This is a genomic window from Bradyrhizobium sp. OK095, assembly GCF_900109945.1.
GTDB lineage: Bacteria > Pseudomonadota > Alphaproteobacteria > Rhizobiales > Xanthobacteraceae > Bradyrhizobium.
In genome coordinates this window covers 170,378-211,598 of the sequence record NZ_FOBX01000014.1, presented here as the reverse complement: position 1 = coordinate 211,598, position 41,221 = coordinate 170,378, and the positions used below count along the sequence as shown (strand labels likewise).

General features: G+C 64.2%; 38 protein-coding genes (1 of these 38 only partly in view). 8 read left to right on the top strand and 30 right to left on the bottom strand.

Features of this window, described 5'->3' with window-relative positions:
- Nucleotides 1-226: 226 nt before the first annotated feature.
- From BMW89_RS30795 to BMW89_RS30750, 10 genes are all read right to left on the bottom strand, one after another.
- Nucleotides 227-1,009, bottom strand: coding sequence for a transporter substrate-binding domain-containing protein (locus BMW89_RS30795; RefSeq protein WP_092033074.1), 783 nt, complete (start codon nucleotides 1,007-1,009; stop codon nucleotides 227-229).
- 35 nt (nucleotides 1,010-1,044) lie between these two features.
- The gene (locus tag BMW89_RS30790; RefSeq protein WP_177196438.1) at nucleotides 1,045-1,836 is read right to left on the bottom strand and encodes a fumarylacetoacetate hydrolase family protein; all 792 of its coding nucleotides are present in this window, start codon (nucleotides 1,834-1,836) and stop codon (nucleotides 1,045-1,047) included.
- Nucleotides 1,837-1,896: 60 nt separating this feature from the next.
- Complete coding sequence (locus BMW89_RS30785) at nucleotides 1,897-4,056, bottom strand: carboxypeptidase-like regulatory domain-containing protein (RefSeq protein WP_092033064.1); 2,160 nt, start codon at nucleotides 4,054-4,056, stop codon at nucleotides 1,897-1,899.
- A 67-nt stretch (nucleotides 4,057-4,123) separates the two neighbouring features.
- Nucleotides 4,124-4,942: an alpha/beta fold hydrolase gene (locus BMW89_RS30780; protein ID WP_092033060.1), complete on the bottom strand. Its 819-nt coding sequence runs from the start codon at nucleotides 4,940-4,942 to the stop codon at nucleotides 4,124-4,126.
- Nucleotides 4,942-5,730 carry an SDR family NAD(P)-dependent oxidoreductase gene (locus BMW89_RS30775; protein ID WP_092033055.1) on the bottom strand — a complete coding sequence of 263 codons (789 nt, stop codon included), beginning with the start codon at nucleotides 5,728-5,730 and terminating at the stop codon, nucleotides 4,942-4,944. The genes BMW89_RS30780 and BMW89_RS30775 overlap by 1 nt, the downstream gene beginning before the upstream one ends.
- A gap of 9 nt (nucleotides 5,731-5,739) precedes the next feature.
- Nucleotides 5,740-6,711, bottom strand: a complete 972-nt coding sequence (locus BMW89_RS30770; RefSeq protein ID WP_092033052.1) for a Bug family tripartite tricarboxylate transporter substrate binding protein — start codon at nucleotides 6,709-6,711, stop codon at nucleotides 5,740-5,742.
- 40 nt (nucleotides 6,712-6,751) lie between these two features.
- Nucleotides 6,752-8,188, bottom strand: coding sequence for an MmgE/PrpD family protein (locus BMW89_RS30765; RefSeq protein WP_092033049.1), 1,437 nt, complete (start codon nucleotides 8,186-8,188; stop codon nucleotides 6,752-6,754).
- Nucleotides 8,189-8,205: 17 nt separating this feature from the next.
- Entirely contained in the window at nucleotides 8,206-9,660 is a 1,455-nt protein-coding gene (locus BMW89_RS30760) for an MmgE/PrpD family protein (protein WP_092033039.1), read from the bottom strand.
- Entirely contained in the window at nucleotides 9,650-10,684 is a 1,035-nt protein-coding gene (locus BMW89_RS30755; RefSeq protein ID WP_092033035.1) for a PdxA family dehydrogenase, read from the bottom strand. The genes BMW89_RS30760 and BMW89_RS30755 overlap by 11 nt, the downstream gene beginning before the upstream one ends.
- 18 nt (nucleotides 10,685-10,702) lie before the next feature.
- Entirely contained in the window at nucleotides 10,703-12,016 is a 1,314-nt protein-coding gene (locus BMW89_RS30750) for a cation:dicarboxylate symporter family transporter (protein WP_244547734.1), read from the bottom strand.
- 131 nt (nucleotides 12,017-12,147) lie between these two features.
- Here BMW89_RS30750 and BMW89_RS30745 point away from each other — a divergent pair, with 131 nt between their 5' ends.
- Together BMW89_RS30745 and BMW89_RS30740 are read left to right on the top strand one after the other, a co-directional pair.
- Nucleotides 12,148-13,113, top strand: coding sequence for a LysR family transcriptional regulator (locus tag BMW89_RS30745; protein ID WP_092033026.1), 966 nt, complete (start codon nucleotides 12,148-12,150; stop codon nucleotides 13,111-13,113).
- Between the two features lie 61 nt (nucleotides 13,114-13,174).
- Complete coding sequence (locus tag BMW89_RS30740) at nucleotides 13,175-14,074, top strand: LysR substrate-binding domain-containing protein (RefSeq protein WP_092033023.1); 900 nt, start codon at nucleotides 13,175-13,177, stop codon at nucleotides 14,072-14,074.
- Here BMW89_RS30740 and BMW89_RS30735 read toward each other — a convergent pair.
- From BMW89_RS30735 to BMW89_RS30695, 9 genes are all read right to left on the bottom strand, one after another.
- On the bottom strand, nucleotides 14,071-15,534 hold the full coding sequence (locus BMW89_RS30735; RefSeq protein WP_092033134.1) for an amidase: 1,464 nt from the start codon (nucleotides 15,532-15,534) through the stop codon (nucleotides 14,071-14,073). The two genes, BMW89_RS30740 and BMW89_RS30735, sit on opposite strands and share 4 nt — an antisense overlap.
- Nucleotides 15,535-15,550: 16 nt before the next feature.
- Nucleotides 15,551-16,348 carry an FAD binding domain-containing protein gene (locus BMW89_RS30730; RefSeq protein ID WP_092033019.1) on the bottom strand — a complete coding sequence of 266 codons (798 nt, stop codon included), beginning with the start codon at nucleotides 16,346-16,348 and terminating at the stop codon, nucleotides 15,551-15,553.
- A gap of 10 nt (nucleotides 16,349-16,358) precedes the next feature.
- Nucleotides 16,359-18,746: a xanthine dehydrogenase family protein molybdopterin-binding subunit gene (locus BMW89_RS30725; protein ID WP_092033014.1), complete on the bottom strand. Its 2,388-nt coding sequence runs from the start codon at nucleotides 18,744-18,746 to the stop codon at nucleotides 16,359-16,361.
- Between the two features lie 2 nt (nucleotides 18,747-18,748).
- Nucleotides 18,749-19,237, bottom strand: coding sequence for a (2Fe-2S)-binding protein (locus BMW89_RS30720; RefSeq protein ID WP_502686409.1), 489 nt, complete (start codon nucleotides 19,235-19,237; stop codon nucleotides 18,749-18,751).
- Between the two features lie 24 nt (nucleotides 19,238-19,261).
- On the bottom strand, nucleotides 19,262-20,365 hold the full coding sequence (locus BMW89_RS30715) for an ABC transporter ATP-binding protein (RefSeq protein ID WP_092033009.1): 1,104 nt from the start codon (nucleotides 20,363-20,365) through the stop codon (nucleotides 19,262-19,264).
- 18 nt (nucleotides 20,366-20,383) lie between these two features.
- On the bottom strand, nucleotides 20,384-21,289 hold the full coding sequence (locus BMW89_RS30710; RefSeq protein WP_092033004.1) for an ABC transporter permease: 906 nt from the start codon (nucleotides 21,287-21,289) through the stop codon (nucleotides 20,384-20,386).
- Nucleotides 21,286-22,176, bottom strand: coding sequence for an ABC transporter permease (locus BMW89_RS30705; protein WP_092033000.1), 891 nt, complete (start codon nucleotides 22,174-22,176; stop codon nucleotides 21,286-21,288). The genes BMW89_RS30710 and BMW89_RS30705 overlap by 4 nt, the downstream gene beginning before the upstream one ends.
- A gap of 82 nt (nucleotides 22,177-22,258) precedes the next feature.
- On the bottom strand, nucleotides 22,259-23,608 hold the full coding sequence (locus tag BMW89_RS30700) for an ABC transporter substrate-binding protein (RefSeq protein WP_092032995.1): 1,350 nt from the start codon (nucleotides 23,606-23,608) through the stop codon (nucleotides 22,259-22,261).
- Between the two features lie 262 nt (nucleotides 23,609-23,870).
- On the bottom strand, nucleotides 23,871-25,172 hold the full coding sequence (locus BMW89_RS30695) for an MFS transporter (RefSeq protein WP_092033125.1): 1,302 nt from the start codon (nucleotides 25,170-25,172) through the stop codon (nucleotides 23,871-23,873).
- A 372-nt stretch (nucleotides 25,173-25,544) separates the two neighbouring features.
- Between BMW89_RS30695 and BMW89_RS30690 the strand changes: the two genes are divergently transcribed.
- From BMW89_RS30690 to BMW89_RS30680, 3 genes are read left to right on the top strand one after another with little or no spacing between them, the layout of a single operon-like run.
- Nucleotides 25,545-26,759 (top strand): ABC transporter substrate-binding protein, encoded by a 1,215-nt coding sequence (locus tag BMW89_RS30690; RefSeq protein ID WP_092032991.1) that lies wholly within the window; start codon nucleotides 25,545-25,547, stop codon nucleotides 26,757-26,759.
- 8 nt (nucleotides 26,760-26,767) lie between these two features.
- The gene (locus BMW89_RS30685) at nucleotides 26,768-28,501 is read left to right on the top strand and encodes an FAD-dependent oxidoreductase (protein ID WP_092032986.1); all 1,734 of its coding nucleotides are present in this window, start codon (nucleotides 26,768-26,770) and stop codon (nucleotides 28,499-28,501) included.
- A 23-nt stretch (nucleotides 28,502-28,524) separates the two neighbouring features.
- Nucleotides 28,525-29,319, top strand: coding sequence for an IclR family transcriptional regulator (locus tag BMW89_RS30680; protein ID WP_092033121.1), 795 nt, complete (start codon nucleotides 28,525-28,527; stop codon nucleotides 29,317-29,319).
- Nucleotides 29,320-29,322: 3 nt separating this feature from the next.
- Here BMW89_RS30680 and BMW89_RS30675 read toward each other — a convergent pair whose 3' ends face one another.
- From BMW89_RS30675 to BMW89_RS30630, 10 genes are all read right to left on the bottom strand, one after another.
- On the bottom strand, nucleotides 29,323-30,105 hold the full coding sequence (locus BMW89_RS30675; protein ID WP_092032982.1) for an SDR family NAD(P)-dependent oxidoreductase: 783 nt from the start codon (nucleotides 30,103-30,105) through the stop codon (nucleotides 29,323-29,325).
- Between the two features lie 57 nt (nucleotides 30,106-30,162).
- The gene (locus BMW89_RS30670; RefSeq protein WP_092032979.1) at nucleotides 30,163-30,753 is read right to left on the bottom strand and encodes a thiamine pyrophosphate-dependent enzyme; all 591 of its coding nucleotides are present in this window, start codon (nucleotides 30,751-30,753) and stop codon (nucleotides 30,163-30,165) included.
- Nucleotides 30,753-31,295 carry a thiamine pyrophosphate-binding protein gene (locus BMW89_RS30665; protein ID WP_092032975.1) on the bottom strand — a complete coding sequence of 181 codons (543 nt, stop codon included), beginning with the start codon at nucleotides 31,293-31,295 and terminating at the stop codon, nucleotides 30,753-30,755. Before BMW89_RS30665 ends, BMW89_RS30670 begins: the two co-directional genes overlap by 1 nt.
- A 306-nt stretch (nucleotides 31,296-31,601) precedes the next feature.
- On the bottom strand, nucleotides 31,602-32,306 hold the full coding sequence (locus BMW89_RS30660; RefSeq protein WP_244547733.1) for a GntR family transcriptional regulator: 705 nt from the start codon (nucleotides 32,304-32,306) through the stop codon (nucleotides 31,602-31,604).
- A gap of 110 nt (nucleotides 32,307-32,416) precedes the next feature.
- On the bottom strand, nucleotides 32,417-33,160 hold the full coding sequence (locus BMW89_RS30655) for an aspartate/glutamate racemase family protein (RefSeq protein WP_092032968.1): 744 nt from the start codon (nucleotides 33,158-33,160) through the stop codon (nucleotides 32,417-32,419).
- A gap of 9 nt (nucleotides 33,161-33,169) precedes the next feature.
- The gene (locus BMW89_RS30650; RefSeq protein WP_092032963.1) at nucleotides 33,170-34,435 is read right to left on the bottom strand and encodes an NAD(P)/FAD-dependent oxidoreductase; all 1,266 of its coding nucleotides are present in this window, start codon (nucleotides 34,433-34,435) and stop codon (nucleotides 33,170-33,172) included.
- Between the two features lie 3 nt (nucleotides 34,436-34,438).
- Complete coding sequence (locus BMW89_RS30645; protein WP_092032958.1) at nucleotides 34,439-36,100, bottom strand: thiamine pyrophosphate-binding protein; 1,662 nt, start codon at nucleotides 36,098-36,100, stop codon at nucleotides 34,439-34,441.
- On the bottom strand, nucleotides 36,097-37,323 hold the full coding sequence (locus BMW89_RS30640) for a pyridoxal phosphate-dependent aminotransferase (RefSeq protein WP_092032954.1): 1,227 nt from the start codon (nucleotides 37,321-37,323) through the stop codon (nucleotides 36,097-36,099). The genes BMW89_RS30645 and BMW89_RS30640 overlap by 4 nt, the downstream gene beginning before the upstream one ends.
- Before the next feature lie 9 nt (nucleotides 37,324-37,332).
- Nucleotides 37,333-37,686, bottom strand: coding sequence for a RidA family protein (locus tag BMW89_RS30635; protein WP_092032950.1), 354 nt, complete (start codon nucleotides 37,684-37,686; stop codon nucleotides 37,333-37,335).
- An 11-nt stretch (nucleotides 37,687-37,697) separates the two neighbouring features.
- Complete coding sequence (locus BMW89_RS30630; protein ID WP_092032946.1) at nucleotides 37,698-38,615, bottom strand: NAD(P)-dependent oxidoreductase; 918 nt, start codon at nucleotides 38,613-38,615, stop codon at nucleotides 37,698-37,700.
- A 237-nt stretch (nucleotides 38,616-38,852) separates the two neighbouring features.
- On the opposite strand from BMW89_RS30630, the gene BMW89_RS30625 reads away from it, so the two are divergent.
- From BMW89_RS30625 to BMW89_RS30615, 3 genes are read left to right on the top strand one after another with little or no spacing between them, the layout of a single operon-like run.
- On the top strand, nucleotides 38,853-39,689 hold the full coding sequence (locus BMW89_RS30625; RefSeq protein ID WP_092032941.1) for a transporter substrate-binding domain-containing protein: 837 nt from the start codon (nucleotides 38,853-38,855) through the stop codon (nucleotides 39,687-39,689).
- Between the two features lie 13 nt (nucleotides 39,690-39,702).
- Nucleotides 39,703-40,365, top strand: a complete 663-nt coding sequence (locus BMW89_RS30620) for an amino acid ABC transporter permease (protein WP_092032937.1) — start codon at nucleotides 39,703-39,705, stop codon at nucleotides 40,363-40,365.
- Nucleotides 40,362-41,120, top strand: a complete 759-nt coding sequence (locus BMW89_RS30615; protein WP_092032932.1) for an amino acid ABC transporter ATP-binding protein — start codon at nucleotides 40,362-40,364, stop codon at nucleotides 41,118-41,120. Before BMW89_RS30620 ends, BMW89_RS30615 begins: the two co-directional genes overlap by 4 nt.
- Nucleotides 41,121-41,134: 14 nt before the next feature.
- Here the strand turns inward: BMW89_RS30615 and BMW89_RS30610 are convergent, their stop codons facing one another.
- Nucleotides 41,135-41,221, bottom strand: the 3' portion of a protein-coding gene (locus BMW89_RS30610; protein WP_092032927.1) for a carboxylesterase/lipase family protein. 1,578 nt of this gene lie beyond the right edge of the window; 87 of the gene's 1,665 nt are visible here — the last part of the coding sequence; its start codon lies off the right edge, out of view — the gene reads right to left on this strand; its stop codon occupies nucleotides 41,135-41,137.

The following is a 41,221-nucleotide window of genomic DNA, read 5'->3' as shown; positions in this document are numbered from 1 at the left end:
TTTCTGAGTCTCGACAACCAGAAAGTACCGGCTTCATGCCGGTTAAACCGGGCATGCTCCGCGGCATAGTGAATCATTCCCCGGACAGCCCTGCGTTCTTACGGGGAGAGGGTTGGGGTGAGGGGCTCTCTCCACACATGAGGTCGTCGAGAGACCGGTGCCCCCTCACCCGGAATTTGCTCCCGCAAATTCCGACCTCTCCCCGCAAGCGGGGCGAGGTTAAAAACTACGGCGCGACCTTCTCGCTGGTAAATCCGCCGCTGTCGAGCGCGCGGCGCACGGTGCCGTCCGCCTTGGCCTCATCGAGGAAATGAACGGCCCAGGCCTTCGCCACGGCCTTGCCCTTCGGAACGACCACGACCACGCCGGTCGATTGAACCACGTCGTCCAGCACCCTGGTTCCGGGCAGCTTGCGCGACAGATCTTCCAAAGCCCCCATGCCCATCGCGAGCGCATCGAGCTCACCTTTGCCGATCAATTCGGCCGCCTCTTCCGGCTTCACGAACTTGGTCAGCTTGGCCTGCTTCAAAGACTTCTCGACCGTACGTGATGTCGACGTTCCCTCGATGCAGCCGACCCGCATTCCAGTTCGATCGACATCCGCAGCGGAGCGGATGTCCGAGCCTGCGCGCACGAGATAGCCGCTCAAATACGCGACATAAGCGGGTCCCTGGTCGACGAAAGGCTCGCGCTTGACGTCCGCCGGCATGAAGGAGAGATCCCAGACGTCCTTACTCGCGGCCGCGGCGATTTCGTCGGAGCTCTGGTATTCGACAAGTCGCAGCGGAACGTGCAGCTTGTCAGCCGCAGCCTTGGCGAGATCGACGGTGACGCCGCGCGGCTTCCTCGTGGACGGATCGCGTGTCGTCCAGAACGCCGACGCGGCGGGGCCGACGGCCACCGCCACGCGCAGCGTTCCCGTCGGCGCGATGTCGTTCGTACCTTCGGCCTTTGCCCCAGCGACAGCAAAGACGAGGCTCAACGTGGCGATCACGGCATGCCGCAACATGTTGCACCTCCCGGCGCGAGTATCCGCTGGACGATTCAGACGATCTTGATCGACATATCCGGCAAGCCCTCGAGCTTGCACAGCAGCACGTCGCCCTTCACCACCGGGCCGACATTCTCCGGCGTGCCCGAATAGATGATGTCGCCGGCCTTCAGCTCGAACGCTTCCGACAGCTTTGCGATCTGCTCGGCGACGCTCCAGATCATCTTGCTGAGATCTGAGCTCTGCTTCACCGTGCCGTTGATCGCCAGCGAGATCGCGCCCTTCTCGAAATGGCCGGTCTTGCTCGCGGGGTGGATCGGTCCGATCACCGCGGCATGGTCAAAGCTCTTGCCGATCTCCCACGGCTTCTTTTCCGCGGCCATGCCGTTCTGGAGGTCGCGCCGGGTCATGTCGAGGCCGAGCGCGTAACCATAGACGTGGTCGAGCGCCTTCTCGGCCGGGATGTTGCTACCACCGGATTTCAACGCGGCCACAAGCTCGACCTCGTGATGATAGTTCTTGGTCAGCGACGGATAGAGATGGTCCGCGACCTCGCCCACCGCGACGTTCTGGATCGCGTCGGTCGGCTTCTGGAAGAAGAACGGCGGCTCGCGGTTCGGATCCGAGCCGCGCTCGATCGCGTGCGCGGCATAATTGCGGCCGATGCAATAGATGCGACGAACCTGGAACACTTGGGTCTCGCCGACGATCGGGATCGTGACCATCGGCACCGCGAAGATCGGCTTCGGCCCGGCTTGCGCCGCGGCCGGCGTTGCTCCGGCGACACCTGCCGCCGCCATCGCGGCTGCGGCAGTGAGCATGTCACGTCGAGAGGTTTTTGTCATGATCCTGTTCCGTTGGTTTGGCCGCTCGTCTGTAACGGCGCTATTCATAGGGCAAAACACCTAGTGGGCCAATGGATCTGGCCGCATCTGCACTTTGTAAACCTTGGGAGAGGCCTCCTTGCCGCCCTCGCCGTGGAAGCTCGCTCGCGTTCCCGTCGTGCTCCACAGGCCGCGACCTTTCCAGCCGGTATTGGGATCGTCGATGCGGCCGTCGACATTCTTGGTGAAGAAGCCCAGCGGATACGGATTGCGCAGGTTCACCAATTGACCATCGACTAGCGCAAGCAGCGACTCGCTGCCGTTCGCGCTTGCGATCGGCACGTTAGCTCCAAGTCCGAACGTGTTGTAGCGGTCCACCCAGACATAATAGGCGTGGTTGGTGCTGCCGCTGGCATCGAGCCCTCGGAACTGCGGTCCGGGCATGCGCCAGATCTTCCACCCTTCCGGGCATTGCTTGCCGTCCGCCGTCGCCGGCCCGTTGAGCGGGCCCTTGCAGAGCTTGCGGTCGAAGCTTGCGAGATGACCACTGGACAAGACCGTCCACACCACGCCATCAAGCCCGATGTCGAGACCGCGAGGTCCGAACGTACCCTCCGGCGGCTGGTACACTTCGGCCAGCGCTGTATTGGCGGGATCCGGCCCGGGCATCACGCGAACGATGTAGCCAGGCTGGTCGATGCGCGAGAAGCCGCGGTCCATCGCCTGGCCCCAGATCGTATCGTCGACCGGGCTCGGCATGATGCCGTAGAACGATGCCGCAATGCGCTTGTCCTTGGTCGGATCCACCGGGTCCTTGTGCTCGACATAGGCGTCGCGCTTGCCGTTGCCGTTGGTGTCGATGATCAGCGGCGTCCAGCCCTGCGATTTCACCGCGTCGAGCGTCTCGCGATACTGCTTCGTGTTGAGCCAGCCAACCAGGCCACCACCGAGACCGGGGCCACCGGAGCTGGTCCACAGCGTCTGGTTGGCATCGTCGTCGAAATAGAGGTGATGCGTCGTGAAGCAGGTGTTGATGAGGTCCCACTTGCCCGTCGCGGGATCGAAGCGCGACAGTTGCCGCAACGAGGTCGCCTGCGGCGCGACCTTTGCCGACGGCAGGTCCGATCCCTGCTTGCAGTAATCGGGATTGGCCGGCGGACGCAGGCGCGCCGTGAACCAGACCTTGCCCTGCTCGTCCATCATGACGTTGTGGATGCTGGTGTGACCATCCCAGATCGGCTCGTCGCCCCAATAGGCCGACGGGCCCCGCGGCGCGTCGGTCGACGACGGCGTGTTCGGATCGAGATAAGGATGCTTGATGGTGCCGGCGATGTTCTTCACGGGGTCGAGGGTTGGCACGAGATCGGAGCTCTCCTCCGACGATCCGTAGATCAGGCCGTTGGCATTGACGCGCGGGTTACGCTTGTCGGTCGAGATTGCGTCGTGCTGATAGCGCGTCGGCGCCGCCCAATCCCATATCGTGAAGACGACGTTGCGCTCAATGCCCTTGGGCCGCTCGGGCTTGTCGAAGGGCAGCTCGCCGCCTGCGATACGATCGGTCCATTTCGAAAAGAGGTCGTAGACCTTCTCTGGACCCATGCTCGCCAACACTGTCGCCATGTATTCCTGGGCCTGGCCGGCCTGGGTACGGATCGCCCACGCGGTGTGGGAATCGTAGCCGTCGGTAAACAACTTGGGGATTTCGCGGATGCCGCGCGTACCGAGCGCGTGGCACGATTGGCACATGTTCTTGACCGTATCGACCCACTGCGCCTGCGACTTCATCGTCTCAGGCATCTTGTTGCCCTTATCGCCGGTGCCCGGAAATTCCTCGGGCTTCGGGATGTCGAGCATCGAATACCAGTACATGCCCGGATAATTCTGCGCGTCCTGCTTGGTCGAGGCGGCGGCGGCCTTGAAGTCCACCGCCTTGCCGGGACGCGAATCCTGCTGCGCGGTGTCTTGCAAGCCATAGCCGCGCACCCAGACCTTGTAGTTGGCGGCGGGAAGATCCGGGATGACGAAGCGGCCCTGATCGTCGGTAACCACCACCTTCGCGTATTTGGTCGGCAGGTCCCTGGTCTCGGCAATGACCCAGACGCCGGCCTCCGCACCCTTGTCGCTGGTCACCTGTCCGCCGATGTCGTTGGCGGAGATCTCGACATTCGCCGCCATCACGGCGCCGGCATGCAACAGTGCCGTCGCGCCGAGATAACCGGCCAGCATTCGCCTTAGCTTCATCGCGTTGCTCCCCATTCGTTGTATGCTTCGTCCGGACCTCTTGGTGGGCCCTATTCGGACACGTCTCTTATATCTTCAGCCGATCGAAGAACTCTCGAACTTTTCGCGCGCAGACGTCGGGATCCGTGGCCGCGACGTGATAGGAATCGCCGGGCAGCACTTCGAGCTTCGAGCCGGGGATCGTCTCCTGCCAAGCCTTGACGGAATCGACGCTACCGAGCCCCGAGCCGGTCGTCGTGATGACGAGCGCCGGTCGCTTGATCGAAGGAAGCTCGCCGGTCACGTCCACCGTCGGCACCATCTTGAGGAAGGCTTCGAGCGTCGAGGCCTTGGTCTTCGACATCAGCGCGATCCACCAGTCGAGCGCCGCGGGCGGCAACGACGAGCCGAGCCGGCCGGCGGTGGTCTCGCGCACCCAGGGCTCGACGCCCTGCTCGCGGATCTGCTTGCGCCAGGTCGGCGCCCGCTCATTGAACGCGGTCAGCGAGGCCGGCGCACCGACTGCGGCAACTGCGATTACGCGGTCGGGATGCTTGGCCGTGAGATGCATCGCCAGCGTGCCGCCGATCTTGCCGCCGACCAGAAACACGCGGTCGAGCTTCAGCGCGTCCAGCATCCGGATGATGTCGTCGCCGAGGCCCGCGAAACGATAGACATAGTCGCCCTGCATCGGCGTCGAATCGCCATAGCCGCGCAGATCGGGCCGAACCACGAGATGATGCGTGGCGAAATACGGCACCCAGCGCCGGAACGCCTCGCCGCTTTCGGCAAGCCCGTGCAGCATCACGACCGGCGGCTTGGTGTCCCATGGCAGCAGATAATCGTCGATACGAACCGCAAGCTCGCAATCGTCGCTGACACCGATCTTCCGCAGTTCGCTACCCATCAGATACACCTCGTTCCACCGCCATCGACATTGATGCAGGTACCAGTAATGAAGGATGCGCGGTCTGAACAGAGGAACGCGACGATGCCGGATACCTCGTGCGGCTGCCCGACGCGGCCGAGCGGAACCGAGGCGATGGCCGCGGCATTGGTCGCGCCCTGGTCCTGCCCCGCAATCGCCGCGCCTTGAGAGATCAAGCTGTCCCAGCGCTCCGTCTGCACCGGACCGGGATTAACGCCGGTCACCAGCACGTTATCCGGCGCGCATTCCTCGGCAAGCGCCAGCGTGAAGTTCAGCAGCGCGGCGTTGACCGCGCCGCCAGCCATATAGGCAGCGCGCGGCTGGTGCCCGCTGCGGCCGATGATGTTGATGACACGCCCCCAGCGGCGGTCGCGCATTTCCGGCAGGACGTTGCGCGCACAGCGCATGTAGCCGAGCAGTTTCAGCTCGATCGACTTGGCCCAAATCGCATCCGGCGTGTCCGCGATGCGGCCCATCGGTGACGCACCGGCATTATTCACGAGGATGTCGACGCGGCCGAAGGCCTCGCGCGCGGTAGCCATCGCGCGGGCGATGTCGTCGGGCCTGGTCATGTCGCCGGCACAGGCGATCACACGCCGGCCCGTGTCGCGCGAGATATCCTGCGCTGCCGTCGTGAGCCGCTCGGCGTCGCGCGCGACGATGACGACATGCGCCTGCTCATGCGCGAGCTCGGCGGCAATGGCGCGGCCAATGCCGATGCTGCCGCCGGTGACGACGGCAACCTTGCCGCCCAGATTCAAATCCATGACGCTATCCTAGTCCACGGTGGCGCCTGAGGCCTTGACGAGCTTGCCCCACTTTGTGGTTTCGTCGGTCATGAATTGCCCGAATGCGTCGCCGAACACCGTGCCGGGCTCAGCGCCGAGCTCGGCAAGCCGCTTCTTGACCTCAGGCATCTTCAAAATGGTCTCGAGCTCGCCGCTCAGCTTGGCGAGCGCGGGCGCAGGTGTCTTGCTAGGGGCCACCAGTCCGAACCATGACGACGCCTCGAAGCCGGGAATGGTGTCGGCGACAACAGGCACATCGGGCAGCGCATCGGCGCGCTTGGCGCCCGCAATCGCGATCGCATTGATGGCCTTGCCTTGAATCTGCGGCAGCACCGCCGGCATATTGTCGAACATGAACGGGATTTGTCCGGCGAGCAAATCGTTCATCGCCGGCGCGGCGCCGCGATAGGGCACGTGCACGATGTCGATGCCAGCCATGCTCTTGAGCAATTCGCCAGCGAGATGATTGGTCGAGCCGATACCGGACGAGCCGAAATTCAACGTGCCCGGCTTGGCCTTGGCGAGTGCGATCAGCTCACCGACGTTCTTCGCCGGCACCGACGGATTGACGACCAGCACGATCGGCACCGACGCGATCAGAGCCACCGGCGCAAACGCCTTTGCCGGATCGAACGGCAGCTTCTTGTAGAGAGAGCCGTTGATCGTCAGCGGAGGTGGTGCGGTCAAAAGCAAGGTGTAGCCGTCGGGCTCGGCGCTCGCGACCGTCTCGGCGCCGATATTTCCGCCGGCGCCGCCACGGTTCTCCACGAGGAAAGTCTGGCCGTTCCGCTCGGTCAGCTTCTGCGCGACGATGCGGGCGATGATGTCATTGGACCCGCCGGCCGGGAACGGCACGATGATCTTGACGGGGCGGGAGGGATAGTCCTGCGCTAGAGCCGCGCCGGAGAACAGCACGGCCGCACAGGCGACCAGAAAGGTGCGTCGTATAACCCCGCGCATGGGCACTTCCTTGATGTTTGTCTTGTTGTTGATTGCTTCATCACACCGTCAGCAATGGCCTTAACTTGCCGACGTCGTCAAGCCGCTCGAGATTGCCGATCTGCTCGATCAGCTTCTCGGCCCTGTCGCTGCCCAGCACAGGCGCGATCAGATCCCGCGTCTTCGCCGCGACGGCTTCGGTGCTCAGCGGATTTTCCTTGGTGCCCGGCGGATATTTGGTGAAGTGTTCGAGCTTCCTGCCATCGGTCAATGTCAGTTCGACGACAGCGCCCCGCGGCGCAGCTGGATCCATCAGCGCCTTGTCGCCGGCCAGCGTCACCTTGGCGCGCTGCTCCAAAATCTTCGGATCGTGCATCAGCGCGACATCGTGACTATCGTTGAACGAGACGGCGCCCTTGACCAGCGCGACCGCGACGAGATGCTGGCAATTGACGTCAGGCATCGCGCTCTCGCCCACAATTCCCATCGCGTCGGTCGGCAGCTTCACCAGGATGCTACGGACGCTATCTGGCGTGAGGCTGTGCTGCTTGCGCAGCGTCAGCATCGCATCCAGCGGCGACTGGATGGGATAGCCGACCGAGAATGTCTTGATCGCGGTCTCCGTGACGTAGAAGCGCTGGCCGAGATCCTTCACCATCTCCTCCGGCTTCGGATCGGTCGAGAGCGCGATGAAGAGATTATGGGTGCCGTCGAGCACATCGTCGACGCCGGTGAGGCCTGCCTTCACCATGTCGACGGCCATGACGCCGTTACGGGCACCCATGCCGGCGAAATCGAACGCCTTCTCAATGTGGTCGTGATCCTTCACCCAGCTCCACAGGCCGGCGACCTGCTGCGACGAATAGGAAATCGCGTAGCGCATCTCCTTCTCGTCGAGCCGCGCCAGCGAAGCGGCCGCGCCGAGCGCGCCGAAGGTCGAGGATGTTCCTTCGGCGCTCCGGTGCGAGCCGCGCACGAGATCCGGGCCCAGCGCCATCAAGAGACGGCAGGTGAGGTCATAGCCGAGCGCAACGGCTCGAATCACATCCTGTCCGCTGCGATGCTCACGCTCACCGAAAGCCAGCGCCGCTGGAACCACCGAGCATCCGGGATGCGCCTTGGTCACAGGCTCGAAATCGTCGGTCTCGTCGGCATGCGCGCACATCGCGTTGGCCAGCGCCGCGTTGACCGCCGTGGTGCGGAAGTCGGAGCCGACCACCGACGCCTGCATGTCGCCGCCAAGCGTGCGAACATATTTCAGCGCCATCTCGCCCGGCTTCATCCGCGAGCCCGACACCATCGCGCCCAGCGTGTCGAGAATGCGGTGCTTGCATTCGAGCAGCACTTTCTCGGGTAGCTCCTGGTCGCGCGCGGCGACCATATAGCGGGCGAGCCGCTCGGTGACGCCGGGGCCCGCCGCGCGGACCGTGCGGCCGCCGGCTGCGGCGAGTACGGCAACCGAGCCGGCGGATTGGAGGAAACGGCGACGTGAGGGCATTCCAATTGACTCCAGAATCAGGATGAGATCGACATCTTGGCGATTTCCGCCGCGCTGGCCAGACCTTCGACGTTCCAGCAGGCGTCCATGACACGGCGGACCATCGCGGTCGGAATGATGCCGTCCGCGAGATCGGAGAACTTGGTCTCGAGCTGCTTGTCGGTCATCGGCTTCTCCACGCTGCCGATCGCATGCGCGATGTAGCGATTGAGCTTGCGGCCGTCCTTGAGCACGATGGTGAGATCGACCTGCTCCGGCTTGATGCCCGGCGTGATCACCGGATTGACCTTGCCGCGCAGCGCGACGATGGTCGGGTCGGTGACGGCGCGGTCGCTGAACTGTTTCTCGCCGCCGGCGCCCTCGACGATCGCCACCGCGACCGCGTGGTAGATGCTGAACTTGCCTTCGAGGCCCTGGCTCGGCGTCTTCTTGCCGGTAAGCTCCAGCACCAGCGGATGGACCTTGAGGTCCACGCGCTCGATCTGGTCAGCGGTCACCTTGCTCTCGTTGCGGAGCTGGATCGCCGCATCGATCGCCGGATGCATGACGATGCCGCAGGCGAACGGCTTGTAGGTGTTGAGCGCGGCCTCATAGCGCTTGCCGAGATCGCCCAAAATCTCGTTATAATCCTGCTTGGTGCTGATCGTGTTGGCCCAGCCACGCTTGGCCTCGATCATCGCATCGGACGAGGTAAAATTCTTCGAGGCCAGGATCGCCGCGAAGATGCCGCTCGATGCCGCACGCCCCGGATTAAAGCTCTTGTTCATCGAGCCGAAGGATTCGCGCAGGCCCACCGGCTGGGATGCGGCGAGCCCGAGCGCCCATGTCATCTGCTGCTCGTTCAGCTTCAACAGCTTGCCGACGGCCGCGGCCGAGCCGAACACGCCGGCTGTGCCGGTGATGTGCCAGCCGACGTCATAGTGGTTCGGGTAGACCGAGTTGCCAATCCGGCACTCGGTCTCGACGCCGAGCACCAACGCGTTCAAGAATTCCTTGCCGGAGACCGGCTGCATTTCCGACAGTGCGAGGATCGCCGAGGCAACTGGACCGGCTGGATGGATGATCGTCTTCAGATGCGTGTCGTCGTAATCGAAGATATGGCTCGACACGCCGTTGATGAAGGCCGCGTTCATGATGTCGAACCGCTCGCGCCGTCCGAACAGGGACGCCTGCTGCGGGCCGGAGAACGGCCCAAGCGCCGAGACCGCGATATCGACCGTCTCGTGATGGGAGCCGCCGATGGCGACGCCGACCCAGTTGAGCAGCGTGCGGACGCCCTCTTTCCGGACATTGGCCGGCAGATCGTCATAGCTCGCAGTGACGAGATAATGCGCCAACGCACGCGTGACGTCCTTGGGCGGTGCTGCGGCGGGCGTTGCGGCCGGTGCCTGTGCAAAGGCGGAGCTGGCGCCAACAGTGGCGAGCGGCAGCGCGGCCGCCGCCTGAAGCAGGGTCCTGCGATCAGTGCGCATAAGCGGCCTCCTTGACCTTGATCGAGACCAATTGCGCCGCGAGGCGGACCGCGCTCTCGAGCGCGCCGGTCTTGGCGACGCCAGTGCCGACGATGTCGAACGCGGTACCGTGCGACGGCGTGGTGAACACGGTTTCAAGCCCGGCAGTGACGGTGACGCCGCGGTTGAAGCCACGCAGCTTGGTCGCGATCTGGCCTTGGTCGTGATACATCGCGACCACGCTGTCGAACTCGCCCGCGAAGGCGCGGATATAGACGGTGTCGGCGGGATAAGGCCCGGTGCAGGCGATGCCGGTCTTCGCGGCGGCTTCGACAGTGGGGCGGATCATCTCGATCTCGTCGCGGCCGAACAGGCCGTTCTCGCCGGCATGCGGATTGAGGGCCGCGACCGCGATTCGCGGCTTGGCGACGCCGGCCCTTCGCATCATGCGGTCGACCAGCTCGATCGCGTCGGTAATGCTCGCCGGGTTGATGCCGTCGAGCGCCTCACGCAAGGACTGATGCCCGGTAACGCGCGACATCCACTGCCCGTCCAGAACATTCATCTCGGAGAAATAGGTCTTGTGGCCGAGCAGGCTCGCGAACATCTTGTGTTCATCAGGAAACTTCCAGCCACCATCGAACATCGCGCGCTTGTTGAGCGGCGCGAAGGTGACCGCGTCGACCTCGCCTGCCTTGGAGAAATCGATCGCGCGCGACAGCGTCTCGCCGGTCAGTCGGCCGGATTCGGCGCTGGCCTTGCCGAGAGGGATTTTCGACGGATCGGTGTTGCCGAGATCGACGAGCTGCACCGCACTGCTGCCCCAGTTGGCCGCCTTCGGCGAGGAGATTCGCTCGACCTTCAGCTTCACGCCGGCATGTTCCATGCCCATGTCGAGAACGCGGGCATCGCCGATAACGACGAGGCGGGCGACATCCGCGAGCCTGTTATCGGAGAGAATGCGCGCAACCTGTTCGGGGCCGATGCCGGTGCAGTCGCCGGGGGTCAGCGCGATGACGGGCAGTTCGTTGCTGTTGGTAGCCATATTGAAAACCCTGGATCCTTACTTCGCTTGCTGGATTTGAGCGGCGGACTGATCCCAGTCCTCCCGATTGAATTCCCCATCCCATTTCGCGACCACGATGGCGGCGACCGCGTTGCCGATGGTGTTGGTGATGGCACGCGCCAGCGACATGAAGCGGTCGATGCCGAGCAGCAGCGCGAGGCCCTCTGCCGGCAATCCTGCCGCGATCACGGTCGCCGCGAGTGCAGCGAACGCACCGCCCGTGACGCCGGCGGCGCCCTTGCTGGTGAACAGCATCACCACGAACAGGCTGAGCTGCTGCGCGGCGCTAAGCTCGATGCCGTAGACCTGGGCAACGAACATGGTCGAGAGCGGCAGCGTCAGCGCGACGCCGTCGAGATTGAAAGAATACCCGGAGGGAATCACGAGGCCCGCGACTGCGCGTCCCACGCCCGCCTTCGGCAGCTTCTCCATCATGCCGGGAATGGCGGTCTCCGACGACGATGTGCCGAGCACGACCAGCAGCTCGGTGCGCAGCAGGCGCAGGAGGTCCATCAAACGAATGCCGACCAGACGGCAGATCGTGCCGAGGATGACGAAGATGAAGAATGCCATCATCGCCCAGGCGGTGCCGACCAGCAGCGCCAGCGCATAGAGCGTGGCAGCGCCGAATTTTGCGACCGTGAAGGCCATGGCGCCGAAGGCGCCGATCGGCGCCAGCGCCACGACGATATGGACAACGCTGAACACGAGCTCGGTGATCCGCTCCAAACCGGTCCGCAGCGGCGCGGCCTTGTCGCCGAGCAGCAGCAGGCCGATGCCGCACAGAAGCGCGAGCACGAGAACCTGAAGCACATCGCCGGCCGCGAACGCGCCGACAAAGCTTTCCGGGATCATGTGCTGGATGTAGGCTGACAGCGATCCGACATGAGCCTGCTGATAACGCGCAACGGTCTCGGCCTGCTGCGCGGTCGCGTGGGCGACACCCGCGCCCGGCTGCACCCAGCGCACCACGACAAAACTGATCAGTAGGCAGATCGTCGTCACGGCCTCGAAATAGGCGAAGGCCTTGAGCCCGATGCGGCCCACCGCCTTCATGTCGCCGACCTGTGCGATGCCGGTGACCACGACCAGGAAGATCAGCGGAGCGATCGTCATCTTGATCAGCGAGATGAAGGCATCGCCGAGCGGCTTGAATTCAACCGCGACGGTCGGAGCCAGGAAGCCGAACAACGCGCCGAGCGCAGCGCCGGCAACCACCAGGACATATTGCTCGCGCCAGAGCGGCTTGCGACGCCGTTCTGAAACGGGAGCCGATATTGGCTCAGACAGCGGAGTTGCGGCGATCTGCAATTGATTTCCTCCAACGCATCGTCGCGCCATGCGCAGTGGCGCCTTGTTATGGTTTTGCGACGTTTACATTGGACCAGCGGCGCCCGAGGCGCTAATGCCGTATCGGTATGATTTGAGGACAAAACCGCATCATGGACCTGGTCTGGCTCGAGGATTTCCTTGCCATCGCCGAGGAGGGGGGGTTCTCACGTGCCGCCAAGCGCCGGCATGTGACGCAGCCCGCGCTGAGCCGTCGCATCAGGTCGCTCGAGGAGTGGCTGGGAACGCCGCTGTTCGAACGCTCGACCCACACGATCACGCTGACGCCGGCCGGTGAAAGTTTTCGCCCCGTTGCGGAAGACGTGCTGCGCAGGGTTTCGGTCGGACGCGAGGAAGCGCTCGAGGTGGCGCGGCTGAAGGCCGAGACCATCACCTTTGCGGCCACGCACGCGCTGTCGCAAACTTTCTTTCCGGAATGGATCCGCAATTCCGACAGTGCGCGCGCCGACTCCGCCGTCCAGCTCGTTGCATCCAACTTCGCCGGTTGCGAAAAGCTCCTGCTGGATGCGCAGGCCCACTTCCTGCTGGCCCATCATCATCCATCGCTGGTGACCCGGCTCGACATGGAGCGCTTCCAGCGTTTTGAGCTGTCGAACGATCTCTTGATCCCGATCACCGCGCCGATGACGAAGCCGTCGCGCGGCGCGCGCCGAGGCAAGGCCAAGCCGCGCTACACCCTGCCCGGGACGGCCGACGCGCCGCTGCCTTATCTCGCCTATCACCCGGGCTCGGGCGTCGGACGCATCGTGACGTCGTTTCTGGCTGTGAAGGAGCCGGCGGCCTTTCTCGTTCCGAGCTTCGCCGCACCGGTCATGCTGCTGGTCGACATGGCGCGCGAGGGCCGCGGCATCACCTGGGCCGCGCAGAGCCTGGTCCAAGCCGATCTCGACAGCGGCCGCCTGATGCACGCCGGCGGGGCGGACTGGACCATTGCCATCACCGTCTCTCTGTTCCGCCCGCGCGCGCGCATGACCCGCGCCGCCGAAAACTTCTGGAATATTGTTCGAAAAGGCCGCGCGGGCGGGAAATCCGCCTCGCCTGCGCCGCGGGCAAGGTGACGCCCGCGCCCGAGAGCCCTAGCATGGAACTTGCATAAATTCTGGGCGACATGGACGCCGCATGAACCTCATCAGTCTCGACATCCGCATGCTCCGGTCGCTGATCTCGGTGGTCGAGACCGGCAGCATCACCGAGACCGCGCGCCGGCTGGGCCGCACCCAACCGGCGATCACGTTGCAATTGCAGCGGCTGGAGGAGCTCACCGGCAAGCAGCTGTTCGAGCATGCCGGCCGCAGGCTGATGCTGACCGACGACGGCACCACCGTCCTCACTTACGCCAAATCCATCCTCCGGTTGCATGACGAATTGATTTCGCAGCTTGCGTCGCAGGAGATCGAGGGTCAGGTCGTGCTCGGCACGCCCGATCTCTACGCAGCATTCATGCTGCCGCAGATCCTCAGCGTGTTCCGAAAATCATTTCCGCGCGTGCAAGTCGAACTCAACTGCGCGTTGTCGACGCCGTTGGTTGGCCTCGTTAAACGCGGCGATGTCGACATTGCGCTCGTCACCCGCATGAACGATTTCACGGGCGGCCAGGTGGTGCGGCGCGAGCAGCTGGTGTGGATGACCGGCGAGCAATCCGCCGCGCACCAGGAGCGCCCGATCCCGCTCGCGCTCTTGCCGCCCGGCAACATCTACCGCGACTACGCGATCGACACGCTGGAGCGCGCCAATTTGCGCTGGCGCATCGCCTGCGTCAGTGAAAGCGTCGGCGGCCTTCAGGCGGCAGCGTTCGCCGGTATGGCCGTCACCGTGCTCGGCCGCAGCGCACTGGTGCCGGCGATGCGCGAGATCGGGCTAAACGAAGGCCTGCCGCCGCTGCCGAAGATCGAGTTGCTGCTCTACAAATCCAGCGGCGCCACCTCGAAAGCGGCGACCGCACTACACGATTATCTCGCGCATTATCTGCGCCTCGACGAAGAGCTCAGCGGCCGCGGCGCGCCGATCGAGTTGTCCTAGCCCAACGCAACCTGCGGCCAGAACTTCGCCCAGGGCTGCGCCGCTTCGAACGCGGCGGCGATGCGGAAGATGGCAGGCTCATCCAGCCAGGGCGCGACGATCTGAAGGCCGATCGGCATGCCGTCGCGATCGAAGCCGCAGGGCAACGTCGCCGCCGGCAGGCCGGCGAGGTTGATCGGCCAGGTGAAGGGCGACCAGCCGAGATGCGGATCGACCTCGCTGCCGTCAATCTTGTCGACGCCGATCTGGCCGGCTTCGAATGCGGTCACCGCGACCGTCGGCGTCACCAGCGCATCGACGCGCTCGAACAGCTTCAGGAACGCATTGCGCGCCTGGCCGCGCCGGTAGCCAGCTTCGATATAATCGGTGCCGCTGTAGTGGCGGCCCGCGCTGACGATATCGCGGTAGTCGGCTTCAGAGCTGGCGAGATCTGCGGTGGTCTTGGTCGCCACCGCCGCAGCCTGCTCGGTGAAGGCGATCGGCTTCAGCGTGTGCTCGAGAATCTCCGGATCGAGGCCCGGGCCATCCATGGTGACCTGTGCGCCGCAGGAATCGAGAATGGCCAACGCCTTGTTGAAAGCGGCACGGACGTCCGGGCTGACGGCGGCATAGCCGAGATCGACGCTGGCGCCGATGCGAATGCCGTTCAACGGTGCGACGCTGGCATCGAAGCGGCGCGGCGATACCGGCAGGCTGGCGGGATCGCGCAGATCGTAACCGGCGATGATCTCCAGCGTCAGCGCGGCATCCGCGACCGTGCGCGTGATCGGCCCGGTATGTGCTAGCGACCCCCAGGACGGCGGCGAGAAGCCGGGCGAGCGCGGCACCAGGCCGAAGGTCGGCTTCAGCCCGAACACGCCGCAGAAGGACGACGGCACGCGGATCGAACCGACGCCGTCGGTGCCGATCGCGATCGGCCCGCAACCTGCGGCCACACCCGCCGCGGCGCCGCCGCTCGATCCACCGCTGGTGCGGCCGGGATTCCAGGGGTTTCGCGTCGTGCCGGTGACGGGGCTATCGGCCGTCAGCTTATAGCCGGACTCGCAGGTCGTGGTCTTGCAGGTGATGATCGCACCCGCAGCCTTCAGCGCCGACACCACGGCCGCGTCGGCCTCGGGCACGAATGCCTTGTTCATCGGGGAGCCGCCATAGGCCGGCACACCCGCGACGAAGACGAGGTCCTTGATCGTGACGGGCACGCCGGCGAGCGGCCCCTTGGTCTCGCCCGCGCGGATCTCCCGGGTGAGACGATCAGCGTCCGCCCTCGCCTGCTCGTACATCGGCGTCACCACCGCGTTGCAGGTTTCATTCGCCGTTTGAAGTGCGGCAATCGTGTCGTCGACGACATCGCGCGGCGTGAACGCCTTGCGCCGGTAGCCGGCCACGATCTCGGTTGCAGAAAGCGCGCCAAGGCCAGTCGGCGCCGGCGGGAAGGCCGCTCGGCCGTTACCATCAGTCATCATCAATCCTAAAGTGCTAGCTGAGCGCCGCGTCGACGGCGCGCTTGGCCATCACCGTGACGAGATGCGCACGGTAGTCGGCCTCGGCGTGGATATCGGAGGTGAGACCGTCGGTGTCGATTTTGATTGCCGCGACCGCGGTTGGATCGAAATTCCCCGATAGCGCCGCCTCCATGGGCGGCACGCGGAACACGCCGGAGCCTGCGCCCGTCACAGCCACGCGAACGCCATCAGCGAATTTCGCAACGAACACGCCGACCAGCGCATAACGCGACGCCGGCGCCTTGAACTTGGCGTAGCCCGCCTTCAACGGAACCGGAAAACGGATCGCGGTGATGATCTCACTTACTTCAAGCGCCGTCTCGAACAGGCCGAGAAAGAACTTGTCCGCCGCGATCTCGCGTGTGCTGGTGACGATGGTGGCACCGAGACCGAGCACCCCGGCCGGATAATCCGCCGCCGGATCGTTGTTCGCGACCGAGCCGCCGATGGTGCCGCGGCTGCGCACGGCGGGGTCGCCGATCATCGAGGCCAGCACCGCGAGCCCGGGGATTTTTGACTGCACCAGTTTTGAGGCCGCTACCACCGCATGCGGCGTCATCGCGCCGATGGTGATCGTCGCCCCATCGTCGGTGATGCCCTTGAGATTTCCGAGCTTCGAAAGGTCGACCAGCGCAGGCGGATTGGCCAGCCGCTGCTTCAGCGTCGGGATCAGCGTCATGCCACCGGCGACGAGCTTGCTGTCCTCGATCGAGGTCAAGAGCTTGGCCGCATCCGGAATTTGGCTCGGCTGGTGATAGGCAAACGGTTTCATTGTATCCTCCCTATTCCGCCGCGACCGGTAGCGATGCGTTCTGAAGCAGGCGCCAGATCCGGTTCGGCGTCGCCGGCATGTCGACATGGGTGACGCCGAGATGCGACAGCGCATCGACCACTGCGTTGATGACGGCAGCCGGCGAGCCGATGGTGCCGACCTCGCCGCAGCCCTTCACGCCCATCGGCGTGTGCGTGCACAGCGTCGAATGGGTCGAGACCTTCATCATCGGCATGTGATCCGCGCGCGGCATGCAATAGTCCATCAGCGAGCCCGAAAGCAGCTGGCCGGAGCTCTCGTCATAGACCGCGTTCTCGAACAGCGCCTGGCCGACGCCCTGCACGATGCCACCGTGCAGCTGACCCTCGACGATCATCGGGTTGATGACCGTGCCGACATCGTCGACCGCGGTGTAATTGACCAGCGTCACCGTGCCGGTCTCCGGATCAACCTCAACCTCGGCGATGTGGCAGCCGCCGGGATAGGTGAAGTTGACGGGATCGTAATAGGCCTGCTCCTCCAGCCCGGGCTCCAGCACTTCGAGCGGATAATTGTGCGGCACATAGGCCGCGCCCGCGATCTCCTCGAACGTCTTGATGCGGTCCGTGCCGGCGACGGAAAATTTTCCGGCCTCGAACTGAATGTCCACTTCGGACGCTTCGAGCAGATGGGCGGCGATCTTCTTGCCCTTGACGATCACCTTGTCCGTCGCCTTCGACAGCGCGGCACCGCCGACGACGAGGGAGCGCGAGCCATAGGTGCCCATGCCGAACTGCACGCGATCGGTATCGCCGTACACGATGTCGACATCTTCAAAGGACACGCCGAGCTTTTCGGAGACGATCTGGGCAAACGTCGTCTCGTGACCCTGGCCGTGATTGTGGGTGCCGATCATGACCGTCACCTGGCCGGTCGGATGCACGCGCACGGTGGCACTTTCATAGAGGCCGCCGCGCGCGCCGAGCCGTCCTGCGAAGCGCGACGGCGCAAGGCCGCAGGCTTCCACATAGGTCGAGTAGCCGAGCCCGCGGAATTTGCCCTTGCTGGCCGAGGCTGCCTTGCGGATGCCGAAATTCTTGACGTCGGCTGCAATCAAAGCACCGTCGAGGCAGCCCATCGGATCGCCGGAATCGTACTGCACCAGCACCGGCGTCTGGTACGGATAGGCCTCCTTCGGGATCATGTTGCGGCGGCGGATCTCGACGCGGTCGATTCCCATCTCGCTTGCGGCGACATCCACCATGCGCTCCAGCACGAAGGTCGCTTCCGGCCGGCCCGCGCCGCGATAGGCGTCGACCGGAACGGTGTTGGTGAAGACGACCTTCACATTGCAGTAGATCGCGGGCGTGGTGTAGACGCCGCCGAGCAAGGGTGCGTACAGATTGGTCGGAATGTTCGGCCCGAAGGTCGAGAGATAGCCGCCCATATTGGCCAGCGTGTTGACGCGGAAGGCGAGAAACTTGCCGGTCTCGTCGAGCGCAAGCTCGGCTTCGGTGACGTGATCGCGGCCATGGCGATCGGAGACATACCCTTCCGAGCGGCTCGCGACCCATTTGATCGGCCGCATCACGCGCTTGGCGGCCCAGGTGATCACGGCCTCTTCGCCATAGTGAAACTGCTTGACGCCGAAGCCGCCGCCGACATCGGGCGCCACCACACGCAGCTTGTGTTGCGGGATGTTCAGCACCAGCGCGCCCATCAGGAAGCGCACCACGTGCGGGAACTGGCTGGTGGTCCACAGCGTGAAGCGATCCGTGCCGGGCTCGTATTCGGCGATCGCCGCGCGCGGCTCCATCGGATTGCCGATCAGACGGTTGTTGACGAGGCTGAGCTTTGCGACATGCGCCGCCTTGCGGAACGCGGTCTCGACGGCGGCCTTGTCGCCGAGCTCCCAGTCGCAGCAGATGTTGTTCGGCACATCGTCGAACAATTGCGGCGCACCGGGCCTGACAGCTTCGAGCACGCCGACCACCGACGGCAGCACCTCGTAATCGACCTTCAGCAGCTCGGCTGCCTCATTCGCCTGTTCCGGCGTCTCAGCGACGACAAAGGCCACCATGTCGCCGACGAAGCGCACTTTGCCCTGCGCCAGCATCGGGAACGGCGGCTCCTTCATCGGTACGCCGTTGGCATCCGAGATGCCCCAGCCGCAGGGCAGCGAACCGAGCTTGTCAGCCGCAGCGTCCTCGCCGGTCAGAACCGCGATGACGCCGGGCGAGGCCAGTGCCGCACTCTTGTCGATACCACGCAGCACCGCATGCCCATGCGGCGAGCGCACGAACACGCCGGCCGTCATGCCCGGGCGCTTGATGTCGGAGACGTAATTGCCGCGCCCGGTGAGGAAGCGCTGGTCCTCTTTGCGCTTCGGTGAGGCGCCGATGCCGATCACATTGCCCATGGTCACTCTCCCTTGGCGGCGTTCATGGCGGCAGCACCAGCCATCACCGAAACCACGATGTTCTGGTAGCCGGTGCAGCGGCAGATGTTGCCTTCGAGGCCGTGACGCACGTCCGCCTCAGTGAGGTCCGGCTTCTCGGTGGCGAGCGCAACTGCCGTCATCAGCATGCCGGGCGTACAGAAGCCGCACTGCAGGCCGTGATGCTCGCGAAAGGCCTCCTGCATCGGATGCATCTGGTTCGAGCCAGGCGCGCCTTGCAGACCTTCGATGGTGAGCAATGTCGCGCCGTCGAGTGCCGGCGCCAGCAATGTGCAGCTTTTCACCGGCAGGCCATTGAGATGCACCACGCAGGCGCCGCACTGGCTGGTGTCGCAGCCGATATGGGTGCCGGTGAGGTGGAGCTGCTCGCGCAGCAGCTCGGCGACGAGCGTTGCGGGCTCGACCTCGACAGTGGTTGGCCGTCCGTTGAGTGTGAAGGAAATCTGCACGATCATACTCCTGTGCGCGACGGGTCTTCAGGCGAGAGGAAGCGCGCTGCCAGTGGCCCATGTGGCCATCACGACATCGCCGACGGTGAAAGGATCTGCGAAGAAGGTCTTTTCCGGCACGTAGGCCACGAACGCATCGTCCGGCACGGTGTCGAGCATGACCTTGACGAAATAGCCCTGGTATTCGATCGCGAGCACGCGGCTCGGCAGCGAGGTGGTTCCGGGTGGCAGATCCCTCCCCGGCCGGACCAGCGCGACGTCGTCCCGGCGGACGGCAATATCGATCTTGTCACCGACGCTGACTGAGGATCGCGCCTGAAGCGGCACCTCGATGCCCGAAGGTGCGGCCTGCGCGAGCGTGAAGCTCGCACCATTGACCTTTTCGACCCGGCCCGAGAGCACATTCTGCCCGCCCATGAACTCGGCGACGTAGCGATCATGCGGATGCGCGTAGACGTCCCGTGCCGCTCCCGCCTGCTTGATCCTGCCCTGCTCCATCACCACGACGAGGTCGGCGAGCGCGATCGCCTCGAGCTGGGTGTGGGTGACGTGGATGAAGGTGATGCCGAGCTCCCGCTGCATCCTCCTGAGCTCCTGGCGCATCTGGACGCGGAGCTGCTCGTCGAGCGCCGACAGCGGCTCGTCCAGCAGCAGCACACGCGGCTCGGTGATCGCGGCGCGTGCCAGCGCGACGCGCTGCTGCTGGCCGCCGGAGAGCTGCGCCGGCAGACGGTCGGCGAATTGCGTCAGCCGCACCTTCTCGATCATCGCGTCAGCAGCGCGCAGGCGATCGACCTTGGACTGGCCGCGCACGCGAAGTGCGAAAGCGATGTTCTCACGCACGGTCAGGTGCGGGAACAGCGCGTAGGACTGGAACATCATCGCGGTGCGCCGCCGCACCGGCGCGAGCCCGACGACGTTCTGTCCGCCGATGACGATCTCGCCCGCAGTCGGGTCCTCATGGCCGGCGATCATCCGCAGAATCGTAGTCTTGCCGCAGCCGGAAGGGCCGATGAAGCAGCAATAGGCACCGTCAGTAATCTTCAAGTTGACGCCGTCGACCACATTGGTGACGCCGTCAAAGCTCTTGCAGACACCCGCCAGTTCGATATCGCCGTGATCGCTCTTCATTCCCAACTCAACCCTTGCTCAAGCCTTGGCGCTGCTGCCGCGCTTCTTCTGGATCAGCACGATGCTGCCCAGGCTCGCGCCGATGACGACGAAGGAGACGATGGTGGTCACCGTGCCCAGCGCGTACAGCGAGGGCGAGGTGACGTTCAGCGTCATGCTCCAGATTTCCAGCGGCAGCGTGTTCAGCGATCCTGCGGTCTGGAGACTGCGCGCGAACTCGTCATAGGACAGCGTGAAGCCGAACAGCGCGACGGCGACGAGCCCGGGCGCGAGCACTGGTATCATCACCAACCGGATCGACTGCCAGCGGCTGGCGCCGAGGTCGTAGGCCGCCTCCTCCCAGACATGATTGAAGCGCGACATCACCGCGAACATCACGAGCACGCCGAACGGCAGCGTCCAGGACAGCTGCGCACCGAGCGCCGAAGTATACCAGCTCGCATTCAAGCCGAGCGCCTGGAACAGAAGCCCCGTGCCTAGGCCAAGCACGAGACCCGGCGCGACCAGACTGCCGATCATCATGTAAAAAACAAAAGTGTCGCCGCGAAAGCGCTTGCGGAAGCCAAGCCCGGCAAGGAACGAGACCACCACCGTAATGGCGGTGACGATGACCGCGAGCTTGATCGAACGATCGAACGAGCCCTTGACGTCGCCGGTCCGCACCTGGGTGAAGAGATCGACGAACCAGTGCAGCGAGTGACCCTTCATCGGAAAGACGAGGCCGCCGCGGATATCCTGGAACGACAGGATGTAGATGCAGAACATCGGGCCGTAGAGCGCGATCACGTAAAGCGAAAACAGCGTCGCGAGGACATAGAAGGTCCAGGGCCGCCCGCCCTTGCTGGGCGCGATTGCCTTGGTCGCCGCGGACCCGACCGACTTGGACATATCAGTCTTGTGTATATCGGCGAGAACAGCGCTCATCGCGTGATCTCCTGCCTGATATCGACCGTGCGCAGGATCAGCGAAACGATCGCGACCAGCACCAGCGTCAGCAGCACGGCGCTCGCCGCCGCGGTCGGATATTGCAGCACACCGACGTCCTCATAGAAGGCGCTGACCACCGAGGCCGAGCCGCCGCCGGACATCACCTTGACCACGAAGAAATCGCCCATCACGATCGAGACCACGAAGATGGTGCCGAGCGCGATGCCGCTCTTGGACATCGGCACCACGATCAGGCGCAGGATGTCGAAACGGCTGGCACCGGCGTCGATCGCGGCCTCGATCAGCTTCTTGTCGATCCGCGCCATCGAATTGAAGATCGGAACGATCATGAAGATCGTGAGCTGGTGGACATAGGCGATGACCACCGCGAGGTCGGAGAACAGCAACACCTCCAGCGGCTGGCGGATTACGCCCAGCGCCAGCAGCGCCTGATTGATTAGGCCTTCCTTGCCCAGCAGCGGGATCCAGGAAATCATCCGGATAATGTTCGAGGTCCAGAACGGCACCGTGCACAGCAGGAACAGGCCGATCGCGAGCAATTGGTTGCGGACGTGGAAGACGAGGAAGTAGGCGACGAAGAAACCGATGATCAGCGTGAAGATCCAGGTCAGCACCGTGAACTTGATCGTCGCCAGATACAGTTTTAGCGTCAGCGCCGAATGCAGCACCTCGACATAGCTTGCGAGCGTGAACTCAGGCGTCAGTCCGCCAAAACCGTCGGTGGCAAAGAAGCTCGCCGCCAACACGACCAGGATCGGCGCCACGAAGAACGGCACGAGCACCAGAACCAGCGGCGACACGTAAAGCCAGCCGGCGAGATTGGCACGTGGTGGAGCTTGAGCTGAACTTGGACTTGGCTGCATGTCAGCGAACGCCTCGAAGTCGGTCTCGTCGCACCGGCGCGTTACGGCGCCGGTGCATCGTTCAAATCAGGGAAAGCAGGTTTCAGGCCACCTTGAAGTCGTTCCAGCGCTTGTTCATGTAGGCGGCCTCGTCCATCAGCGTGTTCCAGCACGAGATGTTCTTGACGCGGTCGAGGAACGAGCCGCCGTCACGCTTGGTGCCGGCCTTCTCCATCGGCACGCCATAGGGATCGTTGATGACTTCAGGCGCCGGCTTGCCGTCGTACCAGAAGTCCCATTCGGCAGCGGTCAGGAATTTCTTCGCGGTCGACGGCACCGGGCTGTAGTAGCCGTAGCGTCCGACGAAGCCGCCCTGCCAGCCCGAGAGATACCAGTTGAGATATTCGTAGGCCGCATCGAGCTTCTTGCCGGAGAGATGCTTCATCAGGCCCATGCCGTTGCACCAGCCGCGATAGCCTTCCTTGCCGTTCTTGATGTTGACCGGCGCGTAGACGCAGGGGATTTCCTTGACGCGTACGGCGGCAACCGCCGGCGACCACATCGACTGGATCACCACCTCGCCCGCCGCCATCAGCTGCACCGACTGGTCGAAGGTGGTCCAGGTCGCACGGAACTGGCCTGCCTTCTTCAATTCGATCAGCTTGTCGCAGGTAAAGTCGATCTCCTGCTTCGTCATATTGCCCTTGTTGCCGTACTTGATCAGCCCAGCACTCTCGAAGCAGAGGGCGGCGTCCATGATGCCGATCGCGGGCACGTCGAGGATCGCGGCCTTGCCCTTGAATTTCGGATCGATCAGATTCTTCCACTCGGTCACTTCGTGGCCGACGAGGTCGGGGCGGTAGCCGATGGAATCGGCGTTGTAGACCTGCGGCAGGAACGTCGCCCATTCGGTCACGCCGTCGTGCAGATCGGTCGAGTCGGGCTTGGAAATGTACATCGCCTCGTAAGGCGAGATGCCCTGGCGCGGGATCTTGTGGCCGTCGATCTCGCCCTTGGTGAAGATCGGCAAGATGTTGTCGAACTCCTTGATCTTCTTGACTTCGATGCCCTGGATCACGCTGCGCTTGGCGGCGAGCTTGGCCTGCCAGCCTTCGAGGTCGGCGATATCGACCGTATTAGGCTGGCTTATGAAGCGGTTGATGGCGGCGGAGGTGTCGAGGTTCTGCATCGTCACCTTGAAGCCAAGATCCTTGGCCGCCTGGTCGCCGATCGCCTTCACCACCGAATAGGAGACGCCGACATGGCGCAGCTCGATGTCCTTGATCTCCTGCGCCCAGATGGTCGGGAAGCCACGGATCGCATCCGACCCTGCGGCTGCGCCCGCAACAGCGGCCGCCCCCTTCAAGAGTGTGCGCCGGCTTAGCTTTTTCGCAGGTCTCGCTTCCGTTCCCGCCGGATTGGAAGTGGACGTCCCCTTAGCCCCATCAGACATGGCAACCCTCGTTGGTTACGATGAACGCTCGCGCCGATCGCCATTGACCGGCTGCTTATGTGATCAGATGCGCGTGAAGCTAGAGGCGGGATTTTGCGAAGTAAAATTGGAAGTAAAAATTCGCCGCATAAACGCGGCTAATGGATCAGGCCGCTGCATCGGCTTTTGGCAGCCCGCATAAGAAGGCGTCAGGACGTGTATGCAAGGCGAGGCAACGGGCCTCGTCGGCCCGTTCGCGCGGCAGAGGTGATGACGACTTATTTCAGGATTTGAGCATGTCGCGCGCCGTCTCCGGCGTCATCAGCGTCGCGATGATCGTGATGATCGACAGAGCGATGATGTAGAGCGACACCGGCCAATACGAGCCGGCCCAGGCGAGCAGTGCGGTCGCGATCAGCGGCGAGAAGCCGCCGCTCAACGCGGCTGCGACATTTGCGCCGAGCGAGGCACCGCTGTAGCGCACCTGAGTGCGAAACAGTTCCGGCATGAAGGCGGCCTTCGGCCCGAACAGCAGCGCATGCGTCAGCGTCATCGTGACGACGAGGGCGAATGTGATCAGCGCCGGCTCCTTGGTGTCGAGAAACCAGAACAGCGGAAACGCCAGCGCCACCGAGAACACGCCGCCGGCGAGATACAGTGCCTTGCGGCCAAAAATATCAGAGAGCCAGCCGGCCAGCGGCAGCGTCGCGAACTCGACGATCGCGGCATAGACCACCGCATTCAGGATTACCTGGCGCGGCAGGCCGAGCTTTGTCGTCGCATAGACCACGGTGAAGACGGTGAGGAGATAAGCGAGCCCGACTTCCGACACCGTGATGCCGACCGCGAGCAGAAAACTGCGCCAGTCGCGGCGCAGCACTTCCATCACCGGCTGCGCCAGCACTTCCTTGCGCTCGACAACCTCCTTGAAGTGCGGCGTCTCGGCGAGCCTCAGCCGTACGATGAAGCCGATTCCGACCAGCAGAATGCTGATCCAGAACGGGACGCGCCAACCCCAGCTCAGGAAGTCGGCCTCGGGGAGCTGCGTCACCAGGGCAAAGATGCCGGTGGAGGCGGCAACGCCGACGGGAAAGCCGATCTGCACCAGGCTGCCGTAGAAGCCGCGGCGATTGCCCGCATGCTCGATCACCATCACGACCGCGCCGCTCCATTCGCCGCCGAGCCCGATGCCCTGGATGAAGCGCAGCATGATGAGGAAAATTGGCGCCCAGACGCCGATCTGGCTGTAGGTCGGCAGGCAGCCGATCAGGAAGGTGCCGAGCCCCATCGCGATCATGGTCGCCACCAGCATCTTCTTGCGACCGAGCCGGTCGCCATAATGCCCGATAATCGCGCCGCCGATCGGCCGCGCCACGAAGCCGACCGCATAGGTCGAGAACGCCGCCAGCGTGCCGACGAAGGGATCGAAGGTCGGGAAGAACAGCTTGTTCAGCACGAGTGCGGCCGCCGTGCCGTAGATCAGAAAATCGTACCACTCGATCGCGGTGCCGAGCGCGCTCGCCCACACCACATGCGCCGTCGTCGATTTCTCCGCCGAAGCAGAGACCCCCGTTGCTGCCGTCATGCCACGCGCCCCAAAACATTCCGGATGCATCATGGCCAATCGCGGTGATGGTTGCAACCTGCGGCGGTGTTACCTCTGCCCGAGACCACGGCGTGAGGTTTTCGCGCGCCGCAGTTTCCACACCCGTCATTGCGAGGAGCCCTTGCGACGAAGCAATCCAGACTGCCTCCGCGGTTAAAGTCTGGATTGCTTCGCTTCGCTCGCAATGACGGGTGTGGAAGCAGTTGCGCGCACGTGTTCGCAACGTCTCCTGGCGGTCACGGAACCTGCCCAATCGGCGTTATTCGCCATTGACAAACTAATTCGCCAATATCTAACTTACCCGGACAATAACCAGCCGCGCCAAGCGGCCATAAAAGAGAGGGAACGACGATGAGAGGGCTTTTGGCCTGCGCCATGCTCGCGGCCATGATTTCGGCTGCCATGACCAATGTTGCGCGCGCGCAAGTCTCCGACGACGCGGTGCGGATCGGCGTGCTGACGGATCTGTCGAGCTGGGGTCGCGACAACAGCGGGCCGGGCTCGGTCGAAGCCGCGAAAATGGCGGTGGAGGAATTCGGGCCGACCGTGCTCGGCAAGCCGATCGAGATCATCAGCGCCGACCACCAGATGAAGACCGACGTCGGCGTGCAGATCGTGCGCGGCTGGTTCGACAACGGCAAGATCGACGCCGTCGTCGACATCCCGAATTCCGGCATCGCGATCGCCGTGCACAACATGGTGCGCGAGCGCAACAAGATCGCCCTGCTCTCCGGCCCCGGCGCCAGCTCACTCACCGACGAGCTGTGCAGCCCGAACACCGTGCATTTCACCTACGACACCTACGCGCTGTCCAAGGTGACGGCCTCCGCCGTGATCAAGGAAGGCGGAAAATCCTGGTTCTTCATCACCGCGGACTACGCCTTCGGTCAGCAGCTCGAGAAGGATGCCACCCGCTTCATCAACGAAATGGGCGGCAAGGTGCTCGGCGGCGTCAAGCATCCGACAAATACGGCGGACTTCTCCTCCTTCGCGCTGCAGGCGCAGAGCTCGAAAGCCGACGTGGTCGCTTTCGCCAATGCCGGTCAGGACACCGACAATGCGATCAAGCAGTCCGGCGAGTTCGGCCTGGTCCAGGGCGGCCAAAAGCTCGTCGGCCTGCTGATGTTCGACACCGACGTGCATGCGGTCGGTCTCAAGGCTGCGCAGGGCACTTACATGACCACGGCGTCCTACTGGAACATGGACGAGGCAACGCGCGCCTGGTCCAAGAAGTTCTATGAGCGCACCAAGGTGATGCCGACCATGATCCACACCGGCGTCTACGGCTCGGTGCTGCATTACCTGAAAGGCATCAAGGCCGCCGGCACCGACGATCCCGCCAAGGTGATGGCCAAGATGCGCGAGCTGCCGATCGAGGACGTCTTTGTCCATGGCGGCAAGCTGCGTGAAGACGGCCGCGTCATCCGCGACATGTATCTGGCCAAGGTGAAGTCGCCCGAGCAGTCCAAAGAGCCTTGGGATTATCTGGACATCGTCAAGACCGTGAAGGGCGAGGACGCCTTCCGCCCGGTCTCCGAATCCAAATGTCCGCTGCTGAAGAAGTGAGGTGAGACATGACCGGCAACGAGCGCAACGCAATTGAGACTTACGAGTGCGATGTGCTCGTGGCCGGATCGGGCGCCTCCGGCATGTCGGCCGCGATCACCGCGCGCTACCGCGGCCTCGACGTGCTGATCGTCGAGAAGGAGCCGCGCTTCGGGGGCACCACGGCGCGCTCCGGCGGCTGGCTCTGGATCCCCGGCACGTCGCTCGCAAAGGCCTACGGCATCGAGGAGGCACCGGAGCAGGCGCGCATCTATCTGCGCCACGAAGCAGGCAACAACTTCGACGCCGCGCGCGTCGATGCGTTTCTCAGCGCCGGCCCGGAGGCAGTCGAATTCTTCACGACCAAAACGGCGTTGCAGTTCGACATGCCGCTGGTGTTTCCCGACTATGACGCCGAAGCGCCCGGCGGCGCCCAAGGCGGCCGCTCCATGGTGACGCGGCCGTTCGACGGGCGGGAGCTCGGCGACCAGATCAAGACGCTCGGCATGCCGCTGCCCGAGCTCACGGTGTTCGGCATGATGCTCGGAAGCGGCAAGGAGATCATCCATTTCATGCGCGTGACGAAGTCGCTGACTTCGGCGGTCTATGTCGCCAAGCGGCTGTCGCGCCACTTCATGGATGTGCTGCGCTACGGCCGCGGCATGACGCTGACCAACGGCAATGCGCTCGCCGGGCGCCTCGCAAAATCCGCGCAAGACTTGAAGATTCCAATGTGGCTGTCCTCGCCGGTGCGCGAGCTGACGGTCGAGAATGGCACTGTCACCGGCGCCATCGTTTCGCGCGAAGGACGCGACGTGCGTGTCCGCGCCCGGCAAGGCGTCGTGCTCGCCTGCGGCGGCTTCCCGCATGATGTGGAACGCCGCAAAAAGATGTTTCCGCATGCGCCGACCGGCAATGAGCATTATTCACCGGGACCGACCGGCAACACCGGCGACGGCCTGCGCCTCGCGGAAAGCGCCGGCGGACATGTCGAGGACCGGCTCCCGAACGCGGCGGCCTGGGTGCCGGTGTCGCTGACCACGCGCAAGGACGGCTCGAAGGGCGTGATGCCGCATTTCATCGACCGCGCCAAACCCGGCGTGATCGCGGTGATGCGCGACGGCAAGCGCTTTGCCAATGAGGGCAATTCCTATCACCAGTTCGTCCAGGCCATGGTCAAGGCGGCCAAACCCGGCGAGGAGATCGCCGCGTTCCTCGTCTGCGATCACCAGGCGCTGCGCAAGTACGGCCTCGGCTGCGTGCCGCCCTTCCCGATGCCAACAGGTCATCACCTCAAGACCGGCTACCTCATGCGCGGCGACACGCTGGAAGCGCTGGCGGCGAAGGCCGGCATTGATGCCGGGGCTTTCGTCGAGACCGTCAAGCAGTTCAATGCCACTGCCCCGCTGGGTCATGACGCCGCTTTCGGCAAGGGCTCAAAAGCCTATAACCGCTATCAGGGCGACGCCATGCACGGCCCGAATCCTTGTATCGCGCCGATCGAGAACGGCCCGTTCTACGCCATCAAGATGGTGATCGGCGATCTCGGCACCTATGCCGGCATCGTCACCGACGAGAACGCCCGCGCGCTCGATGCCGAGGGCCGCGTGATTCCCGGGCTCTATGCCGCCGGCAACGACATGGCGAGCATCATGGGCGGCAATTATCCCGGCGCCGGCATCACGCTTGGGCCGGCGCTGACCTTCGGCTACATTGCCGGCCGTCATCTCGCCGATAGCGCCGCCAAGTGCGACGCGGCGTAAGCGAGCGCAACGCCAGGAGGCGCATGAAGAGAGAAAGCCGCGGCATCCAGTCGATCGAGGTCGGCGGAGAATTGCTTCGCGCGCTCGCAAGAAGCGGCGAGCCGATGATGCTGCGCGATCTCGCCCGCGAGGCCGGCATGACGCCGGCCAAGGCGCATCCTTATCTCGCCAGCTTCTCCCGGATCGGACTGATCGAGCAGGACGAGACCACCGGCCGCTACGAGATCGGCGCACTCGCGCTGGAGCTCGGGCTCATCAGCCTGCGCCGGCTCTCCGGCGTCCGCATTGCCGGACCGAAGATCGCCGCGCTCGCGAGCCAGATCGGCCATGCGGTCTCGCTGGCCGTCTGGGGCACGCATGGCCCGACCGTGGTGCAGCTGGAAGAGCCCGGCCAGCCCGTGCACATCGTGATGCGCGCGGGTTCGGTGATGGCGCTGCTGGAGACCGCGACCGGCCGCGCCTTTGCGGCCTTCCTGCCGGAGAAGACCATCAATGCCGCGCTTGAAAGCGGCCTCGACCGTCACGGCGTCGGCTACAATCCGAAACGCGCGCTGAAGGGCGCGAAGATGGCCGAGATGCTCACAGAGGTCCGCAAGCACGGCCTCGCCCGCGCGCTCGGCGATCCCCTGCCCGGCGTCAATGCGTTCTCCGCGCCGGTTTTCGACCATTCCGGCCATGTCGCGCTGGTCATCACCGCGATGGGACCGGAAGGCACTTTTGATGCGCGCTGGGACAGCCCGATCGCCCATGCCCTGCGCGACTGCGCAGGCCACATCTCGAAGCGGCTCGGCTACGGCATGACGATCGCCGCGGAGTAAAGGCTACTTATCCTTCACCGGCACTGTGTAGTTCAGGATCAGCCGCCCGCCGTCCGGATAGATCGTCTGCCCCGTGATGTACGACGCATCATCACTCGCGAGGAACGCGACGACGGAGGCGACCTCGCTCGGCTCACCGCCACGACCGGCCGGCGTACGTGACATCACGGTTTTCCGCGCATCCTCCGAGGTGTAGATGGAGGACGCCACCATGTCGGTCAAAATCGTGCCTGGCCCGACCGCCACGACGCGGATGTTGTGCGGGGCGAGTGCGACGGCGGCCACCGAAGTCAGCTGCTTCATGCCGCCCTTGGACATCGCGTAGGTCGCAAGCGCCGGGATCGCCAGCAGCGCATTCACCGAGGACATGTTGATGATGACCCCGCCGCCGCTGCCTTGCGCGATCATCTGCTTCGCTGCGGCCTGCACGCCGAAGAACGCCCCCTTCAAATTGATGCCGATGATTTCGTCGAATTCCTCTTCGGAAATTTCAAGGATATCCCGGTTGCGGGCAACGCCGGCATTGTTGACCATGATGTCGAGCCGGCCGAACTCCCTCACGGCGGTTGCGACGAGTTGATCCACATCAGTGCGCTTGGCGACATTGCCGACGACGGTGCGCAAGGTATCCGGCCGCCCCAGCTCGGCGGCTGTCGCGGCGAGGCCCTCGGCATCGACGTCCGAGATCACGACCTTGACGCCGTCGTCCAAAAATCTCTTTGCGCAGGCCTTGCCGATGCCGCGTGCCGCGCCGGTGATGGCGGCGACTTTGCCGGATAATTTCATAGTCTCACTCCAGGGATAGCTGCTTAGGCGGCGAGCTATCCCGAAGAGGACCCCGGATCAAGCCGCCGCAAAGCCGAGATGAGCACGGAACCGGTTCTTGATAAAGACGGCATCGCGCGAAGGCAGCGAACGCGGCGGATTTTCAGCCAAAACCTTGATGACGAAGAGCCGCGGGCCTTCCGCCAGTTCGGCGATTTGTGCTGCGAGGCGTTGCACCTCCTCGAGAGTCCGCACGGTTCCAGTCGCGGCAAAACCGCAGGCCACAGCGATCGCGGTGAGATCGACGCCGCGCCCGGTGTGGCTCGCCTGCATCCCGGTCTCGCCAAAATGCTGGTTGTCGATCACAACGATGTCGAGATTGCGCGGCCGCGCGACGCCGATGGTGGCAAGACCGCCGAGGCCCATCAGTTGCTCGCCGTCACCCGTCAAGGCGAGGACACGCTTACCTGGCTGTGCCTGGGCAAGGCCAAGGCCGATCAGCGCGGCGCCGCCCATCGCGCCCCAGAGGTAGAAATTTCCGTCGTGGTCACCGACCGAATGCAAATCGTAAGTGGGCGAGCCGAGGCCGGAGACAACCAGCGTGTCCTTGCGGTTCTTCAGGAGAACGGCGACAGCGGCGCGTCGATCGAGTTGAGCTTGCATTGACATCACCACTTCTTCTTGCCGATCAGGCGTTGCCCGATCAGGACCGCGATCTGCTGGTCGGAGTCATAGGCGAGCGCCGCGGCTGCTTCGACCGTCTCGACCAGATCCTCCGGCGTCTCCGCCCGCATCACCTTCAGGCCGATCGCCTCCAGCGAGGGCTGTGTCGCCCGGCTCATCGGCACCTGCCAGGGATTGAACTCGGCCCATTCGCCGCGCATCGTCACCAGCATCAACAGCGGAAAGCGGCCGATCGCCGACAGCGACAGCATGTTGATGCAATTGCCGACTCCGCTCGACTGCATCAGCAGCACGCTGCGCTGGCCACCGAGCCAGGCGCCGGCGGCGATGGCAATGCCTTCCTCTTCGGTCGTCAGCACATTGGTGGTGACGCCGGGGTCGGCCGAGAACATGCGGATGAGCTGGCTATGGCCGGCATCCGGCACATAGGACATTTGCCTGACGTCGGCCGCTTTCAGGATGCGATAGAGCTCGGACGGCCAGTCGTCGCTGGCGCGTGTATCAGGGTTCGGTTGGGGGCTATGCACCGCGTGTCTCCGTGAATTTCGAGCGGCACGCTAGCGATTATTCCGCACGATGGCGCTGACCGTCTGGCACGACCAGATATCGAAGAATTGTATAGCTGGGGGAATAGCGCGATGCGCATGGCTGCGCCCTCTCCCCTTGCGGGAGAGGGCATCACCGAAGGTCGACACGACCTCATTAGGGTGAGGGGTCTGTCTCCGCGCACTCAAACGCATTTGTATTCGCCGAGAGATACCCCTCATCCGGCGCTTCGCGCCACCTTCTCCCGCAAGGGGAGAAGGAAGGGCACCGCGCTTGCGATAACTGACCTAGTTCGCCGCCGATCTCGCCACCGCCGGCATGTAAATCTGCGCGTAGCCTTCCTTGATCGCCGACGTGATCCGATCGAGGCGGCGGTCGATGTGCTTTTCCAGCACCTCGACACAGGCCTCTTCGTCCCGCGCCTTCAATCCCTCGACCACAGCACGATGCTCGGCCTGGGTGTTGGATCGGTTGATGCTGTCCATGTCGATCCAGCGCACGAAACGGATGCGGGCGTTGACGTTGCGCAGCACGCGCAGCATCTCGGCATTGTTCGACATCCCCATCAGCCGCTCGTGGAAGGTCTCGTCGAGCTCGACCAGCTCGACCGAAGAACGCTCGCCGGGATCGGGACCAGTGGCTTCGAGGAATTTCAAGAGCGCGTCGATGTCCTCGTCCTTGGCGCGCTTGATGGCGAGGCGGACCGAGGCGACCTCGATCGACTTGCGCAGCTCGTAGAGATCGAAAATCTCGTGGGCGTCGAGCTCGCGGCAGAAGAAGCCCTTGCCCGGAGTGAAGCGCAGGAAGCCCTCGGTGTTGAGACGATTGAGCGCCTCGCGCAGCGGCGTGCGGCTGACGCCGAGGCGCTTTGCCAGCTCACCCTCGTTGAGCCGTTCGCCCGGCTTGAACTCGTAGCTCACGGCCATCGCCTTGAGCTGTTCATAGACGCGATCGACGATACTATCGGAAACCAGTTCCACGTTGCTCATCATCAGCTGCATTCATGCCCGAACACAGCCTAATATACCGGGGCTGTGGGAGCGATTGCAATGCAAACAGCTGCTTGGTTGAGAGCTTGTTCAGAGCTTTGCGACAGCCCGACTCACGCGAACACGCGCGGGCGCAGCCCAGCATGAAACCAGGTGATCATGGAATAGATGTCGTAGACCGGCAATCCCACTTCGGCCTGTAACGCTGCCGCATAAGGAGGCATGTTGGTGCATTCGAGCACGATGGCGCCGACATCAGGGTTTTTGGCGACAAGCTGCTTGCCGGCCTCGACCACGTCGCGCTCGGCCTGGGCGACATCCATGTCGTCCTTCTCGGCCTTGATCAGGACTCGAAAAAATTCCTTGCCGTGCTCGGTGCCGACCAGCGGCGTATCGAGCGGCACGCCGGCGCCTTCGAGATGGGCCGGCGTCAACGTCGAGCCGGACACCGTGACCAGACCGACGCGCTTGCCCGGCGGCAGGGTCGCCTGCACCCACGGAACCTGCATCAGCGACGAGGTCGCAACCGGCACGCCGACGGCGGAGGCGATCTCCTTCTGGAACAGCGAGAGGAAGCCGCAATTGGTGGTGATGGCTTCAGCGCCAAGCCGCACCAGATCCTTGGCTGCATCGATGAAGTCGGGCAGCAGGCCGGCGGCGCCCTTCAGCACCACCTTCTCCGGCGAAGCGCCGCTCACCACGCGATAGAGCACCGGGAAAGGCCAGGTCGTGCCGTTGCCCATGTCGCCGGGAATGCGAGGGAAGCGCGCCTCCAGCATCAAAATGCCGAGCGGTGCGCCATAGATGGCCTTGCCGCCGCGGGCAATACGAGAGGACGAGTTGGCTGCAGTGGTCATGGTGCGATCTCAGAGGAAGCGAGTGGGCGCGAACGGCGCAAGCGGAATCTCGGGCTGCTTGCCGCTCAGGAGCTGGGCGACGAGACGGCCGGTGCGGGCCGAGCCGACCAGGCCGACATGGCCGTGGCCGAAGGCGTAGACGATATCGCGCGAGACGCGCGCATGTCCGATGCAGGGAAGGCCATCAGGCATGCTCGGCCGATGTCCGAACCATGTCTTGATCCGCGAGGCCGGGATATCCTTCGGCAGCTTTGGAAACATGCTGAGAAGATTGTTGCGCAAAATCTCGGCGCGCTTCCAGTTCGGCGCCGCCTTGAGGCCGGCGATCTCAACTGTGCCGGCGGCGCGCAGGCCCTTATCGGTCCAGTTCACCACCATTTTGGCGTCGGACGCCATCATCGAGCTGCGCGGACCGGATTCCGGGTTCTCGATCATGACGTGATAGCCGCGCTCGGTTTCGAGCGGCAAGGGATCGCCGACCGATGCGGTAAGCCGCTTTGAATGCGCGCCGGCTGCGACCACTGCCGCGTCACAAGGAATCTCGCCGGTCTCGGTGAGGACAGCGACGAGCTTGTTGCCGGAGAGTTTCAGACCGGTCGCCTTGGCATGGACCAGCTTGGCACCGTTCGCCAACGCATGCTGGGCCAGGGCGGCAACGTAAGCGCCGGGATCACGGCAGCGTCCGGCCTCCTCCACCACCACGCCAAACGTGTAACGCGGATGCAGATCCGGCTCGCGCTGACGCATTTCGTCGGCATTGAGCTCCAGCCATTCGACGCCGACCTTCTTGCGCAGGCGCCAGCCGAGATCGTTGTCAAAGTTGCCGCGCGACGGAAAGACGTGCATCACGCCGTTGCGCTCGACCAGTTCGGGGACGCCGGCTTCTTCAGCAAGCTTCCGATGCAGCAGCGGCGCGTCCTTCAGGAGGTCACGCAGCGCAAAGGCCGTCTTCTCGACGCGTGCTTCGGTCCAACCTGACAGCAGGTACTTGATCAGCCAGGGCAGTGCCTTCGGCAAGTAAGACCAGCGGATCGCGAGCGGCCCGAGCGGGTCCAGGAGATAGCCAGGCACCTTCTTCCAGATGCCCGGCTCGGCCGGCGGGATCACAGAATGCGAGGAGAGCCAGCCGGCATTGCCGTAGCTCGCCGCCTGTTCGCCACCGGGCTCGCCGGGATCGATCAGCGTGACGCGATGACCCTCACGCAGCGCCTCGATGGCGCTGATCACGCCGACCGCGCCGGCTCCAATGATGGCGACGTGGCGGCCCTCAGACATGGGCTACGCCTTCACCACGGGCGTAAAATCCTTGCCGACCGACATCGCACGCGGATCGATGATGCAGTGGAGGATCGACGGCTTGCCCGAAGCGAGCGCGCGCTCAAACGCCGGCGCGAACTCTTCGGTGCGCTCGACGCGCTCACCATGACCGCCGAACGCTTTTGCATACATCGCGAAATCAGGGTTCTTGAGCTGAGTGCCGACGACGCGGCCGGGATAGTCGCGCTCCTGGTGCATACGGATGGTGCCGTATTGCGAATTGTCGACGACGATGACGACCAGCGGCACGTCGTATTGCACGGCCGTCGCGAACTCCTGGCCGTTCATCAGGAAGCAGCCATCGCCGGCGAAGGCGACGACGGTACGATCCGGATATTGCCGCTTCGCCAGCACCGCTGCCGGCACGCCATAGCCCATCGAGCCCGAGGTCGGCGCGAGCTGGGTGGCAAAGCTGTGGAAGCGGTGATGGCGATGGATCCAGCCGGCATAATTGCCGGCGCCGTTGCAGACGATCGCGTCCTTCGGCAGACGGTCGCGCAGCCAGGTCATGACCTGACCGTACTGGAAGGTGCCGGGCAGCTCGCGCGCCTTGTCGGTCCAGGCGAGGTAATCGGCGTGCGCCTTGGCGGCCTCGCCCTTCCAGGCAACCGCGCCTGAAGGCTTCAGCGTCTCGACGGCGGCGGCGAACGCGGCGGGCGTTGCCTGGATCGCAAGCTCGGGCTGGTAGACACGGCCGAGCTCTTCGGAGCCCGGATGCACATGAATCAGCTTCTGCTTCGGCGTTGGAATATCGAACAGCGTGTAGGACGAGGACGGCATCTCCGACATGCGGCCGCCGATGAGCAGAATGACATCGGCGTTGTCGATGCGCGCCTTCAGGCCGGGGGCCGGCCCGATGCCGAGGTCACCGGCATAATGCGAATGGTCGGCATCGATCAGCGACGCCCGGCGGAACGAAGTCGCGACCGGCAGGTCGAAGCGCTCGGCAAAGCGCGCGATGCTCTTGGTGGCTTCATCGGTCCAGCGCGAGCCACCGAGGATGACGAGCGGCGCCTTGGCGCTCGCGAGCATCGCACCGACGCGCTCAATGTCGGAAGGCGCCGGCCAGCTTACCGCCGGCTCGATGCGCATGGCGTCCGCAACAGCGGCGGTCTCGGTCAGCATGTTCTCCGGCAGCGAAATCACAACCGGGCCGGGGCGACCTTGCATGGCGACGCGGAAGGCGCGGGCGACCAGCTCCGGAATGCGATCCGGGCGATCGATCTCGACCGCCCATTTCGCCATGGTGCCGAACACTGCCTTGTAGTCGAGCTCCTGGAACGCCTCGCGCTCAAGCATGCCGGTGTCGACCTGGCCGACGAACAGGATCATCGGGGTCGAATCCTGCATCGCGATGTGGACACCGTGGCTGGCATTGGTGGCGCCGGGGCCGCGGGTGACGAAGCAGATTCCGGGGCGCCCGGTGAGCTTGCCATAGGCTTCCGCCATCATCGCAGCGCCGCCTTCGGCGCGGCAGATCACGACGTCGATCGGGCTGTCGTGCAGCGCGTCGAGCGCGGCGAGATAGCTCTCGCCGGGCACGCAGGTCACGCGGTCGACGCCCTGGGCGACCAGCTGATCGATCAGGATCTGGCCCCCGGTGCGTGTGTTGCGAATGGTCATGACAGCTCCCTGCAGGCTTTGGCGATGCGCATCACGGCTTCGCGCAGATTTTGTTCCGAGGTGGCGTAGGACAGCCGGAAATAAGGTGCAAGGCCGAAACAGCTGCCCGGCACCACGGCCACGTCATGCCTCTCCAGCAGAAAGCGGCAGAACGCTGCGTCGCTGTCGATGGTGGTGGCGTCAGGCGTGCGGCGGCCGATCAGGCCGGCACAACTGGCATAGGTATAGAACGCGCCCTCGGGCCGGCGGCAGGTAACGCCGTCGATGGCGTTGAACGCATCGACCACGATGTCGCGGCGGCGCTGGAACGCGGCGCGGCGCTCGACCAGGACGTCTTGCGGGCCGGTCAGCGCGGCAATCGCGGCGGCCTGGCTCACCGAACACGGATTGGTCGTGCTCTGGCTCTGCACCACGGCCATCGCCGCGATCAGCTCGCGCGGACCGCCGCCATAGCCGACGCGCCAGCCGGTCATGGCATAGGCTTTTGAGACCCCGTTGACCGTCAGCGTGCGCGGTTTCAGGCTCGGCTCGAGCGCCGCCGCTGTCACGAACGGCATGCCGTCGTAGATCAGGTGCTCGTAGATGTCGTCGGCCATCAGCCAGACATGCGGGTGGCGCTTGAGCACGTCCAGGATCGGGCGAAGCTGCGCGGCCGAATAGGCAGCGCCCGTCGGATTGGACGGCGAGTTCAGCAGCAACCAGCGCGTCTTCGGCGTGATCGCGCGTTCGAGATCGGCGGCATCCAAACGAAAACCATTGTCCTCGCGGCAGAGCACGTCGACCGGCGTGCCATCGGCGATGCGCACCATGTCGGCGTAGCTGGTCCAGTAGGGCGCGGCGAGGATGACCTCGTCGCCCGGGCTCAACGTTGCCATGAAGGCGTTGTGGATCACCTGCTTGGCGCCGGCGCCCGCGGTGATCTCGTCGGCGGCATAGACGAGATCGTTCTCGCGGCGGAATTTGTCGGCGATGGCCGCCTTCAATTCCGGCGTGCCGTCCAAAATAGTGTATTTGGTCTGGCCGGCGCGGATGGCGCGCTCGGCGGCGTCCTTGGCATGCTCAGGCGTGTCGAAATCAGGCTCGCCTGCGCCCAGCACGATCACCGGCCGCCCTTCGCGCTTGAGCCGCTGCGCGACCGCGCCGATCTTCAATATCTCGGAGACGCCAATCGCGCTGATGCGCTGTGCGGGACGGAAGATCGATGCGGGTGCCCTGACAGTCACGGCCGAGCCTTAACTGCGCGCGGCGATCGCGATCACTTCGATGCGGAAGGCGGGATCGGCAAGCTCGACCTTGCCGCAGGCACGCGTCGGCGCGTTGCCCGGCACGACCCAGGCATCATAGACCGCGTTCATGGCGTCGAAATCGTCCATGGTTTTGAGCCAGACCTGCACGCTGAGCAGGCGCGACTTGTCGGTGCCGGCGCGCGCCAGCATGTCGTCGACCTTCGCCAGCGCCTCTTTTGTCTGCTGGGTGATGTCGGCGGTCTTGGTATCAGCTACTTGGCCGGCAAGGAAAACGAGATCACCGAACACGGTGGCGCGGCTGCGGCGGGCGTTCTGGTCGATGCGGGTGATATCCGACATGGGATGTCCTCTTACTTGCCGGTGGCGATGATGCGGCGGCAGTGATCGAGCGCCGCGCCGATGAGGTTGTCGCTGGCTTCCGGCGTGCGGAACGCCGAATGCGCCGACAGCGTCACGTTCGGCAGCTTTGTGAGAGCATGCCCCGCCGGGAGCGGCTCGACGGTGAAAACGTCGAGGCCGGCATGGGCGATGTGACCGGAGCGGAGCGCCTCTAACATCGCATCCTCGTCGACGACGGCGCCGCGTGCGGTGTTGATCAAAATGCTGCCCTTGCGCATCTGCGCGATGCGCTCACGCGAGAGAAAGCCCTTGGTCTCGTCGTTAAGCAGCAGATGCAGCGAGATAACGTGGCTCTCGGCCAGCAGCTTTTCCAGCGACACGAACTCGACGCCCGGGTGGGTCTTCGGCGTCCTGTTCCAGGCGATCACCTTCATGCCGCAGCCTGCCGCCATGCGCGCGGTTTCCGCGGCGATGCCGCCAAAACCGATCAGGCCGAGCGTCTTGCCGGTGAGCTGAACCGCGTCCCGGCGCAGCCAATTGCCCTCCCGCATGCCGCGATCCATCTCGCCAAAACTCTTGGCGGACGCCCACATCAGCGCGATCGCGCATTCGGCCACGGCCGTGTCGCCATAACCCTTGATGGTGTGGACGGAGATGCCGCGCTCGGCCAGTTCTTCCGGATTCATGTAGCTGCGCGCGCCGGTGCCGAGGAAGACGACATGCTTCAGCTTCGCGCACTTCTCAGTAATCGCGGCTGGCACCGCGGTGTGGTCGACGATCATGATCTCGGCATCGCCGAGCAGGCCGGGGAGATCGTCGGGCTTGATCGAGGGATTACGGTTGATGCTGACAGGCAGCTTCTGTGCGGCCAGCAGCTTGTCGGTCACCGCCGCCAGGGTGTCGTTCGCATCGACGAATAGGGCGCGCACAGGCCTCTCCTTCAGCTCATCTCTGTATTGCGTTCAGTCTTGTATTCAGATTTGAATGCGATTTGCAATCGCCGGCTATCAGGAATTTTGCGCAATCCTGCCAAGATATTGGGCTCATTTCTGCCTTGCCGCTCAAACGGTCAGCAACTCTAAATACCGTATTGAATTTTATCCTGAATACAGAAATAATCCAGTGACCGGAGACGATTCGACCGAAATTCCAGGGAGACAGAGACCATGAATCGCAGGGATGCTCTCACCAAAGTGGCGCTCGCGGGCGCAGCGATTGCCGCAGTGAGCAGCTCGGCCAAGGCCGACGCGCCGGCCACCACGCTCGACCGCATCAAGAAGAATGGCGTGCTCCGCGTCGCCGTCATCGTCGGGCAGGAGCCCTACTTCCACAAGGATCTCGCCACCAACGAATGGTCGGGCGCCTGCATCGACATGGCCAAGGACATCGCTGGCAAGCTCGGCGCCAAGGTCGAGACGCTGGAATCGACCTGGGGCAACCAGATCCTCGACCTCCAGGCCGACAAGGTCGACCTCGCCTTCGCCGTGAACCCGACGCCGGAGCGCGCGCTGGTGATCGACTTCTCGACGCCGATCCTGGTGCACTCCTTCACCGTCATCACCAAGAAGGGCTTTGCCAAGCCCTCGAGCTGGGCCGATCTCAACAAGCCCGAGGTCAAGATTGCCGTCGACATCGGCTCGACGCACGAGACCATCGCGCGCCGCTATTGCCCGAAGGCGACCATCCTCGGCTTCAAGAACCGCGACGAGGCGATCCTTGCGGTCGCAACCGGCCGCGCCGATTGCAACGTCTCGCTGGCAGTGCTCTCGGTTTCGACCCTGAAGAAGAATCCGAACCTCGGCGAACTCTCGATCCCGCGGCCGCTGCTGACGCTGCCGACCAACATGGGCATCCGCGCCGAGAGCGATCGCCGCTACAAGGACTTCCTCAGCGCCTGGGCCGATTACAACCGCGCGATGGGCCAGACCCGCGAATGGATGCTGAAAGGCTTCGAGGCCGTCGGCCTCACTGCCGACGATCTCCCGCCCGAAGTGCAGTTCTGACGGCCGTTCGACGATGTATGTCTGGGAGTTCGCGGCGCTCAAGCCGTATTGGGGCCTGATCTGGCAAGGGCTCCTGGTCACCTTGTTCTACACGGTGACCACGGTGACCGCGGGCCTCTTGATCGGACTGATCGTCGGCATCTTGCGTACGACGGCGCCGCGCTGGGTCTCGGTGCCGCTGCGTCTCTACATCGAGATCTTCCGCTGCACGCCGCTGCTGGTGCAGCTGGTCTGGATGTACTACGCCCTGCCCGTCCTGATCGGTGTCGACATGTCGCCGGCGATGGCCTGCTTCGTCGCGCTGTCGCTTTATGCCGGCTCGTTCTATGCGGAAATCCTCCGCGGCGGCATCGAGGCCGTCGACGTCGGCCAGTGGGAAGCCGGGCGCGCCATCGGCATGCGGCGTGGAAAGATCTTCCGCCGCATTGTGCTGCCACAGGCAACCCAGGTGATGATCCCCTCCTTCATCAACCAGACCATCATGCAGCTGAAAAACACCTCGCTAGTGTCGGTGGTCGCGGTCGGCGACCTGCTCTATCAGGGCTCGGTGATCACAGCGACTAGCTACAAGCCGCTCGAAGTCTACACCACCATCGCCGTGCTCTATTTCGTCGTGCTGTTCCCGCTGACCCTGGTTGCCGACCAGATCGAGCAGCGGATGGGAGCGCATCGATGAGCGCGCTGGTCGCAAGCAACATCCACAAGGCGTTCGGCGACCATGAGGTGCTCAAGGGCGTCTCGCTTTCGGTCGAGCGCGGCGAGGTCGTCACCTTGATCGGCGCCTCCGGCTCCGGCAAGTCGACCTTTTTGCGTTGCCTGAATCTGCTCGAAATGCCGCAGCAAGGTGAGCTTGCGATCGGCAGCCACACATTCGTCTTCGGCAGGGGCATGCGTCCCACCGGCGATGCGCAGCTCGCGCTGCTCCGCCGCAGCGTCGGCATGGTGTTCCAGCATTTCAATCTGTTCCCGCACATGTCGGTGCTCGCCAACGTCACCGAAGGCCCGGTGCAGGTGAAGGGCATGGCGCGAGCCGAAGCCAACACACTTGGGCGCGATCTGCTCGCCAAGGTCGGCCTCGCCGACAAGGCCGACGCCTTTCCGAGCCGCCTGTCCGGCGGCCAGAAGCAGCGCGTCGCCATCGCGCGCGCGCTCGCGATGAAGCCCGAGATGATGCTGTTCGACGAGCCGACCTCGGCGCTCGATCCAGAGCTGGTCGGCGAAGTCCTGTCCGTCATCCGCAACCTTGCCGCGGAAGGCATGACCATGGTGCTGGTGACGCACGAGATGTCCTTCGCCGCCGACGTCTCCACCCGCGTCGGTTTCATGAACGACGGCATCATGGCCGAGATCGGCACGCCGGAAGAGACCATCCGCCAGCCGCGCAGCGAGCGGCTGAAGGCATTCTTGAGCCGGTTTCACGAAACGCATTGAGGTTTTGCGTCCCTCTAATCCCGCGAGACGCGCGGCGTTGACGGGGTCACGTTCGCCGGCGTGTGGAAATCCAGCCGCGCCCGGTTCTCCTCACGCACGCC

What these genes read in the sequence shown, in the direction of transcription:
- BMW89_RS30795 (WP_092033074.1), bottom strand. Translation starts at nt 1,009, where the DNA reads ATGTTGCGGCATGCCGTGATCGCCACGTTGAGCCTCGTCTTTGCTGTC.
- BMW89_RS30790 (WP_177196438.1), bottom strand. Translation starts at nt 1,836, where the DNA reads ATGACAAAAACCTCTCGACGTGACATGCTCACTGCCGCAGCCGCGATG.
- BMW89_RS30785 (WP_092033064.1), bottom strand. Translation starts at nt 4,056, where the DNA reads ATGAAGCTAAGGCGAATGCTGGCCGGTTATCTCGGCGCGACGGCACTG.
- BMW89_RS30780 (WP_092033060.1), bottom strand. Translation starts at nt 4,942, where the DNA reads ATGGGTAGCGAACTGCGGAAGATCGGTGTCAGCGACGATTGCGAGCTT.
- BMW89_RS30775 (WP_092033055.1), bottom strand. Translation starts at nt 5,730, where the DNA reads ATGGATTTGAATCTGGGCGGCAAGGTTGCCGTCGTCACCGGCGGCAGC.
- BMW89_RS30770 (WP_092033052.1), bottom strand. Translation starts at nt 6,711, where the DNA reads ATGCGCGGGGTTATACGACGCACCTTTCTGGTCGCCTGTGCGGCCGTG.
- BMW89_RS30765 (WP_092033049.1), bottom strand. Translation starts at nt 8,188, where the DNA reads ATGCCCTCACGTCGCCGTTTCCTCCAATCCGCCGGCTCGGTTGCCGTA.
- BMW89_RS30760 (WP_092033039.1), bottom strand. Translation starts at nt 9,660, where the DNA reads ATGCGCACTGATCGCAGGACCCTGCTTCAGGCGGCGGCCGCGCTGCCG.
- BMW89_RS30755 (WP_092033035.1), bottom strand. Translation starts at nt 10,684, where the DNA reads ATGGCTACCAACAGCAACGAACTGCCCGTCATCGCGCTGACCCCCGGC.
- BMW89_RS30745 (WP_092033026.1), top strand. Translation starts at nt 12,148, where the DNA reads ATGGACCTGGTCTGGCTCGAGGATTTCCTTGCCATCGCCGAGGAGGGG.
- BMW89_RS30740 (WP_092033023.1), top strand. Translation starts at nt 13,175, where the DNA reads ATGAACCTCATCAGTCTCGACATCCGCATGCTCCGGTCGCTGATCTCG.
- BMW89_RS30735 (WP_092033134.1), bottom strand. Translation starts at nt 15,534, where the DNA reads ATGACTGATGGTAACGGCCGAGCGGCCTTCCCGCCGGCGCCGACTGGC.
- BMW89_RS30730 (WP_092033019.1), bottom strand. Translation starts at nt 16,348, where the DNA reads ATGAAACCGTTTGCCTATCACCAGCCGAGCCAAATTCCGGATGCGGCC.
- BMW89_RS30725 (WP_092033014.1), bottom strand. Translation starts at nt 18,746, where the DNA reads ATGGGCAATGTGATCGGCATCGGCGCCTCACCGAAGCGCAAAGAGGAC.
- BMW89_RS30715 (WP_092033009.1), bottom strand. Translation starts at nt 20,365, where the DNA reads ATGAAGAGCGATCACGGCGATATCGAACTGGCGGGTGTCTGCAAGAGC.
- BMW89_RS30710 (WP_092033004.1), bottom strand. Translation starts at nt 21,289, where the DNA reads ATGAGCGCTGTTCTCGCCGATATACACAAGACTGATATGTCCAAGTCG.
- BMW89_RS30705 (WP_092033000.1), bottom strand. Translation starts at nt 22,176, where the DNA reads ATGCAGCCAAGTCCAAGTTCAGCTCAAGCTCCACCACGTGCCAATCTC.
- BMW89_RS30700 (WP_092032995.1), bottom strand. Translation starts at nt 23,608, where the DNA reads ATGTCTGATGGGGCTAAGGGGACGTCCACTTCCAATCCGGCGGGAACG.
- BMW89_RS30695 (WP_092033125.1), bottom strand. Translation starts at nt 25,172, where the DNA reads ATGACGGCAGCAACGGGGGTCTCTGCTTCGGCGGAGAAATCGACGACG.
- BMW89_RS30690 (WP_092032991.1), top strand. Translation starts at nt 25,545, where the DNA reads ATGAGAGGGCTTTTGGCCTGCGCCATGCTCGCGGCCATGATTTCGGCT.
- BMW89_RS30685 (WP_092032986.1), top strand. Translation starts at nt 26,768, where the DNA reads ATGACCGGCAACGAGCGCAACGCAATTGAGACTTACGAGTGCGATGTG.
- BMW89_RS30680 (WP_092033121.1), top strand. Translation starts at nt 28,525, where the DNA reads ATGAAGAGAGAAAGCCGCGGCATCCAGTCGATCGAGGTCGGCGGAGAA.
- BMW89_RS30675 (WP_092032982.1), bottom strand. Translation starts at nt 30,105, where the DNA reads ATGAAATTATCCGGCAAAGTCGCCGCCATCACCGGCGCGGCACGCGGC.
- BMW89_RS30670 (WP_092032979.1), bottom strand. Translation starts at nt 30,753, where the DNA reads ATGTCAATGCAAGCTCAACTCGATCGACGCGCCGCTGTCGCCGTTCTC.
- BMW89_RS30660 (WP_244547733.1), bottom strand. Translation starts at nt 32,306, where the DNA reads ATGATGAGCAACGTGGAACTGGTTTCCGATAGTATCGTCGATCGCGTC.
- BMW89_RS30655 (WP_092032968.1), bottom strand. Translation starts at nt 33,160, where the DNA reads ATGACCACTGCAGCCAACTCGTCCTCTCGTATTGCCCGCGGCGGCAAG.
- BMW89_RS30650 (WP_092032963.1), bottom strand. Translation starts at nt 34,435, where the DNA reads ATGTCTGAGGGCCGCCACGTCGCCATCATTGGAGCCGGCGCGGTCGGC.
- BMW89_RS30645 (WP_092032958.1), bottom strand. Translation starts at nt 36,100, where the DNA reads ATGACCATTCGCAACACACGCACCGGGGGCCAGATCCTGATCGATCAG.
- BMW89_RS30635 (WP_092032950.1), bottom strand. Translation starts at nt 37,686, where the DNA reads ATGTCGGATATCACCCGCATCGACCAGAACGCCCGCCGCAGCCGCGCC.
- BMW89_RS30625 (WP_092032941.1), top strand. Translation starts at nt 38,853, where the DNA reads ATGAATCGCAGGGATGCTCTCACCAAAGTGGCGCTCGCGGGCGCAGCG.
- BMW89_RS30620 (WP_092032937.1), top strand. Translation starts at nt 39,703, where the DNA reads ATGTATGTCTGGGAGTTCGCGGCGCTCAAGCCGTATTGGGGCCTGATC.
- BMW89_RS30615 (WP_092032932.1), top strand. Translation starts at nt 40,362, where the DNA reads ATGAGCGCGCTGGTCGCAAGCAACATCCACAAGGCGTTCGGCGACCAT.